Source organism: Coriobacteriia bacterium, assembly GCA_018368455.1.
In the GTDB taxonomy this organism is placed as follows: Bacteria; Actinomycetota; Coriobacteriia; order Coriobacteriales; family UMGS124; genus JAGZEG01.
In genome coordinates this window covers 1-57,671 of sequence record JAGZEG010000003.1, presented here as the reverse complement: position 1 = coordinate 57,671, position 57,671 = coordinate 1, and the positions used below count along the sequence as shown (strand labels likewise).

Genomic DNA, 57,671 nt, shown 5'->3' with positions numbered 1-57,671 from the left:
GATAAAGCCGGCCGCCTCGAGGTCGGCATAGGCGCGCTTCGTCGTGATGACGCTCACGCGCAGGTCGTTCGCCAGCACGCGCATGGAGGGCAACTGCTCCCCCCCCTTGAGCTCGCCCGCGAGGATGAGCCCCTTGACCTGCGACGTGATCTGCTCGTAGATCGGTTTCGTACTCGCGTTTGAGATGATGATCTCCACGGCGTAGGCCCCTTCGCTTCCGTACACGGTCGGCGCATCCGGCGTCCCCGACGCACCGTGCCCGGCTCGGCGTCCCGATCCAGGCATTCAATGCACCCTCAGGCGTCCCCAAGCGTACATAGTGTATATATACGACAATCACAGTATACACGGAGCAGCTCGCCATGCAAGACCAGGTCATCTCTTTGCTCTAAAACCCCGCCCGACCACGCAAACGCCGCATTACCGCGCGGTGTGTCCTGTATCCTATTGAGGACTTTTCGGAGTCAGCATGAGATCTCACGAAGGGATGACAAGACACCCATGAGCGAAGCCATCGCCACAGCTACGCCTGACATCGCGTGCCCCGCACCGAGCGGCACTCCGAATCCGCAGGAGCCATCCGAAAAGAGGGGGAAGATCCCCCTCATCATGAAGATATACGGCATCCTGTGCATACTGCAGGGCGCCGGCGTCGCTGTCCTCTCGATCATCCTCGCCGTGGGCCTGTTCGTCCTGCGCGACCAGATCCTCCCTCAGCTCAACGACACGACGCTCACGCTCGTGATCGAAATCGTCTCGTTTGCAGTGACGCAGGTCACGTCCGTCATGCTCGTCATCTTTGGCGTCCTGCTGCTGCGCAACCGCCAACGGCATGCCGCGCAGTGGGCCTACGCACTCATCGCAGCGACCGTCGCGTCGCTCGTCCTCGACATGATGCTCAACGGCCCGTCCATGGACCTGCTCGACAACTTCATCCAGATCGTCATCCTCGTCGCCATATCCGTCACCGTCGACCCCGCGCTGACGGACGAGCGCCATCTGCGCCGTAAGCTGCGCCGCATGGAGCTGCACGAGGACGCCGAGGAGGGCACGCTCGGCCGCGACGAGACGGGCAGGGGCTACATCACGCTCGACTTCTTCAACCTGTTCTGGACGTTTATCGTCTGCTGCGTGCTCGGCCTCGTCATAGAGGTCGTCTACCACATGGTCTTCGTCGAGCCGGGCGTCTACCAGGATCGCGCCGGCGTGCTGTTCGGCCCGTTCTCGCCCATCTACGGCTTCGGCGCCGTACTCATGACCGTGGCGCTCAACCGCTTCTGGTGCGCCAACGTCGTCGTCATCTTCCTCGTGAGCGCCGTCATCGGCGGTGCATTCGAGTTCTTCGTGAGCTGGTTCATGGAGACGGCGTTCGGCATCACGGCCTGGGACTACTCGGGCACGTTCCTCTCCATCGACGGCCGCACGAACGGCATGTTCATGGCGATGTGGGGCTGCCTCGGCGTCGTGTGGATCAAGCTGTGCCTGCCGAGGATGCTCAAGCTCATCAACCTCATCCCCTGGCAACTGCGCTATCCCGTGACCGTCGTGTGCGCGGCGCTCATGGTCGCCAACGGCCTCATGACGCTGCAGGCGCTCGACTTCTGGCATGAGCGCGAGTCCGGCAAAGTGCCGCAGACGGCTGTCGAGCAGTTCTACGCCACGCACTTCGGCAACGACTACATGGAGAACCGCTTCCAGTCCATGACGATCAACCCAGAGAACGCGGCCCGCGTGCCCGATACGACGACCGGCCAGCAGTAGGAGCAAGGCGCTCGTCCCCGCGCGCGCTACGCGAGGCCGAGCGCAAGCCCGATCGTGTGCACGACGAACGCCACGACCCACGCGACGCCGCACTGCAGCGCCACCATGCCGGCCGCGTAACGCGCACCCAGCTCGCCACGCACGACGCCGATCGCCGCGACGCACGGCGTGTACAGCAGCACGAACACGAGGAACGTGTAGGCGCTCAGCGGCGTGAACAGGCTCGCCAGCCCACCGGCAGCCCCGCCGACGAGCACGGACAGCGTCGACAGGACGCTTTCCTTGGCCAGAAAGCCCGTCGCCAGCGCACAGGCAGCCTGCCACACGCCAAAGCCGAGCGGCGCGAACAGCGGGGCGATGAGCCCGCCCAGGCCCGCCAGCAGGGAGTCCGCCTGGTCAGGCGCCACGTTCAGGCGAACGTCGAACGTCTGGAGGAACCACACGACGACGCTTGCCGCGAATATGATCGTGAACGCCTTCGTGATGAAGCCCTTCGCCTTGTCCCACACAAGCAGCAGCGTGCTCTTCAGGCTCGGCAGACGATAGTTCGGCAGCTCCATGATGAACGGCACCGGCTCGCCGCGAAACGCCGTGCGTCGCATGGCGAGGGCCACGAGCACGCCGACGCCCATGCCCAGGAAGTACAGGGACAGCATGACGAGGGTGCCGTTCGTCGGGAAAAACGCCGCGGTGATCGTCGCGTATACCGGCAGCTTCGCAGAGCAGCTCATGAACGGCGTCAGCAGCACCGTCAGGCGCCGGTCGTGTTCGGAGGGCAGCGTGCGCGTCGCCATGATGGCAGGTACGCTGCAGCCGAAACCGACGAGCATCGGCACGAGGCTGCGTCCCGACAGGCCGATGCGGCGCAGCGCCCGGTCCATGAAGAAGGCGACGCGCGCCATGTAGCCCGAGTCCTCGAGCAGGGACAACATCAGGAACAGCGTCGCGATGACCGGCACGAACGACAGCACGCTCCCCACGCCGCTCAGGGCGCCGTCCACGATGAGCGAGCGCACGACGTCGTTGATGGCGAGCGCGCGCAGCCCCTCGTCGGCAAGCCCGATGAGCGCCGAGACGCCGACGTCGAGCAGGTCAGCGAGCGGCTGGCCCACGAGGCCGAACGTCACCCAAAACACGAGCGCCATGATGAGCGCGAACACGGGCAGCGCCGTGAAGCGGCCCGTCAGGATGCGGTCGATAGCGACGGAGCGACGGTGCTCACGGCTCTCGCGCGGCTTTACGACCGCCTGCTCGCACAGCGCCTCGATGAAAGCGAAGCGCATGTCAGCAACGGCAGCGAGCCGATCGCAACCTGCCTCGCGCTCCATCTGCGTCACGATGTGCTCGACGGCATCTGCCTCGTTCGCGTCGAGGTCAAGCGCCTCGCGCACGAGCGAATCCCCCTCGACAAGCTTCGTCGCCGCAAAGCGCATGGGTATACCGGCGCGGCTGGCGTGGTCGTCCACGAGGGCGGCTATACCGTGAATGCAGCGGTGCAGCGCTCCCCCGTCGGGACCGTCCTGCCGGCAGAAGTCGAGCCGGCCCGGGCGCTCACGGCGCAGCGCAACGTTGACGACATGCTCGACGAGCTCGTCGATGCCCTCGCCGCGCGCGGCGACGATGGGCACGACCGGGACGCCGAGCTGCGCCTCGAGCTCGTTGACGTCGACGGTCCCGCCGTTTGCCGCGACCTCGTCCATCATGTTGAGCGCGATGACGAGCGGCACGTCGAGCTCCATAAGCTGCAGCGTAAGGTAGAGATTGCGCTCGATGTTCGTGGCGTCGACGACGTCGATGACGGCATCTGGGCGCTCCCGCAGGATGAACTCGCGCGTCACGACTTCCTCGCCCGTGTAGGGCGACAGCGAGTAGATGCCCGGCAGGTCGGTCAGCGTGACTTCGGGATGCGAGCGGATGGGGCCGTCCTTGCGGTCGACCGTGACGCCCGGGAAGTTGCCGACGTGCTGGTTTGAGCCCGTGAGCTGGTTGAATAGCGTCGTCTTGCCGCAGTTCTGGTTGCCGACGAGAGCAATGGACAGCGGGCTGCCCTGCCGGCGCTCCGCCTGCGAGCCATCGCGCCGCGGGCTGTAGCGGCCCTCTCCCAGAGCCAGATGCGCCGCGCGAGGCCTGCGGACCGAGGACCGCTCGGCGCCGGAGCCGGCCGTGCCGGGAACGTGCGCCTCGTGGACGTCGCGCAGCGCGATGTGGGCCGCGTCATCACGCCGCAGCGTCAGCTCGTAGCCGCGCAGGCGGATCTCCACGGGGTCGCCCAGAGGCGCGACCTTCATCATCGTGACCTCGGTGCCCGGCGTCAGCCCCATGTCGAGCAGATGGGCCCGCAGGCTCGTCTCCGCGCAGTCCACGGAAGCGACAACGGCGTCCTTGCCGATGGGCAGCGTGTCAAGCGACATACCCGACGCGTCCTGTGACTCGGCCCGCCGACCCGTACCCTGCGCCATGAATCGTCCCCTCTTTGCGTTTAAGTACCGCGCGAGGCCCACGACGGCCCCGCCCTTCCTTTCTCCCACCTGCCGCGCGCTCGCAGGGGCGCACGGCCTGAGAAGTATAGCCCAGGCGGCCCTTTTCTCGCAGTTCGGCACACCTGTAGCCCGTTTTGCGCGAGGAGGTACCACACCGTGCGCGAATCTCAGTGCAACGGGCGCTATCATGCGAGGTACCAAAAGGGTTCGCGATCTCGAACCCCGCACGCAAAGCCGACAGCGTCCCCATGACAAGAAAGGGCCACCATGAAGGAGCTTGAGCAGCGCATCGTAGCCGACGGCGTCGTGAAGGAGGGCGGCGTCCTCAAGGTGGGTGCGTTCCTCAACCACCAGTGCGACGTGGGGCTGTTCGACCGCATGGGTGCCGAGTGGGCACGCCTGTTCGCCGGGCGCCCCGTCGACAAGATCCTGACGATCGAAGCGTCGGGTATCGGCATCGCCTGCTGCGTCTCGCGCCACTTCGATAGCGTCCCCGTCGTGTTTGCCAAGAAGGCCCAGTCCATCAACCTCGACGGCGAGCAGTACTGCACAAAGATCCACTCGTTCACGAAGAACAAGGACTTCGACGTCATCGTGTCCAAGCAGTTCCTCACCGCCGGCGATCACGTGCTCATCATCGACGACTTCCTCGCCAACGGCTGCGCCCTCGACGGCCTCATCGAGATCTGCGAGCAGGCGGGCGTCGTCATCGAGGGCATCGGCATCGCCATCGAGAAGGGCTTCCAGCGTGGCGGCGCCGAGCTGCGCGAGCGCGGCTTCAACCTGCAGTCGCTCGCCATCATCAAGGACATGGACGCGGCGACGGGCACGATCACGTTCGCATAGAACACGGAGGCATACGATGGCATTCAAGGACATCGAGCTCGCGGAGCTGCAGCTCAACCCGTTCACGAAGATCGGCAAGGAGTGGATGCTCGTCACGGCCGGCGACGAGGCGTCTCACAACACGATGACGGCGAGCTGGGGCGGCATGGGCGTGCTCTGGGGCAAGAACGTCGCGTTTGCCTTCATTCGACCACAGCGCTACACGAAGCAGTTCGTCGACGCCAATGACACGTTTACGCTGACGTTCTTTGACGAGAGCTATCGCGACGCCCTGCAGCTGCTCGGCACGAAATCGGGCCGCGACAGCGACAAGATCGCCGAGGCCGGACTCACGCCGCTGTACGTGGACGGCACGACGTCCTTCGAGGAAGCGGACCTCATCCTCGTGTGTCGCAAGCTCTACGCGCAGGACATGGATGCCAGCGCGTTTGTCGACACCGGGCTGCGCGACAAAGTCTATCCCGACGGAGACCTCCACACGTCGTACGTCGGCGCCATCGAGCGCGTCCTCGTGCGCGCATAGGGCCAAACCGTACGAACGCCGCCTCGGTTCCTCATGGCCGGGGCGGCTTTTTTTGTAGCTGCTTATTGTAACCCGCCACGTAGGGGCGCTTGCATGTGCTCCTCTCGCCGACATACGGCTGATTTCTGTTGCATTTTTCCCACTCGTATGAGTGAAATCTCTCGACCCGCCTTTTGTCATGTGAGCGTAGTACGCCGTCGTGACATTCATCTAACCCCCTTCGGGGGTGAGCATGACCCCATTCGGATGGCTACGGTAGCCATTGTGTAAACCGACACTTTTTGGTATGTCTATTGCAATATTAAAGGTATCGCAACGCATCAGTTTTTATTTTTCTTTCATGTAATACAGTGTGTGTACAATCATAATTCGTTCATTACTAAATTTTTCTTAGTTAAGGCATTCCATTACGATATATCGGTTTTGAGAACATAGTTCGTTCATATCATTTAACACTAGATTAATATTTCAATATATTTATATATAGTTGTATATGATAATTCCTATCATTAATATCGTAATGTCATAATTGTGTTTTTGAATTTCGATCTGGCTTTAACAGCAAGGAAGACCCTATCTTTTGAGCAAGTTACGCGAGGCTACGCAATGCCTCTGCGCACTGCATGACCTGCGCAACATGCTCGCATCCTATGAGGCTCGTTCGGTTTTTCGGAGAGAGGAAAGGAAGGGAGAGCCATGGAACTCACGCGTCGTGGTCTGTTCAAAGTTGCCGGCGCGGCGATCGCCAGTAGTATGGCGTTCGGGCTGACGTCCAAATCGAAGGCGCTGGCCGTCGAGTCACCCACGGAGTGGAAGCTCGCCAACACGGAGGAGGTCACGAACATCTGCTGCTACTGTGCAGGCGGATGCGGATCTCTGTGCTCCGTGCGCGACGGCGAGCTCATCAACCTCGAGGGCGACCCCGACAGCCCCATCAACTTCGGCGGCCTCTGCCCCAAGGGCGCCACGATGTCGCAGCTGCGCAACATCGTCGACCCGCAGACTCGCGAGGTCGTCAAGAACCCCGACCGCGTCGCCAAGCCGATGGTGCGCCGTCCCGGCTCCTCCGAGTGGGAGGACATCTCTTGGGAGGACGCCGTCGCCGAGATCGCGCGCAAGGTCAAGGACACGCGCGACGAGACGTTCGAAGAGACGGATGCGGACGGTCTGACCGTCAACCGCACGCCCGCCATCGCCAGCCTCGGCGGCTCTCAGCAGAACTCCGAAGAGGAGTACCTCATCCTCAAGGCCATGCGCCAGCTCGGCATCGTGGCCATAGACAACCAAGCGCGCGTTTGACACGGCCCCACGGTCGCCGGTCTGGCGGCCTCGTTTGGTCGTGGCTCGATGACGACGCACTGGTGCGATTTCCAGAACGCCGACGTCGTCATGAACATCGGCTCCAACAGCGCCGAAAACCACCCGCTGTCCTCGCGCTGGATCCACAAGTCCCACGAGAACGGTGGCAAGTGGATCGTCGTTGACCCGCGCTACACGCGCACGGCGGAGATGGCCGACATCTACTGCCCCATCCGCTCCGGTACGGACATCGCCTTCTACGGCGGCCTGTACAACTACATCGTCGAGAACCTCATCGAGCCGGGCCTGCAGGACTACCTCGACAACGGCACGATGGAGAACTACAACTTCGAGTACCTGCTCAACTACACGAACGCCTCGTACCTGCTGAACGAGGGCTTCGAGTTCGACCCGTCAACCGGCCTGTTCTCCGGCTGGGACGAGGAGACGGGCACCTACTCCAACGAGACGTGGCACTACCAGGTCGAGAAGGAGGAGGACTGGGACACGTCCGACAAGGGCGACTACGCCTGGGTCAAGAAGGACGGCGTGCCCGAGTTCACGACGCCGAAGAAAGAGGTCGTGAAGCGCGACATGACGCTTCAGGATCCCATGTGCGTCTACCAGCAGTTCAAGCTGCACTACAGCCGCTATGACATGGACACGGTCTGCTCGATCTGCGGCATGAGCAAAGAGCAGCTCCAGCGCGTCTACGAGACGTTCGCCTCCACGGCGGCCCCCGGCAAGGCCGGCGTCATCCTGTACGCCCTCGGCCAGACGCAGCACACGTACGGCGCCCAGAACACGCGCGCTATGTCCGTGCTGCAGCTGCTCCTGGCCAACGTCGGCATCCCCGGCGGCGGCGTCGCTGCCCTGCGCGGCGAGCCCAACGTCCAGGGCGCCACGGACATGGGCATGCTCGTCAACGAGCTGCCCGGCTACCTGAAGTGGGCCAACACGACAGATCGCTCCAGCCTGCGCAAGTGGCTCGAGAGCCAGACGTACTCCGACGGCTACTACACGAACAAGCCGAAGTTCCTCGTCAGCTTCCTCAAGGAGTGGTTCGGCGAGAACGCCACCGTCGACAACGACTACGGCTACGACTGGTTCCCCAAGGTACCGAGCAAGCCGGGCGACCAGGACTACACGCACATCTCGACGTTCGAGCTCATGCAGCAGGGCGTCATCAAGGGCTACTTCTGCTGGGGCATGAACCCCTGTCACTCGGCGCCCAACACGGGCAACGTCCGCCGCTCCATGGCCAACCTCGACTGGCTCGTCGTGACCGACCAGGTGCCCACGGAGGCCGCGACGTTCTGGAAGGCCCCCGACATGGACCCGTCGCAGATCAACACGACGGTCTACTACCTGCCGTGCGCCCTCATCTACGAGAAGCCGGGCATCATCCTGAACTCGGGCCGCTGGATCCAGTACCGCTACCAGGCCGTCGAGCCGTGGGAACAGTCCAAGCCCGACTACGAGATCATCGACCTGCTGTGGACGGGCATCTGCAAGCTGTACGAGGAGGAGGGCGGCGCTAACCCCGACCCCATCCTCAAGACGAAGTGGGACTACTACGTCGACGGCAAGATCGACCCGCGCCCGGTTGCGTGGGCGCTCAACGGCTACAAGGTTGACGGCACCGATTTCTCCGAGGGCAAGGTCGACCTGCTCTCCGGCTACTCCGAGCTCGGCGCCGACGGCTCCACGGCCTGCGGCATGTGGATCTACTCCGGCTTCTGGAACAACAACGACGCCCCGCTCGACGCCTCCCAGCAGCCGTGCGGCCGCCGCGACAACGAGGACAAGAGCGGCATCGGCCTGTACTCCAACTACGCGTTTAGCTGGCCGGCCAACCGCCGTATCCTGTACAACCGCGCCTCGGCCGACACGAAGGGCAAGCCCTGGAACCCCGAGAAGGTGCTCGTCGAGTGGACGGGCTCCGAGTGGAACCAGGTGGACGTCGGCGACTTCACGGCCGCCAAGAACGGCAAGCCCGTCGAGCCGAACAACAACGCCTTCTTCATGCTGTGGGAGCAGAACGCGCGCCTCGAGAGCTACGGCATGGTTGACGCACCGCTGCCCGAGCACTACGAGCCCTTCGAGACGCCGCTGTCCGAGAACATCATGAACGGCTCGCTCAACAACCCCGTGTTCCTCGGCCGCGACTACGAGTCGACGCAGCACGGCGACGTGAGCAAGTACCCGATCGTCGCCACGACGTACTCGGTGACGGAGCACTGGCAGACCGGTGGCCAGAGCCGCATGTGCCCGGCGCTCGTCGAGGCCATGCCCGCGCAGTTCATCGAGATCTCCGAGGAGCTGGCCGCCGAGAAGGGCATCGCCGCCGGCGACAAGGTGCACGTGTGGAACAACCGCGGCTCCGTCATCCTCGACGCTGTCGTGACGAAGCGCCTCAAGCCGCTGACGGTCAACGGGAACACGCAGCACCTCATCGGCATGACGCACCACTACAGCTGGGCTGGCGTGTTCGGCACGAGCGAGAGCACGACAAACGACCTGACGCCCAACGTCGGCGACCCCAACTCGCAGACGCCTGAGTACAAGGCGTTCCTTGTCAACATCGAGAAGGCGTAAGGGGGACCGACCATGGCTGATAGCGCTATCTACTACGATTCCTCCCGCTGCACGAACTGCAAGGGATGCCAGGTCGCCTGCAAGTGCTGGAACAACCTGCCCTCCCCCACGGAGCTGAACGCCAACGAGTTCACGGGCACGTACCAGAACCCGGCCGACCTGAACGGCGACACGCGCCTCGTCCAGTTCTTCAGCGAGTTCGACGCGCCGGAGGGCTCGCCCAAGCCCGTGCAGTGGGCGTTCTCCCGCCGCTCGTGCAAGCACTGCACCGACGCCGGCTGCGTCGACGTGTGCCCGACGGGCGCGCTGTCGCACGACGAGGAGACGGGCTTTGTCGTCGTGCAGGACGACAAGTGCATCGCCTGCCACTACTGCTCGCTCGCGTGCCCGTACGACGTGCCGCGCTACTACGGCCCGCGCGGCGGCATCATCAACAAGTGCACCGGCTGCATCGACCGCGTGCGTCAGGGTCTCAAGCCCGCGTGCGTCACGACGTGCCAGCCCGAGGCGCTCGACTTCGGCCCGCGCGACGAGATGCTTGCCAAGGCCCAGGAGCGCGTCGAGGTGCTCAAGTCCCGCGGCTTTGAGGACGCCTGCGTCTACGGCGCCGAAGAGATGGGTGGCCTGCACGTCATCTCCGTGCTCAAGTACGGCCTGGAGAAGCACGGCGAGCTGGCCGATCCCAAGCTGCCGTTCTATGCCTCGCTGAGCAAGTATGCGGCGCCCGTCGCCGGCATCGCGACCGTCGTCGTCATCGCCGGCCTGGCGTTTACGTACGCGACGGGCCACGGCTACACGCGCGCCAACATGAAGTACAACCCGCAGACGGGCGACATCATCGACGTCGATACGGGCGAGCTCATCAAGCACGTCGACCCGAGCGAGGTCAGTGCGTCGGCCGAGCACTGGCACGTCGAGAAGACGAGCACGAAGACGCTGCGCAAACACGTCAACGACAAGTTCGAAACGCTTGACGGCAAGCCCGTGGGCGCCGATACGGCCGACAAGCACGGGAAGGACGGTGAGTAGCATGGCAGAGACCACGAAAAAGAAGATGAGCTTCGTCGAGTGGCTCGGCTCGGAGGACGGCAAGCCGCACACGGAGTCGCACGTCAAGGTTGACCCCGCCGAGATCCCGCAGGGCGAGCGCTACATCCAGCGCACGTCGCTGCAGGCCCGCATCACGCACGCGTGCGTTGTCATCACCTGCATCTGGCTCGCCATCTCCGGCGCGTTCGTGCTGGCGCAGCCGCTGTCCAACCTCGTGGGCGCCAACGTCGTGTTCGTGCTGCGCATGTCCCACCGCGTTCTGGGCATCCTGTTTGTCGTCGTGCCGCTCGTCAGCGCCATCATGGCTCCCAAGGGCGTCAAGCACATCTTCTTCAACCTGTTCCACCCGTGGAACAAGGACGACTGGGTGTGGCTGCTCAAGTTCGCGCCGTACCTGCTCGCCTGCAAGAAGACGCACATGCCCGACCAGGACTACACGAAGAGCGGTCAGCGCTTCGCCGACGGCATGCTGTGGCTGTGCTGCCTCGTCATGGCGGTGTCCGGCATCGGCCTGCTGCTTGGCGACACGATTCTGGCTCAGCCCGCCGGCCTCATGATGGTCTGGAAGTTCCTGCACGACCTGTTCTTCATCCTGACGGTCGTGTTCGGCCTGGCCCACGCCTACATCGGCGGCGGCGTGTTCGAGCCGTACAAGGGCTCGGCTCGCATCATGTGGGGCGACGGCAAGGTCTCCGAGAGCGACGCCCTGTATCACTGGGGCAAGTACGCCCGCCGCGAGATCGCCGACGGCCGCAACGTCTACGTCGAGAAGGGCTCGCGCGACAAGAAGTAGCGCGTACGCCTGGACCTGGCGAGACCGACCACGAAGAAGGAGGGCCGCATCCCTGGAGCGTGTCGGGATGCGGCCTTTTTCGCACGGGGAGCTCCGGCGTGTCGGCGCGGGCAGCGACCGCGGGTGCGAGGCAGCCGCCGGGGACAGGGCCGGCGACCAAAGTTGCGAGCGAGAGACAGGCTCGGCGACCGCGACTGCACGCGAACGGCTCTTGCCTGGCCAGAAATGCCGGCCGTGAACTGGCTGCGCGACGGAAACGCCCGCCGATGCGAACGCCGGTCGTCAACCACCTGCGGTTTTGGTGCGCGTCTCGCCTGCGTCCGTTGGGCACCCGTTCACGACCGGCCTTTCTGGCCGGAAAAGCGCTGCGTACGCACAGGCTCCCGTATTTGAGACCACCTAGCATCCCCTCAGTTCGGCAGTCCTGCCGGGCTACGTAATCGAAGGGACAACCATGAACCTAAAGCGCATCGACGGCGCCATCGCGGCGCGCGATACGGAGCTTGACGACGCGGGCAAGGCACGGCTCGCATTCTTTCGCGGAATCTGGGGCATCCAGCAGGCGGCGCAGGATCGGCTCGCCGCGTCGGGAGCCCCTGCGTACACCGTTCCCGAGCTCGACCAGCTCGACGCGTGGTACTGGGACGACGCAACACCCGTCTTCGCGCAGGCGCCCGTGAGCGTGGACAGCGAAACGCTTACCCGCGTCTGCACGGAGCTGGCCGCCTACATCGCCGACAACGCGGGGATCGACGACGAGGACGTCGCCACGCTGCAGGCCTTCGACTGGACGCAGCTCTCAAGCGTGGTACCCGACATCTCGCTTGCCGGCAGCGATCCGGCCGACTACCTCGCGCTGGTTGCCCGCAAGCTCGAGGAGCAGGGCGCAGCCGGAGCCGACACGATCCTCATGGTGCTCTCGCTGGGCCTGCGCGCACTGCTCGAGCCTGCCCAGAGCTCAGTCATGGCAGCCGAGCAGAAGGCGGCACTCGCCGGCTACACGACGCACGCCAAGCCGCTGCGCTGCCCGTGCTGTGGCGGAGAGCCGACGCTCGCCTACGTGGGTCCGACGCCGGCGAGCTCGGGCAACGGGCGCATCCTGTATTGCGGCCAGTGCGGCGCCACGTGGGAGGTCGAGCGTGTCCGCTGCCCACACTGCGGCACGCGCTCCCAGGAGAAGCTGCATTACGTCAGCATCGAGGGGGATGACGCGCATCGTCTCTACGCCTGCGACGAGTGCGGACGCTACACGCGCACATTCTTTGCCGCAGACGCCACGGGCATCGGAGCAGCATTCGTACCCGAGGTCGAGGACGTCGTCATGGCGACGCTCGACGCCGTGGCGCAGAGCCCCGCGTACGAGGCTGCCCTCGAGCGCGCCCGGGCAACAGACGCACGTCAGTAGGTTGCACGCCAGGCGGGCCCGCGTCCCCGAGCCGCGGGCCCGCCCTTCGTCGAATGCGGGCTGACGGCCGGCTCTTTGTAAACGCAAGCTCACAAAAGTCTCAACCTACCTGCGAAAACGCTCGGCAAAACCCTCAAGCCGCCGCGAAGAGATCCTCGTCAGCCCACACTCGACGCAAGGTGCGCGACCCAACGGCGCTATCGAGTCGCAAGATCGCGCCGCGAGAAGGCAGAGAACGCCAGCGCCCCGCCCGCCAAGACTACGAATCCTGCCAGAACGGCGAACCCGAGGTCGATCCCGCCTTGCGCAAGTTGGTCCGGCAGCAGCCAGCGCAACGGCGACAGCACGCGCAGCACGACAGCCCAGCTCTCGCCCGCGAACATCTGGTGCCCCACGGCGGCAAGGTATGCCACGAGCACGAGACAGCTCCCCGCAAGCGCTCCCCGCTCAACCTGCGGGATCACTGCGGCACACGCGGCCCCCAAGCTCCCAAAGACGGCGCCCAGGCACAGTAAGGCCAGCGTCGCGCGCACGAACAGAGCGCTCTCGTCGGCGTCAAGCCCGAGCGTCGGGTACGTCGCGGCGCTCGCCAGCCAGCCCACCCCCGCCAGCACGGCAACGCAGACAAGCGCCGCGCAGAGCTTCGCCGCGAGCACGGCAGCACGCGCCGCCGGCCGCACGAACAGAAACTCGCAGGTTCCGTCAGCTATCTCGCGTGTCACGGCCGAGCGCCCGAACGACACGGACGAAGCCGCCATGATAAGGGCAGCGTAGAACCAGAGCACCGTGTAGAACCCGGGAAACGACGCGATGTCAACGTCAGCAGCATCACCCATGCCGAACACGGCGAGCACGATGCGTGGAAACTGAGCGATGAGCTCGCCCATCTGCGCTCCGCCGCCCTCGGCCCCGCTGTACTTCACCGTCCCCACGGCCATGAAAAACGCCATAACGAGCGACCATACGACAAGTGACCGGGCGTTGGCGCGCAGCTCGCGGATGAACACCTGCGGCAGAAAGATATGCTGTCCCATAGATTCATCCCTCCCTAAGCAACCCGAGCTTCGTGGCGCACGAAGCGCACGAAAGCTACAGCCGCGAGCGCGATGACGACGGCCAGCGCTACCCCGACGTACGTGAGGTCGTAGCCGCCTGCCCCCGCCATATCTGACAGCGCGAACCACGAGAACGGCGAGAGGTACGCGAGACGCTCGTCGTCAAACAGGCCCGGGAGTGCATACAGAATGAACCCACCAACGCCCAGCGCCGTCGCAATGCCCGCCACGCCTCGAAGACGCCGAGCAAAGCAGGCAACCACCATGCCGAGCGCCAGAAACACGAGTGCGACACCGCCCAGGCCAAGCGCTGCCAGAGCAACGCGTCCTACCGAGACGTCCTGCACGTCAACAAGCGCCCACGAACCGACGCACGCCAACTCCGCCACGCCGGTAAGCACAACAACGCACACGAGGCAGGCAGCAAGCTTGCCAGCGAACAGAGCGGGTCGCGACGCAGGCATAGCCAGCAGAAACGACTCACAGTGCGAGCGGTTCTCGCGTCCAAAGACGGCAAGCCCCCAAGCGCTCGCTGCTATGGCAACGCACAGCGCCAGGTAGAGATAGGAGAACCGGAAGAATCCCGCGAAAGAGAACACGTCGGCTCCCAGGCCAAACGCCTCGAGAAACGCGGGCGGATACGCCGCCAGCAACCCCTCGACCTGGTCGCGTGCGTCGTGGTACACCGGGTAGCAGGCCGCAAGGAGAACAATCGCCACCGCAGCCACAATAAGGCAGTCCGTCAGAAGGCTGCGCGCCTGACGGCGCAGCTCAAAAGCGAATACGTTCATCGCAGGCCGCCCTTGCGCCGCGGTGCTTCGGCGTGCAATCCCAAGCCAGAACGTCGACGAGACACAGGATGGTCAGCGCTGTCAGGCTCCTCAGCGCCATCCTCGTAGTAGTGCAGGAACAACTCCTCGAGCGAGGGCTCACCCACCTCGAGATCAGCGACATCGAGCCGAGAAAGGCGCTCGACAAGCGCGTTGCACGAGCCTTGATGCACAAACGACTCCTCGCGCCCACCGCCCGTCAACACGCGCACCTGTTTGATCGCGCTGGTCCTGAGCTCGGCCACGCTGCGGACATCGACGATACTCCCCTGGCGAATGACCGCGACGCGACCGCAGATGCGCTGTACCTCCGACAGAACGTGGCTCGAAAACAGTACGGTGACGCCGCGCGCGTTCTCCTCGCGCACGATGTCGAAGAACTCGCGCTGCACAAGGGGGTCAAGCCCGCTCGTCGGCTCGTCAAGCACGAGGAGGTCGGGCGCGTGCATGAGGCTCACGACGATACCGACCTTCTTGCGGTTACCCAGGCTCATGTCGTCCACGCGCGCGTCCTCGTCGAGCTCGAGGCGTTCCGACAGCTCGTGCGCCCGCTCAAGGCACGCCGCGCTGTCAGGGTAGAAGCTCGCGGCGTAACGCAGCAGCTCACGGGCGCGCATGCGGTCATAGAACGCCACCTCGCTCGGAAGGTAACCCGTGCGAGCAAGGATAGCCGTGCGCTCGCGCTCGATGTCAAAGCCCAGCACCCGAGCCTCGCCAGACGTCTTGCGCACAAGCCCGAGCAGGCAGCGGATCGTCGTGGACTTGCCGGCGCCGTTCGGCCCGATGAACCCGAAGATCTCGCCGCGCTCCACCGTGAGGTCGACGCCCTCGATACCGCGGTGCGAGCCGTAGCGTTTCGTCAGGCCGCGACACTCGATAGCTGGAGTTTGCACTCCGTATCCTACGGAAGCCCCACCTACGACCCTTGGCATGGCAATCCCCTTCTGCATGCAACTTAACCGGCAAAATGCCTTCGCACAAAAATGCACAGAAAGAAAATACGATATTGCTCACCCACGAGAGGCCTTTTCAACGCGATCTCATCGCCCCGCCACGTCAGTACTCCCCACACGAGCCTACCGAGTTGGTTCCCCGGTGAACGGATTTCGTGAGCTTCCCAGCTGACGTCGCACTCTACCTGCTCTGTCAGGTCTTCGCCATATTCCGAGCAGGCATCTGTCATACGGGATTCACCATGCTTGCGTATGTGAGACAAATCAGGCGTGCTCAAAAAAGAGCCTCCGCCCTTCTTGCTATAGCGTATCCGATTGGATACATTTAGGAGGAGTACCGTGGAAGTGATGACGACTCTGCAATTCGATCGATGGCTTCGGCGACTAAAGGACCCGCTTGGCCAGGCCGCCATCATATTCTGCATAACAAGGGTGCGAAAACACGGCATTGAGGCCGTCGACTGGAAACCTGTCCAGGAAAATGTCCTCGAGCTTCGAATCAAAACGGGGCCAGGCTATCGAGTCTATGCGCTGAGAAAGGGGCCTGCGCTCCTGCTCCTCCTGGCAGGTGGAGACAAATCGACGCAGCAGCGCGACATCACCAGGGCATGTAAGCTCGCACGCTCTCAAGAGAAAGGACGCGAGAATGGGCAAACGCCAGAAAACGATCCTGTGGGATCCGGCGCGCTACCTAACAAGCGAGGAAACCATCGCCGCTTACCTCAACCTCGCCATGGAAGAAGACGATGAGGACCTGTTCCAAGAGGCGCTTGGCGACGTCGCGCGGGCACGTGGCATGAGCAGCGTGGCAAATGCGGCCGGAGCGGGACGCGAGTCGCTCTACAAGTCACTACGTGCCGAAGCGAATCCCTCGTACAAAACAATCTCGAAAGTATTGCGAGCTCTGGGGCTGCAGCTCCACGTCACGCCCCTCAAATAAGCGGGCCCGCGACCCAGAAGTTATCCTAGGTCGCGGGCCTGCGCCTCGTTCGTCGGTCGAAACCCTACGCCTCGTCGAAGAAGGCGTCGGCGACGACCTTGAAGCAGATCTTCTTGATGGGCTGCGCGCCATCGCCAGAGAACTGCAGCGTCGGCATGTGGGCCTCGCCGGGCACGAAGATGGCGAAGCGGCCCTCGTCCAGATCGCCGTCGATGCAAGCCTCGGCATCGAGCAGGCCGAAGTCCTCCGCAGCGTCGAACTCCTTGACCTGCGTCGTCTCGCCCTGCGCCACCTTGAACGCCTCGCGGCCACGCACGTCGATCTGCACGTCGTAGTAGCGGGCGTGCACCTCATAGTGGGCGTCGTCAAGCGGGCGCGTTGTGGGCTCCATGACGTTGGCGAACACCTTCTTGCCCATGATGGGGTGGCTGCCCACCTCGAGCGCCTTGAAATCGTGCGCCGCCATCCAGTCAATGAGGATGTCGAGCCCCTTCGCAAAGCCGCGATAGCGATCGATGTTGTCGATCTGGTCGATGATCATGTGTATCTCCCCCGTCAATAACGCCCAGTCGTCCCCGGAATGAACTCGCAGGGCATGATACTCCCGCACGTCACACACCCACTCCAGACGCGGCAAATTACCTAAGGGAAGTCGAAGAGTCTTCTTGGAGCGCGATTATCACCTTTCACGCAACAGATTCTCTTTACTTGTCTTCCTCTCGAATGAGGTCGATCCTTTTTTGCACGGTGTCAAACTGATCTTTCACGTTGCCTGAGATCGGGGCGCCCACGATGTTCCCTTCGCCATCCACGATGTACGTGGTCGGATAGGTAAACAACCCCGCTATGAAGTCCTTGTAGAAGTCGTTCTCCGGGTCGGGAGAGACATTCCGGTAGGTCACGCCCTTCCCTCTCAGGATCTCCCGCGCGGTTGCCAACTGTTCCTCGCTCTCGCCGGAATCCGCCCCGACGCCAATCAGGTTGATATTCTGAGATTTGAAGTCCTGGTACATCTCTTCCAACTCAGGCATCTCTGCAATACAGGAGCCACAGCCGTTATTCCAGAAGTTGACAACGGTTGCGTCATAGTCGGCAAAAATGTCATCCGTGATGGTATTGCCCTCGGTATCTACCTCGGAGAATTCCGGGAAAGGGGTCTTCGAGACCAGATCTGCTTCCTGGGCAGCGCACCCCGTCAGCAAAACTACGCTCATAATCAAAGCCACAAGGACGCTAATTCGCCTTTTCATATCCCTGACCCTTCTTTTCTTTAAGAGACGTTAAAGAAAAAGCCCTGCTGATCGCCTGATGAGGACAGGCGCGAATGCAGTCCCCACACCGGATACACTCCATATGATTTGGCGTGCGGAATACGTCCACGTCCATCTTGCACATCCGACCGCACGTACCGCAGGAGGTGCATTTACTTGCATCAACACGAAGCTGATACAGCGAGACTTTGTTAAACAGCGCGTAAAACGCCCCCAGTGGGCACATCCACTTGCAAAACGGCCGGTAAAAGAACACCGCCAGTACGATAATGCCCAGTAAGACGCAACTCTTCCAGGTAAACAGGCTCCCCAAACTCGCCCGAATGCTCTCGTTGGCAAGTGACAGAGGGATCCCGCCTTCCAGGATTCCCACGGGACACAGGTACTTACAGAAAAACGGGTCACCCATACCCACCTCATTGACAACTGTCATGGGGAGCACGATCACGAATACGACGAGGATGACGTATTTGAAATAGGTGAGGAAGTGCAGCCTCTTCGTACTGAACTTCCTTGAAGGAATCTTGTGCAGCAGCTCCTGAAACCACCCAAAGGGGCACAGAAATCCGCATACGACGCGGCCCAACAGCACGCCGATCAAAATCAGAAAGCCCACGATGTAATAGGCAAAGCTAAACTTTGAGGATCCGATCACAGCCTGCAAAGAACCGATGGGACAAGAGGCGGCAGCTGCAGGGCAGGAGTAGCAGTTCAGGCCGGGAATGCATATGATCTTGGAGCTGCCCCTATGGATCTTCCCCTGGAGGAAGTTCAAAATAAAGGGATTTGAAGCAAGGGTGGCAGCAAGCTGGAATTTCCAGCGGTGTCTGTTCTCAGCCAATGCCGACGCACTCCAAACACAGGTTGATTCCTTTGCTCAGGACCGTCGCGGCCTCTCCACGCGCAGCGCCGACCGCTATCATGCCGATTGCCACCGCTACAAGAACCACCGGCGCCTTCCGGAGGCTCATCCCATCACCGCCGTCGCATCGTTCTCACTGCCGCCCTCATTTGCCGTTTCCCTCTGCATCGCCACGAAGCTGGTCGCGTCATCCGCCAGCCCCTCGGCGTCAGCCACGGAGAACCATGAGGAGCAAAAGGAGGCGTTCAGGCACCAAGAGGCCGCATTGGGCACCGCTTCAATCATTTCCTCGTTCGTGCCTACGGCGTCCCTCAGGGAGTCGTTGTAGCGAATAACCGGAAACGGCGCGCCCTCGAACATCTCGTTTCCGCTTTCGCCCTTGGTGCATACTAGGATCTCTGCCCCATTTTCCCTGACACCCTCGTATCCGTCGGACAGGGCCTGGAAAAAGGCCTTCGCCCCCGAATCGGCTGGATCGAGAAAGGCGAACAGCGTGACATCCGCCATCTGCTCGCGAGAAAATTCCTCTCCGGCAAGAGTCGTGGTAGTGAACTCTCCGATAGCCCCGGCCTCTGTCTTGCTTGCGGCCGGAACGCTCATCTCTTCAACGAGGTCATCCGCCCACTGTTGACTCACATACCCCTTGTCCACGGCGTCCTGCAGGGTCAGGCTTCCCGCTTCGATCGCTTCCAGGACCTCTTCTTCGGAAGGCTTTGCGCCACCACAGCCAGTCAAAGACAGCGCGCAGGCCGCAGCCACGATAATCACTGCAAAACGTTTCATAAAAGAAAACTCCCTCCACTATTTATTCGTAGAAGGAGTATGCATATCTCATATAAAGCCGATGTTAAGACGGAAAGGCGACCTCGAATACGCTGCCGTTAGGATGATTGGGCAGAACAGATATCTGCGCATGGTGTCGTTCCAATATCTTTTTGCATACGGCGAGCCCCAAACCGCTCCCCCCGATTGCCCGGCTCCTGGATTTATCCACCCGAAAGAAGGGCTCGAACACCGCGTCGCGGCAAGACTCCGGAATGCCCTCGCCCTGATCCGCGATGCGCACCAGAATAGAATCGCGCTCCTTTTGGACTGCCACCGTGACCTGCGTCTGGGAGGGGCTATATTTCACGGCATTTTCCAGCAGGTTGTAAAAGACCCGCTCCAGCAGGTTGTCCTGTCCAAAGACAAGGCAGTCCGTCTCCTCGATGCGGATGCGTATCCCCTTCTCCCCCGCCAAGTCGGAAAGCTCCTCCGCAACATCGCAGAGCAGGGGCCCTAGGGGTACGGGCGCCACCTTTTCCAGCGGCAGGTCCCTACCGAACAAGAGCAGGTCCTCGATCAGCTTGGATAACCGTTCCAACTGAAGACTCATGGCGCCCAGCATCTCCTGCGTTTCGGGGCTGACGTCTTTGGACAGGGCGAAGACGTCGAGCTTTGCCCGCATGACAGTCAGGGGCGTCCGCAGCTCATGGGCGGCGTTGACGGAAAACTCCTTCTGCAGGAGATACGCGTGTCGCAGGTCAGCCATCATCTGGTTAAAAGACATGGTGAGCTGCCTGATTTCATCCGCGCTCTGAGGCAGAGCAATCGGTTCCCCCAGGTTATCGATATTGCGTCGCTGCACTTCGCTGGATAGCGTCCGAATCGGCTTGAGCACATAGCCTGCCGCAAAATACGTGGCAACGCTTCCAACGAGCACGATAAGGATGGTGGCGATCACCGTCTGCTGCTGAAAGATATGGTAATACGGCTCGCCCGATTGATGAACGGGTTCCGACTGAGCCATTGGCGGCGAACCCGCCGAAGCGGCAGGCAGCACCGTAGCCGCTTCCATCATGCCCGCGGCCGACATGTTAGAAAGCAGCGTTAGGGTAACGCAGGAAACCAGGAGAAAAAGGCTGGCAACCAGCGTAAAGCGAAGGCGAAGCGGCATCTTCTTCAGCACAGGCGATACCCCTCCCCTATTTTCGTCTGGATGGGATCGTGCCCCAGGACGGCTTTCAGCTTCTTGCGCAAAGCGGACAAATGAACCCGGACGGAGTTGCTAAAAGGGTCTGCGTCTCCGTTCCAGACGTGATCGATGAGCTCCTGTTGCGTAATCAGGCGACCTTGGTTCAGGAGAAAGTACTCCAGGATCGAAAGCTCTTTCGCCGTAAGGTCGACAGGCCTCCCGTCGATTTCGGCAGCCCGGCTCATGGTGTTGAGGGAGATCTCTTTATACGTGAGGCAGCTGGGCTGTTGTACGAACTCTCGATTCAGCAGAACGCGGATACGCGCCTCGAGTTCAGCAAAGTGAAACGGCTTTGTCAGATAATCGCTGGCCCCGAGCTCAAAGCCCGACAGCTTGCTGTCCAGCTCCGAATTGGCGGACAGGATCAGCACCTTTGCCTGGCGGTTCTCTTTCTGAAGCTCTCTCAAGACGGAAAGGCCGTCCATTTCGGGCAGATTCAAATCGAGCACGATGACGTCGTATTCCTCATCGACCGCCATCTGATAACCGATCTTCCCGTTGACCGCCCGATCCACCGCATAGCCTTTGAGGGAAAGACCCTTGGCAATATCTTGCAATAATTCTATCTCATCTTCAACAATTAATATTCTCATTAGCCTGTTGCTTATCTATTCTTAAGGTTAAATACTCTATTCGTATAATGCTACCAGGTATTTGAGCGTTCCACAACAAAGCGGTCCGGGAGGGCTTCCCGCCAAGTGGTGTCCCGGCGTACACTCGAACGCAGTCGCCTACATGAGCCCGAAGGAGTGCAGCACCGTCGCCAGCGTGACAGCCACGGCGAAATCGACCAGCAAGATCGCCAAGCCAACAAGCATCTCGCGCCCCACTGTGACATCGCGCAGAGGCCGTACGAGAGAGCGCACGTCACGGCGATCCGCCAAAAGGTACAGCAGCACCAGAAAGCCCACGTTGAGAAACACGGCGTAGCAGTAGACGAGAAACCAGAACGGCCAGCGCGCGTTATCTGGCGTAGGCTCCACGATGGCGTGCACGATGCCCGTCAGCAGCAGAACATATGCCAGCAGCAGGGCAACGTTCCACACGCGCCCCGCCCAGCGTGGCACGCGCGCAAACAGGACGCCGAGCTTAGACGGTGGACGTCGCCGGCCGCGCCGGGGTGCATCTCCAACAGCAGCAGGCGACATCCCACACCCGCTCGGCTTCCCCTGCCCAACAGCGCCCGACAGCGCCCGGCCAAAAGCAGCCGAGAGCTCGCGAGCAGAACCGTAGCGCTCCGCAGGATCGAGCGCCGTAGCGCGGACGATGACCTCTCGCATCTGCCCGCTCACGCCCGGAGCAGCAAAGCCCGCCTCGCGGTCTTGCGACTCGGGGTCGCGCCCCGTCAGGCAAAAGAACAGCGTCATGCCCAGCGCATAGACATCCGTTCGCACATCGGTCTGTCCAAAACCGTACTGCTCGGGCGGCGCATAGGGCTTCGTCCCAAAGTGCGTCGTATCCGCCTGCGCGCCATCGCGATGCGCCCGTGCTATGCCGAGGTCGATGAGAGTGACGCTCTTCAGGTCCGCCGGATCGACGATGACGTTCGACGGCGTGAGATCACGGTGAACAAGGGGTTGCCCGCAGCTTTCGTGTAGCTCCGACGCGGCGGCGCATAGCTCGGGAAACACGGCGGCCGCCAGGTGGGGGCGCAGGGCGAGAGGCGTGCCCTCGGCGAGCTCGCGCAGCGTCCCGCCGAGGGCATACGACAGCAGAACGATGAGCGCGTCTTGTTCCTCACGGTAGGTAACAACGCGCGGAAGATGAGGCAGGTTCGCCCCCTCCTGCTGGGCCTGGCACACCGTGCGATACGCCGTGCCCAGACCGCTGGCACGCGCAATGCGCTTGCGCACGTACAACACACCGGGCGAAACTTCCGCGGCATGCGGCATATCGGCGCGCGCCCGCACGAGCTGCGTCAGCTCGACGGGCGACTCCTTCAGCACGCACTCCACGATGAAGGGATCGTCGCACGTAGAAGACGGGGCAGCCGCGTCGCTCTCTATGTGATCGTCGTATCTCATGGCGCCCATCGTACACGACCGTCAATGGATCGAAGTCCAGACCCCTAGCAGATCGTCCGCTCCCCAAAGCGATAAAGTTCCTCGTTGACTTTCTGCAGCGAGCAGGCGCGATCAAGGCAGAAGATGATAATGGCGTCGCGGCGATCCTTACAGTACAGCTCAGAGACGCCGGCCGCGCACAGCGCGCGATTCGTCTCGCGCAGCGTCAGCGCCATGGCGAACGCGATCTGCAACACCTTGTCGCGCGACGGATTGCGAGCGCCCGTGAATATCTGATAGCCGAACGTCTCGTTGAGGTTGGCCATACGCACAACCTGGCTGCGCTGGAGGCGTTTTTCCTCAAGCAGCTCCTGGAGATAGGCCGCGAGCGTCCGCGCAACAGGCGCGTGCTCAGCCAGGTACGCATCAGCACTCGGCGCGCTCAGCAGCTCTTCGAGCAGTTGTTCCGTCAGAGGCTCAGCCACGACCGCATCCCTTCCCTAGCCGACAAGCCATGATGCAGTTGCGCTGTCATCAAACACGTTCGCATAATACAGGACCTTGTTCAGCGTTCCATCAAAGTAGATCCAGCCAGAAGCCGAGCCGCCCGCCGCAAGCGAGCCGGAGTCAAGCGCCTCCCCCGCGTCGCCCTCGCCAATGTATATCGTCGCGTTGCGCTGAGCGCCCTGAGCATCCTCGCCCTTCCAGTCAATCAGATTGCTGAAGCTCTCGGATGCGGTCCCGCCGTTCACGTAGGACACGCGTACGGCCGTCACAGGCGAACCATCGTAGCTTGCCAGGTCGGTCCGCATCTCGTCCACGCCGACCGTCAGACCGGAGTCAAGCGTAATCGTCGTGCCAAGGGCCAGGTCAACCGCCTGCGCTACCGAGTCCCCGTTCGAGGCAGAGGTACTTGGAGCCGACGTCGCTGCCACGTCAGGCCCCTGGAGGCTCTTTGACGCCTCCTCGAGGGCCGCACTGTACATGCTCTGCGTCGCAAGCACGATGACGAACGACAGAACGTTCAGAACTGCCGCCGCTATGGCAAGGCCCTTCCCCGACCTCCTGCCGCGAGCTGCCCCCACAATGCCCACGGCTGAAAACACGGTGCCGAGCAGGGCGAGCAGGAACGAGCCGTTGTTAACAACGGGGAGAAACGACGTGAGCAGCGCGAGAATGCCCAGCACGAGACCGGCAACGGCCATGGCGGACAGGGGGCGAGCGGATGAAGTCATGGGGATCCTTTCGATACCGGGTGCCCGCCAAATCGGGCCCTCAACAGACATGCGATGCCCGGCCATTGTAGGAAGCCGTATTCTTCGTTTCATTAGCTGCGAGCTAATAGCGGCGTCCCCCACCCCCGTGGAGAACGCATGCGGGCGGCGGCGCGCGCGTGAGCTGGGCGTATCATCTGCTCATCGCGCGACGCCCACACCCAAAAGGCCCAGAGGGGACGCCCTACCAGCATGGCAGACACACACCAGCAGCCCGACCCACGGCCAGACGAGCACACGCCCCTCTCCAAGCCCCGCACCGACGCCGGCGCCACGATGCTCTCGGGCTCGCTGTGGAAGGCCATCCCGCTGTTCGCCCTGCCCGTCGCCGCCACGAGCATCCTTGAGCAGCTGTCCAACCTCATCGGCATCGTCGTCATCGGCCAGCTTTCGGGCCCCGGTGGCACGGTAGGCATGGCAGCCGTCGGCTCGAACACGCCCATCGCGAGCCTGCTCGTCAACCTGTTCATCGGCATCGCGCTAGGCAGCAACGTCGTCATCGCCAACGCCGTCGGCCGAGGCGACCGGCGCACCGTTTCGAAGGCTGTGCACACGTCCGTGCTCATGGCGCTCATCGGCCTCGTCGTCATCGCGTTCGGGGAGGTGGTGGCACGCCCTCTGCTCGTCCTTCTGAACTGCGCGCCGGAAGCACTGGACGAGGCCGTGCTCTACCTGCGCATCTACCTGCTCGGCATGCCCTCCATCCTGCTGTATAACTTCGAGGCCGCCATATTCCGCAGCGTTGGCATCACGAAGATGCCTCTGCAGGCGCTCGCCCTGTCCACGCTGCTCTCCGTCGCGCTCGACCTGCTGTTCGTCCCCGTGCTCGGCTGGGGCGTCGCCGGCGTGGCCCTCTCGGCCGTCATCTGCTACACCGTGAGCGCCGCCGTCCTGTTCGCCCGCCTGCTCACGACGACGTCGGCTGTCCGCGTCGAGCTGCGCCTGCTGCGCATCGACGGCGCCGTCCTCAAGCGCATCGTCAAGATCGGCATGCCTGCCGGCCTGCAGAGCGCCGTCTTCTCCATCTCGAACATCATCATCCAGGGCGCCATCAACAGCCTGGGCACCGAGGTCATGGCCGCCTCGAGCGCCGCGCTCAGCCTCGAGTTCGTGAGCTACAGCCTGCTGTCGTCGTTCTGCCAGGCCTGCACGACGTTCGTCGGCCAGAACTTCGGCGCCGGCCAGCTCCCCCGCTGCCGGCAGACGCTCAAGGTGTGTCTCGTCGAGGGCGCCATCGTGACGGCGGCGCTTGTCGGCTTCATGATCGCGTTCGGGCGCATCGTGCTCGCGCTTTTCAACGCCGACCCCGCCGTCGTCGAGATCGGCTACGTGCGCGTCTGCATGATCTTCCCCGCGTACTTCTTCAGCATGACGTACGAGAACATCTCAGGCTACCTGCGCGGCTTTGGCATCTCGCTGTTGCCTGCCGCCCTGACGACGCTCGGCGTGTGCGGCATTCGCATTCTATGGGTTGCGTTCGTGTTCCCGCCCAACCAGACGTTCGAGAACATCATGCTCGTCTACCCCATCAGCCTCGGCACTACAGCCCTACTGCTCGTGGGTGCCCTGCTGTTTTGTCGACCTGCGCGTGTTTACGAGGGACAGGGCCGCGCCGTGCTAGCAAAGGAGACAAACGCATGAGAAGCGACGAGAACGTCCAGGCCTGGCTTGCGGAGGCTCCCGCCGACGTCGTCGAGACAACGGCCCGGCTGTTGGAACGCGTCGCGGACCTGCGCGCCGATCAGGACATCTATCCGCCCCAGGACGACATCCTCAACGCGCTCGCCTGGACGTCGCCGCGTGAGGTGAGCGTCGTCATTCTGGGGCAGGACCCCTACCACGAGCCGGGGCAGGCCATGGGTCTCTCGTTCTCCGTGCCTGAAGACTGCAAGATCCCGCCGAGCCTGCGCAACATCTACAAGGAGCTGGCGACCGACCTGGGCTGCCCCGCACCCACGAGCGGAGACCTCACGCCGTGGGCCGAGCAGGGCGTGCTGCTGCTCAACACGACGCTAACCGTGCGCGCGCACGCCGCCAACTCCCACAGCAAGCTCGGCTGGCAAGTACTCACACACCACGTCGTGCGCCGCTGCATGGAGCTGCCACAGCCCGTCGTGTTCCTGGCGTGGGGCCGCCCAAGCGCCACCCTTATCGAAAGCGCCCGGCAACATGTGCACGCGACCGGCGATGACGCGGCCCTCGCCACGAAGTTCGTGCTCGCCTCAACGCACCCCTCGCCGCTCTCGGCCAATCGCGCCGCCGCCGACATGCCGGCCTTCATGGGCTCGCGGCCGTTCTCGCGGGCCAACCACCTGCTGAGCGAGCACGGCGCGAACCCCATCGACTGGCGGCGTGTCGGATAAGCGACGCGCCGCGATCCGCGTTGGGTACGGACACGCAAAGCGAAGCGAGCCCCGTAGGGAGAGCGGCATCATAGCCGCACCCTGGGCGCACGCCAAGCCAGGTGAACACGCGAGGAGCCTCGCCGCCCCGCTCAAAAGCTACGCAAACACAACCTGCACAAGCACCATATACAGCACCGTGCCGACGATCATGGACAGCAGCATGTTTCGCTTCCACGCGTGGACGAGAACGACAGCGGCCACGGCGATAAGCTCGGGGATGCCGTGGCTTCCGCCCAGCACGTCAGTCGTGCGCAGCGAATACACGATCAGCAGACCCATGACGGCATAAGGCAGGACGGCACCCAGATAGCGCACGAACCTCGGAGGCTCGGCGTCGCCACGAAACACGATGAACGGCAAAAAGCGCGTCAGCATCGTACCCAGGACGACCGCAGCGATCGTGACAACGGCTTGTGCCGTGCTCATGGTCATCGAACATCGCCCCCGCGCTTCTCGTCGCCTTCGGGTTCAGACGCATCCGCAGACGACCTGGACCATGAGCATGCGTCGGCGCCAGCGCACTCGACAGGGACAGGGCGGCCGGCACCGGGTTTCTGGCGTAGGTACTGCAGGCCAAAGATCGCCACCATCGCGACCATGGCCGGAATGATGAACGCGTCAGGCCCCAGCACAATGAGGCACACGATGGACACGACGACGCCCACAATAGCGGGCACGTGGTTCTTCTCCTTGATCCACTGGTCAACGAACACGCACACGAACAGCGCCGTCAGCACGAACTCGATGCCCTCGGTGTTGATGTTGACGAACTGCCCGGCCACGGCCCCGCACACAGCACCGCCCACCCACCACAGCTGGTTGAGCAGCGTCACCCACAGCATGAACCAGCCGCGGTCCACGTTGGCCGGTATCTCGGCGGAGCTGTTGACCGCAAACGTCTCATCACACAGCGCGAAGATGAGATAGGGCTTCTTCCAGCCCAGGCCCCGATAGCGTTCCAACATCGACAGACCGTAGAACAGGTGGCGTGCGCCGACAACGACGGCCAGCACGAACGCTGACACCGGAGCAAAGGCCGAGAGCAGAAGATTGACCGTCACGAACTCCATTGTGCCCGTATAGATGAGCGCGCTCATAGCCAGCGGGTACCATACCGCGAAACCCTTGCTCGCCATCAGGAAGCCGTACGACAGTGCCAGGAAGAAGAACCCAGCGCCGATGGGCAGGCTGTATGGCAGGGCGCAGCGCAGTGCTCGCATACGGACGCCGCCGTGCTCGGTCTCGCCTCTCTTCTCCTTTTCGTCGCCTCCCGTCATCGCGCCCTACGACTCCTAGTGCGCGATGAGGAAGTACGCGAGCACGATGACGCCCAGCACGATGCGGTAGACGCCGAACGGCTTGAAGTCATGCCGGCGCACGAAGCCCGTCAGCCAGTTGATGGCGAGCAGCGACGTCACGAACGCCACGACGAGGCCCACGCCCATGACGGCCCACTCGAAGCCCGTCATGGCGTTGCCGCCGAGCAGGAACTTGACGATCTTGAGCAGGCTCGCACCCAGCATGACGGGAATGGCCAGGAAGAACGTGAACTTCGTGGCGACGGCGCGCGTCGTGCCCAGCAGCAGGCCGCCGATGATCGTGGAGCCCGAGCGCGACGTGCCAGGGACGAGCGACAGCACCTGGAAGCAGCCGATGCCCAGTGCCGTCTTCCAGCTCATGTCGTCGAGGCTCGTGATGCGGCCGAAGTCTGTGCCCTCGGAGTCGTCCGCGCCAACAGCTGCGGCGCCACCCGCAAAGTGAGCGCCGGCCGGACGGGCGCCGAGGCCGAGCTGTCCCTCGGCAGAGGAGCGCATGCGGCGAGCGCGCCACGTCTCGATGAGGATGAACGCGACGCCGTATACGATGAGCATGGCCGCGACGACATAGGAGTTGTACAGGTGCTCCTCCATGAAGTCGTTGAGCGGCAGGCCGATGACGGCGGCGGGGATACAGCCCAGGATGATCTTGCCCCACAGCACCCACGTGTCACGACGACCGTCGGCGCCCTTACTCGGCGCGAAGGGGTTGAGCTCCCTGAAGAACTGCACGACGACGGAAAGGATGGCGCCGAGCTGGATGACGACGAGGAACATGTTCCAGAACTCGGTCGTGACATCAAGCTTGACGAACTCGTCAACGAGGATCATGTGACCCGTCGACGAGATGGGCAACCACTCGGTGATGCCCTCGACCAGGCCGAGGAACGCGGTCTTGAGCAGCTCGACGAGCATCGTGATGGGATCCATGCAGCACGTAGCCTTTCAAACGGGAGGAGAGGGCCGTCGCCTGGCGAATGCCGGACACCCGTAAAGGGGGCCGTCGCCTGATGCGTGACCATCTTAGCGGCAAACAGGGACAATCACGTGAACGCCACCTTACAAAAATGCCTCCCTCAACCCGGTGAAGGACGCCGTGTGGGGTATAACTACATCGAACACGCGTCAGATACGCTGGGCCCTCCCCTGCGTCCGACGCGCCGATAGGCACCCTCGCCGTCTGCCTCTCTCCGAGGCACGGGGATGCCAGAATTAGGGGGTCACCATGGGCACGAGCTACAAGAAGATCTTCGTCTCTCTCGACGGTACCGAACAGCAGCAGCACGTGCTCGAGCGCGCCGTTCAGATCGCGAGCAACCACGGGGCCGAGCTCTACGTCGGCCACGTCATCGACTCCACGCCGATGCAGGCCGCCGGCACCTATCCCGCGACGCTCATCCCGAGCCTTGAGAAGGCATGGAAGGACTCCATCGCCGAGGACATTAAGGCTGCCGAGGCCGATGGCCGCATCCCGTCCATCACCGTCGACGTCAAGGCCGGCCGCATCCGTGAGACGCTGCACGACGACTTCATCGACGAGATCAAGCCCGATCTCGTCATCTGCGGCGCGCGCGGCCTGTCAAACATCAAGTACGCCATCCTGGGCTCCATCTCGACGTACCTCGTGCGCAGCTGCCCGTGCGATGTGTTGATCGTGAAGTAAGGTTCGAGAGCGTTTTCCGCGAGGTCGGGGGCGGGACCCATCCCCGGCGCTCGGGCAGTCCTCGTACCGCAACGTTGGAGGGGCAGGGGTTGCGTTTCCTGAAGATGGGAACGCACCCCTGCCCCTCCTCGTTGCACTGCGGAATCTCGCGGCGGGGATGGGTCCCGCCCCCTCGCGTCAACCGACTCGCAGGTAGCGTGAGGAAGGGCGGAAAAGCGCTCTGGTTGGGAGGTCTCGCTGCTTGCGGCGCTGTCGCCTGCGGCGAAGGCGCGCCGGAGGGCAGGCTAGCGACCTTGGGAGAGGCGGCGGAGTTTTTGCTCGCGAGCCGGCCAGTCGGGAAGGTAGCGGGTCATGAGGGCGTGGAAGTGGGCGTTGTGGCTGGGCTCGAGAAGGTGCGTAAGCTCGTGGACGACGATGAGCTCGAGCAGGTCAACCGGGTAGTGCACCAGCGTGAGCGAGAAGCGAATCCGGCCTGAACGCGTGCTGCACGAGCCCCAGCGGCTGCGCATGTCGCGCAGCGTCACCTGCGTCGCGCGGACGCCCATGCGCGGCTCCCACTCCCCCACGAGGCGCAGCGCCTCGCTCATGAGTAGCGTCTTAAGCGCCGCCGTTGCTGCGCGCTCTCGGGCCGCGGAATCCTCTAGGTTGTAGCGGCTCGCGCGGGGCCGCGCCCCCGTCGCCTCGGCTCGCACGCGTGCGGCGCGCGCCAGGACGTCTGGCAGCTCGCAGGGCTCGCCCCACAAAAGGACGCGCCCGTCTTCAAGGATATGGCCCGTGCGCGGGCTGGCGTCGACGGCAGCGAGCTCGGAGCGCCTCTGCTCTATCCACGACGCGCGTCCCAGCACGAACGCCTCGATGCGCGCGTTGCCCATGGCCTGTGGGGCACTCACGCGCACGGGGCCCTCCGGGGCGTCGACGCGCAGCCATGCCCGTTTGATGCGTTTGCGGGTCAGCACGACCTCGTAGGGCCCCACTTTGAGCACCTCGCGCGCCACGACGGCACCATGGCCGCGCGCTCCCCTTCTTGCCACGCCTAGTGAGCCTCCGCCCAGCTGCGCCCGGTGTCGCACGACACAACGAGTGGCACGCGCAGCTGCGCCACGCCCGTCATCTCCTCACGTACGAGCGCCGACAGGGCCTCGACCTCGTCGAGCGGGCAGTCAAAGTCGAGTTCGTCGTGCACCTGCACGATCATGCGCGCCTTGAAGCCCTCGGCCTCCATGCGCCGTGCCACGCGCGCCATCGCGATCTTGATGATGTCGGCCGCAGAGCCCTGCATCGGGTGGTTCATCGCCGTGCGATCACCAAACGAGCGGATGGACGGCACCTTGGCGTAGAGCTCGGGAATGTGGCGCTTGCGCCCGTACATCGTCTCCACCCAGCCGTGCTCGTGCGCAAAGGCGACGAGACCGTCGAGGTAGGCACGCACACCAGGGAACTGAATGTAGTAGCGGTCGATCATGTCCTGGGCCTCGACGAAGCTGATGCCCAAAGACGTCGACAGCCCGTAGGCTTGCTGGCCGTAGACGATGCCAAAGTTGACCGCCTTGGCACGGCTGCGCATCTCGGGCGTCACCTCCGAGGGGGGAACGCCGAACACGCGCGCCGCCGTCTCGGCGTGGAAGTCCTCACCGTCGGTGAACGCCGCGATGAGCCCCACATCCTGCGAGAGGTGCGCGAGCAGGCGCAGCTCAATCTGCGAGTAGTCACAGCCCAGGATGCACGAGGCGTCGGGGTCTTCCGGCACGAATGCCGCGCGCACCATGCGGCCGAGCTCGCTGCGAATCGGAATGTTCTGCAGGTTGGGGTCGCTCGAAGAAAGGCGGCCCGTCGCTGTAGACGTCTGGTTGTACTGCGTGTGCACGCGGCCGTCGCCCCAGCGCCCCGCCTGCAATGGCAGCGCATCGAGGTACGTCGACTTTATCTTGGCGCGCTCACGATACTCGAGGATGTCGGCGACGATGGGCCAGTCGTGCGCCAGGTCCTCGAGCACCTTGGCGTTCGTGGAGTAGTAGCCGCGCTGCGTCTTCTTGAGGCCCTTCGTCGGCAGGCCCAGGCGGTCGAACAGCACCTGGGAGAGCTGCATCGGCGAGTCGACGTTGAACGGCTCGCCGCCCGCCTGCGCATAGATGCGCTCGCGCAGCTCGTCGAGCTGGCCGCCGAGCTCGGCAGACAGCTCGGCCAAGCGCGGCAGGCTCACGGTCATGCCAGCGCGCTCGAGCGTCACGAGCGCGGGCACGAGCGGCATCTCGATGCGATCGAAGCAGGCGAGCGACCCGTCGGCGTCCATCATCTGCGCCAGTGCGTCACGCAGGGCGAGCGTCGAGGCAGCCGACGCAATGGCGAGGCGACGGCGAGTCCGTTCGTCTTGGGCGGGATCCGCGACGCCGGCCAATGCGGCCTTGGAGCGTTTGCCCTTCGCGGGCTTGGGCTCCTCCGGCGCGGCAGGCAGCTCGAACGGGAGGTAGGCCGCCACAATCGAGGCGCGCCCATAGTCGGAGCGGTTCGAATCAAGCAGGTAGGCTGCCACGGAGACGTCGAATGCACGCGCCGAGTCGAAGGTGGAGAGATCGAGCATCGCAGGCTCGCTGGAGTCCGTCGGCACGAGCAGGTGCAGGTCGTCCTTGACAGAGAAGCTTGCGACGCGGCCGCGCCGGTACGCCTCGAGCAGCGCCGCCGTTGCGTCGTCGCCCCCGAAGCGTAGCACCTCGGCAGGCTGCTCGGCAGCGTGACCCTCGGGCGGCACAGGCGCGCCTTTCGCAGAGCCGGCGGACACGGGAGCTACGCTCTCGGAAGCGTCGTCACTGCGCCCTCCGCAGCCCGCCCCCTCGACAACCCAGCCCGAGCTCAGCGCCACGTACACGCTCTGCTCGAGGTCGAACAGCGAGCCCGAATCCTGGGCCGCGTCGACGAACACGCCGAGCCACGCGCCCTCGTCAAGTGCCGTGTCCAGGCGCTCCCAAGCCTCCTCGCCCTCAAGCGCCTCGTCAGGCAGGCGCGGGGCAAGCGCCTCCGAGACGACGGCCGTCGCCTGCTCGTCATCCGCGGCGGAGGCGTAGGCCAGCACGCGCCGCGTCAGCTGTGTGAAGCCCAGCTCGCCGAAGTGAGCCCGCACGCGTGCCGGGTCGAACTGCGGCCAGGCGGCGGCCGCAGCGTCAAACGTCACCGGCGCCGTGCAGTCGATGGTCGCCACACGCCGCGACACGCGCGCGTCATCGGCGTGTTCGCGCAGGTTTTCGCCCATCTTGCCCTTGATCTCGCCGGCGTGTGCCAGCACCTCGTCAAGCGTGCCGTACTGGTTAAGCAGCGCCGCCGCCTTCTTGGGGCCGACGCCCGGAACACCGGGGATGTTGTCGGAGCTGTCGCCCTTCATGCCGTAGAAGTCAGGGATCTGCGCCGGCGTCACGCCGTCGTAGAGCTCCGCGACGGCAGCCGGGTCATAGATGACGACGTCGGAGAGGCCCTTCTTCGTGGAGACGACGCGCACGTGGTCCGTCACGAGCTGGTAGGCGTCGCGGTCACCCGTCACGAGCAGCATGTCATAGCCGGCCTGCTCGCCCTGGCGTGCCAGCGTGCCGAGCAGGTCGTCGCCCTCCCAGCCCTCGAGCTCCATGACGGGAACGCCCATAGCGGCCACGAGCTCGCGGATCATCGGGAACTGGGCCTTAAGCGTCGGGTCAGTCGGCGGGCGTTGCGCCTTGTACTGGGGCAGCAGGTCCATGCGCCGTTGTGGCCTACCCTTGTCGAACACGCAGATGACGCCGTAGGGATGAAACTCCTCGAGCATCTTGAGGAACATGGACACGAAGCCGAACAGCGCGTTTGTCGGCCGGCCGTCAGGGGCGGCCATCGTGTCGGGTATGGCGTGGTAGGCGCGGTGCAGGATGGAGTTGCCGTCGATGACGCAGATCGCTGCGCGCGGCCCGTCGCCTCCCGTCGCGGCGTTCTCGATGTTGTCGGCGCTGTCGGTCATGGGGCTCCTCTCGGCGGGCACGTCCTGGGGCCAGTATGCCACGCACGCCGCTCAGATAGGCCGACTTGCATTCGATTCCAAAGCGACCAGACGCAGCCATCACACGGTAAAGTCATCGAAACAATGGGGGGATAGAGTGAGGTCATGTGATACGGGGCGGCCCGAACGACCCATCGGGCCACAAACACACGAGGCAGGCGGTGCCCAGAGCACGCGACTGCCGCAGGGGAAGAGGAGATATGACCAAGCCGACCGACCTCTACGGTACGAAGGTCTTCAGCACGAAGGTGATGCAGGAGCGCCTTCCCAAGCCCACGTACAAGGCCATGGTGCGCACGATGGAGCTCGGCGAGCGCCTCGACATCGAGGTGGCCAACGTCGTCGCCCACGCCATGAAGGAGTGGGCCATCGAGCAGGGCGCCACGCACTACGCCCACTGGTTCCAGCCGCTGACGGGTATCACGAGCGAGAAGCACGACGCGTTCCTCAACCCCGAGGACGGCGGTCGCGCCATCATGAGCTTCTCGGGCAAGGAGCTCGTCCAGGGCGAGCCCGACGCATCGAGCTTCCCCTCGGGCGGCATCCGCTCGACGTTCGAGGCGCGCGGCTATACGGCGTGGGACCCCACGAGCCCGGCGTTCATCAAGGACGACGTGCTGTGCATCCCCACGGCGTTCGTCGGCTACACCGGCGAGTCCCTCGATAAGAAGACGCCGCTGCTGCGCTCGATGACCGCCGTGTCCGACCAGGCGAAGCGCGTGCTGCACCTGCTGGGCAAGGATGTGCCGCGCGTCACGACGACCGTCGGCCCCGAGCAGGAGTACTTCCTCGTCAAGGAGGAGGACTACGCCAAGCGCCCTGACCTCATCCTGACGGGCCGCACGCTGTTCGGCGCCTCGCCCGCCAAGGGACAGCAGCTCCAGGAGCACTACTTCGGCGCCATCCGCCCCACGGTGAGCCGCTTCATGAAGGAGCTCGACGACGAGCTGTGGAAGCTCGCCATCCCCGCCAAGACGAAGCACAACGAGGTTGCACCGTGCCAGCACGAGCTCGCGCCCGTGTTCGAGGACGCCAACGTCGCCATCGACCACAACCTCGTTGTCATGGAGCTCATGAAGATCATCGCGAGCCACCATGGCCTCGTGTGCCTCGAGCACGAGAAGCCGTTCGACGGCATCAACGGCTCGGGCAAGCACAACAACTGGTCGCTATCCGCTGGCCACGACAACCTGCTCGACCCCACGGACACGCCCGATGAGGACCTGCAGTTCCTCATTTTCCTGACGTGCGTCATCGCGGCTGTCGACGAGTACCAGGACCTGCTGCGCCTCTCCGTGGCGTCGGCCGGCAACGATCATCGCCTCGGTGCGCACGAGGCGCCGCCCGCCATCATCTCCATCTTCCTGGGCGACGAGCTCGGCGCGCTCGTCGAGGCCATCATCAAGGGCGAGCCCTACCACTCGCACGGCCACGAGAGCATGAGCCTGGGCGTGCCGGTGCTGCCCGACCTGTCCAAGGACAACACGGACCGCAACCGCACGAGCCCGTTCGCGTTCACGGGCAACAAGTTCGAGTTCCGCGCCCCCGGCTCGCGCCAGAACCTCTCCGACCCGAACACGGTGCTCAACACCGCCATGGCCAAGACGCTCAAGGACTTCGCCGACGCCTTGGAGGGTTCGACGAACTTCGAGGCCGATGCCATGGCCTACATCAAGAAGTCGCTGACCGAGCACCAGAACATCGTGTTCAACGGTGACGGTTACAGCCCCGAGTGGCCCGTCGAGGCCGAGAAGCGCGGCCTGCTCAACCTGCGCACGCTGCCCGATGCGGCGCCCGCGCTCATCGCCGAGAAGAACATCAAGCTCTTCGAGGAGTTCGGCGTCATGAGCAGGGTCGAGTGCGAGAGCCACTACGAGATCAAGCTCGAGCAGTACTGCAACCTCGTGGGCATCGAGGCGCTGACGATGCTCGACATGGCCAACGAGCAGTACCTGCCCGCCGTGAACGCCTTCGCGACCGACGTCGCCTCTGGCCTCGCCATGAAGCAGGACCTCGGCGTTGCGTGCAAGGCCGAGACGAAGCTGCTCACGAAGCTGACCGACGGCGCTGATGCCATCGCCGAGGCCATCGAGAAGCTGACGGAGGCACAGCAGGCCATGGTGGACATAGCCTGCCCGCAGAAGCGCGGCGAGGCGTGCCGCGACAGCGTGCTGCCCGCCATGGAGGAGCTGCGCGCCGCCGTCGACGCTATGGAGCCCATCACGGCCAAGGACTATTGGCCGGTGCCGACGTACAACGACATCCTGTTCTATCTGTAAGGCGCGAGTACAAGCACGGAAGACCTGGGGAGGCTGCCATCGCATTGGCGGCCTCCCCTTTTTGGCGCGGTTATGGGACGGTTGCGGACAGAATGCCCGGCGGTGCACGGCTTTCTTCGCGCCCGAGCTCGGTTCCTGCACGAGAGGGCTGGCTCCGTGGACAGGAACCGAGCTCGTGAATATCGCACCCCTGCCGAAGAGCCCCGCCGGGTAGTTGCGAGCTATCGCGACCTGCGGCTTTGTCGAGCGTGGGACACGCCGGCCGGCGACGGCCCATACACGAGCGGCATTCTTGGCCGCGGAGCGAGGCTCACCGTGCAGGCTTGCACGGAAACGGCCCCCTCGGCTAGAGGGCACAGAGCCGCAAGCGCCTTCCGGCCCCGACGGGGCCCAAAACGGATGGCTCGATGCCGAGCCGGGTGTTAGCGAGAGACTTCCGGCTCAAAACAGCGGAGACCGTCGCGCACGGTGGGGCGACCCTCACGCGGCGTCGATGCGAGCAGACGAAGCGTCCGTGTCCGCAGCGCCCGAGCCGGCCGTGCCGTGGCTCTGGCCGGGGACGTCGTACTGGTGCGCCACGTAGATAGCGACGTCGGCGCCCGCATAGAGCTCGTCGACGTAGCGCTCGCAAGCGTAGTCCCAGGCAAAGCCGGTTGCGTCCTGCTCGATCTGGGCACGCGCGTCCTCGGAGACGCTCGACAGGTCAACGGCACCCGAGTCGTCCTGTGTCAGGCCATAGCTGCTCGCATATGCCTCGGCATAGCGCTGCACGACCTCCTCGGAGGCGGGCTCGCGGGGCACCTCCATCTCATAAAGCTTCTGAAGGCGCAGCTGGTAAGCGAAGGCCGCGCGGATGCCCTGTTCGGTGTAACCGCCGCGCTCGAGGTAGGCTTCCCAGATAAACGAGCTCTCCTCCGTGTCGGCGCCGAGCATCGCCTTGAGGCGGCCCTCGTACTCGTCGATCTCCTCGTCGGAGGCGCTGATGCCAAGCTCGTCGCAGCGCTGCAGCACGACCATCTCCCGACCGTAGTGGTCGATGAGCGCCTGCCAGTAGGCGTTGGGATCGTCGTAGCCTTGATCGGTGAGATAGGCCTCCCAGGCAGCATTGGTCTGGCTGCCGATCGCGGCGCGCACGCTGTCGACGTAAGACGTCAACACCGACAGGGGCAGCTCCTCGCCGTTGATGGTGGCTGCGACATCGCGGGCCAGCCCCTCAGCGAGCAGGCCATCCTCATCGGAGCGCGCCGAAGAGGAGGCATCGTTCGAGGTCGAGACGGCGGGGGCGTCCGCGTCCCCAGATGAGGCCGGGCCCGCCAGGACAGGCTGGGACGCCACGAATGCAAGCCCCACGGCTAGCGCCAGGGCCACCGCCGCGCCGCTGAGACGCCGGGAAAGCCGCAGGGGAAAGCGCGCCTCACATGGAGCCTCCGCAAGAGCCGCCGCACCGGCACAGCGCATAGGACGCCCGGTCCAAAAAGATCGGACAGACGAGGCAGCCCAAGCCGTGCCGCACACATGCAAGCAAGCCCGCGCACGGGCACCGGCGGACAATCCATGGGCCGAGCCGGAGTTCGTCCGCGCAGCCTGTTCCCGCCTCGCCATCATTGCTCCCCCGCCTCTTCGGACGCGCCAGCATCGCCCGCGGCAAGCGGGTCGCTAAACACGGGGGCGCACATGCGCACGACTGTATCCCCAGGATTGAGGAACTCCACAACGCGCACGCCGATACCGTAAGCGCTGCGCATGTTGCGCTCCGTAATGACGTTGACCGCGTCACCGAACACCTGTGGGGCATCGCGCTGGAGCAGCAGCACCTTCGAGTTGCACATGAACGCGTGGTCGGGCGAGTGCGTCGTCATGACGACGGCGTATCCCTTGGCGGCGAGCTCGCGCACCTTGCCGATGACGCGGACGACGTTGCCGTAGTCCAGCGCCGCCGTGGGCTCGTCGAGCACGAGCATGCGCGGCTTCTGCGCCAAGGCGCGTGCAATCATGACCATCTGTAGCTCGCCGCCGGAGATGTCCGTATACGCCTTGTCGCGCAGGTGTGTGATGCCGAGGTCCTCAAGCGCGTTGTCGACCGCATTCCAGTCCTCGAGGCGCGGCGTTCCCGTCGGCCCCATAAGCGCGGTGCGGCCCATCATGACGACGTCCTTCACCTGGTAGGGGAAGGGCGGCTTGTGGCTCTGCGACACGTAGGCAATCTGGCCGGCCATGCGTGCCGGCGACCAGCGCGCCACGTCCTGCCCGTCGATGAGAACCTGGCCGCTGAGCAGCGGCAGCAGGCCGAGCACCGACTGGAACAGCGTCGACTTGCCGACGCCGTTGGGGCCGAGCACACAGCACACCTGACCGCTCTCCACCTCGAAGCTCACGTGCGTAAGCGTGGGGTGTTTCTTGTCGTGGCCGCACGACGCGTCGCGGACCTCAAGTCGCATGGCGCAACTCCTCCTTTGGGCCTCGCCCAAGCCGACATGCGGCAGCAGGGCGAAGCGGTGAACACGAAACAAGCCGGCTCGGGCCCGGCCCGCCCAGCGCGAGACTAGAGCACCCAGAACCAGCGCAGCGCGTACTTGAGACGGCCGGTGCGGCGCAGGGCGCACTTGGGCAGCGCATCGTAGGCCGCCCAGCACGCTGCCAGGTCGTCTTCGCTCGGCGCAAGCTGCCCGTAGTGAGCATGCTCGTAAGCACGGCTCACGTCGTCCCAGCTCACGACCCCCTCCGCTGGCGCCCAAAACACCTCGAGACGCTCGGCGGCATCGCGGGCGAACTCGGCAGGAGTCTGCTCGGCGGGGCGTCCCAGGCCGAGCCTGCCCAATGTGCGGCACAGCTCGACGTAGAGCGTCGTCACCTGTTCGCGCTCCCCCAGCCGCGCGATTTTGTGCCGGCGGGCGCGACGCATCAGCTTGCGCACGATGATGGCGAGAGCCAGCAGCGCGAACGGCACTGGGATGAGCAGCAGCCACCACCACGAGGGCACGTCGTACGTGTAGAGGTACACGCCGTCGTCGGAGGCCACGCCGGGATTATAGATGCCCTGCGAACCGGCCTGCTCGCGTGCCTCGTCGATGAAGTCGTCCATCTCGGCCAGCGCGGGGTCGTCGCTGTCGATCTGCACAGACTTCGAGCCGTAGACCCGCGTGCTGCCCAGGTTCGTACTGAGCGCGTCGGGATCCTCCACCTCGTCGATCATCAGCGGGTTGTCGACGTACTCCGTCGGTAGCGCGCGCTGCTCGGTAAACAGTTTCACGACGACGCGGCCCGGCTCGAGCGGCGCGATGAGCAGCGCCCATACCAGGGCGCCCACACCGCACGCCAGCGCCACCAGGGCGAGCGCCGTCAACGCAACGACGCCATGGGCCGGCCGCCCCGCAGCATCGCCGCGCGCCTCGACGAGGGCATAGGGCCGCACGACAAACAGCGCCCCGACGCAGCCCACAGCGACCACGGAGGGCACAACGAGCCCCGCGTGGTAGACGTACTCGATGAAGCCGCAGGTGAACAGCGTGATCGCCAGCAACACGAACAGGGCGGGCCTGCGGCGAGACAGCGAAAACGCCGCCAGGTTGGCCACGACGAGCGTAAGGCAAAAGGACAGGTTGTTGCCCTCAACGTCGGCAAGCGGATCGGGGCCGGTTGACATCGCCATGCCGACTGCCACGACGACCACGACCAGCACGGCGAAGGTGATGCCGCCCACGATATGGCGGCGCGAGGAACTGGCGGCCCAGGCCAAACAAGACTGCAGCGCGCAGGAGATCGCAACGAGCAGAGCGATGTTGAACTGCAGCGCCGGCGCCACGACGAAGCCCTGCAGCGCGACCATCGTCACGCAGCTCGACAGCGCCGCGAGCAGCAGGGCTTCCGGCGCGCGGGCGACGAGCCCGGCGGGCAGGCCAAGCGCGCCCCGCGAGGAGGCGGTCGCCCCGGTCGAGCGAGTCGGCTCGGCAGTCGCGCTGGTCCCGGCAGCCTGTGCGGCTCCCGCCTCGGCGGCGTAGATGTTCTGTGCCATCTACCTCACCCCCCGCGAAAGCTCAGACGCGTCGCCGACGCACGACACGCGCACGTCATCGCCAGTGAGCTGGCCCACGGCAGCCAGGCGCTCGCGACGCTGCGAGGCCGTCAGCGCCTCGGGCACAGCGAGCAGAACCCGCACGTCCCGACGCGCCGCGATCTGGCGACGCAGTGTCTCGGCCATGTCACGCGACACCCCGGTCGCCACGAACACGAGGTTCGCGCGTGCCCCCGCGTCGGAAAGGTCCTCGTCGATCATGTCAGACGCCCTGCGTGCCGGCACGTCGCCGGAGAGCCGGGGCATGTCGTCCACGAGTGGATTGAGCTCGCCGGGCGAGCAGGCATGGATGCGCCGCGCCGCTCCCGAGCGGTCGCAGAACGCCAGCGTCGTGGCGACACCGGTGCGACCCGCATGGTCAAGCAGCGAGAACGCCACCTCGAGCATCGTGTCGAACAGCGAAGCGCGAAGCTCGGCGTCAGCTTCTGTCGTAAAGAAGTCCAGCGCCACCGTGAGCCCGGGATTCGTCGAGGACTCGAACAGCTTCGTGTAGAGCGAGTCCTCGGCGCGCGCAGACATCTTCCAGTGGACCTTCTTCATCGGGTCGCCCATCTGGTAGGCGCGAACGCACGAGTAGTCCATGTCGTCGCTCATGACGGTCCGCACGCTGCGAGCCACGTCGCTGGCCGACGGGTCGCTCGCACCGGTGTCGCCAACAGGCACGACGCGCGGCACGACGCGCACCCGGCACCGGCGCCCCACGGGCACGACGCGGGAAGTCAGCCCAAGCGGGTCGAACAGCTCGACGCTGCGCAGGCCGACTTCGTAGGTGCCCACGTGGTCGAAGCCCACGCCCAGCGAGAACGCGCGGTCCTGGCGCGGGGCCAGCGCAGAGCGGGCACGCAGCTCCTGCACGTCACCGTCGTCGCGCTCGATGATAAACGAAGGCTCGACGCGCGGCATGACAAGCGCGCCCGTGTTGCGCACTGACACGGCGAGCTCCCCCTCGTGCCCACGCGTGACCTCGCGACGTTGCACGTTCTGCGTGCAGTCCACATGGCGGGCGACGACCTGCAGGTAGGCCCAGCACAGCGCGACGAGCACGACATAGGCGACGAGCGGCACGTAGCCCACAGCGTCGTTGACGAAGACGGGCGGCACGGCGCACAGCGCGAGAGCGACGAGTGCCCCCGCGATACGCCCGGCCCGCGGCGCGCGTTCCAGGCGGGCGGGGCAACTCGCGCCGCCGGCCGCCCGGGCCTCGCCAGAGCCCCGCGGCTCCGGTTCCCCTCCGCCCGAGCTCGGACGCCCCATCCGATGCTTGTCCATCGCTACCTGTCCTGGGCGCTCGTCGGCACGGCAACCGAAGAGAGGATGGCGGCGATGACGTCGGCAGGCGTGCGGCCCGCGACCTTGGCCTCCGACGTCAGGCGCACGCGGTGGCACAGCGTGTAGGGCACGAGCGCCTTCACGTCGTCGGGCGTCACGTAGCCGCGGCCATCCATGAGGGCGCAGGCGCGGCAGAACGCCAACGTTGCCAAACCACCGCGCGGCGAGGATCCCAGCGCGAGCTCGGCGTGCGTGCGCGTCGCGTTCACGATCTGCACGATGTAGGCGAGCACGTCGTGGCTCGCCGTGACGTCGCGGGCCAGGGCGCGCAGCTCCATGACGTCGGCAGCGCTGGCGACGGGACGCACGCGAGCCTTGGCGTCCAGGTCGCGCTCAAGCACACGCACCTCGTCTGAGAAGTCGGGGTAACCGATGGACAGCTTCGCCATGAAGCGGTCGACCTGCGCCTCGGGCAGCGGGTAGGTGCCGTACTGCTCGACGGGGTTCTGCGTTGCGAGCACCATGAACGGCTCGGGCAGCCTGTACGTCGTGCCGTCGACAGTGACCTGCCGCTCCTCCATGGCCTCGAGTAGTGCCGACTGCGTCTTGGCCGACGCGCGGTTGATCTCGTCGGCCAGCACGACGTTGGCGTGCACGCTGCCGGCGCGAAACTCGAACTCGCGCGTCTTCTGGTTGAAGATGGAGTAGCCCGTGATGTCGGAGGGCATGACGTCGGGCGTGAACTGAATGCGGCTGAACGTGCAGTCCACCGAGTGCACGAGAGCCGCCACCAGGCTCGTCTTGCCAGTGCCGGGCACGTCTTCGATGAGTACGTGGCCGTCAGCGATGAGCGCCGCGACGACGAGGCGCACCGCGTCGTCCTTACCGTAGACGACGGTCTTCACGTTGTCGACGATAGCCTGCGCGACGCCCTGGCCGCGCGTGATCTGAGCCTGATCGAGCATTGCTCCCTACCCTTTCCTCGAAACCCCTCGCAAAAACCCTACCGATCGCCCCAGCTCTTCTGGGCGGACGTCATAACCCACACAAAGCCCGGGAGCAGCACGAACGTCGCGGCCGTCCCCACAGGTATCCCGTAACCCACGAACGGGATGAACGACACGATGACGCGGCACAGCGCAATGACCAGCGCGCCGAGCAGCGCGTTACCGACAAGCTGCCGGCCGAACTCCGCCCCGTACAGCGCCCGAGAGAGATAGGGCACGACGAGAGACGCCATCCCGACGCCGCCGACGAGCGTCTGCCCCACGAGCAACATGACCGAGCCAGCGGCGAGCGCCAGAGCCCGCAGCGGACGCACGCGAATGCCGAGAAGCCGCGCGTCCTCGTCGGGAAACGACAGGCTGTTCATGCGGAAGCGCAGGGCAACGACCGGCACGAGCGACACAAGCGCGCCGATGCCCAGAAACGCGAGCGTAAACGGGGAGGCGTCGACGACGAGTGCCGCGTCGAGGTCGTAATACGCGCTCCACTCGGCGTCGGTGAACTTGTAGTTCACGACGTAGCTCGTAACGGTGCCGACGAGCGACGAGACGATCGTCGCCACGAGCAGCACGTCGACCAAGTCGAGGCCGCGGCGCCTACCGCAGGCGAGCTTGCCCAGCCCCAGCACGATGGCGAGCACGGCGATGCCGCCGACGAACGCAAACAGGTAGCGCTCCGCCGTGCGATACGTCGCCTGATAGCCAAAGACGGCCACGAGGGCGACGATGCCCGCCGTCGCGCCGCTCGAGACGCCCAGCAGCCCCGGCCCCGCGATGGGATTGCGGAAGACCACCTGGTAAAGCATGCCAGCGATGGCGAGAAGCGCGCCGCAGCCCACGGAGATGACCGTGTAGGTGACGCGCGTGATGACCTCGTCGTACATGGGATACGTCGCCAAGATGACGGGACGCTCCAGCGCAAGGGAGGGCTGGAACAACACGCCGACGTTGAGCTTGAACCAGCCGGCGTAGCAGCCAAGCACGTCGGCGGGGCTGTAGAGCAGACCCTGCGTCGAGACGCCCTGGCACAGCGAGACGAGCGTCACGAGCACGAGCGCGCCCAGCAGCGCAAAGTTGATGCGCCGCACGCGCGCACGCCCTGCGCGGAGCAGCTGCGCGCTGCGCGCCATAGAGACGCGCCCGGCCTTCGCATCACATCCAGTCGCCATGGCCCCGCCCCCTCTGCCGTATCGCGACCACGAGGAACACGAGGCCGCCGATGATGCTCGTGTATACGCCGACCGTCGTGACCGAGCCCGTCTCGAACAACGTCGTGCAGAAGTACGCCAGCACGAGAAAGCCCGCGCCCGCCAACGCCGAGGCGGGCACGAGATAGCGCAGGTCCGGCCCCACGACGCGGCGCATCAGGTGCGGCACGATGAAGCCGATCATGCCGACCTGGCCGCAGAACGCCACGATGACGCCCGTCAGGGCCGTGCACGCGATGACGGTGATCCACTGCGTGCGCTGTGTCGCAATACCCATCGTGCGCGCCTCGTCGGTGCCCAGAGCCAGCGCGTTGAGCCGCGCGCACCGCCGCATCACAATGGCGAGCACGACGAGCAGAGGCACGCCGACGAGCAGGACGTCAACGGGCCGGAACGTGTTGGCGAACGACTGGACCTGAAGGTTGCGCAGGATCTCGGCGCGCGGGTCGCTCGTCTCGACGTAGTAGTACTGCGCCAGGCCCACGCCCGCCCCGATGACGGCGCTGAGAACCTGGCCGACGATGACCATGACGAGGCTGCTGACGCGTCCGCGCCCCGCGACGGTCGAGATGCCGATAACGAGCGCAACGACGACGATACCGCACGCCAGGGCGCACAGCGCCATGCCATAGTTGCGCCAGACGTACTCGAGGGGGCTCAGCTGCGCCAGCTTGGCGGAGATCTGCGCCATGTTGAGACCCGACAGCGCAAGGCTGCTTCCCGTGCCCATAAACAGCAGCACGTAGAGGATGCGCCCCAGGTTGCACCCCGTCATGACGCCGAGCGTCGAGGGCGAGGCCAGCGCGTTTTTGAGCGACCCCTGAAACACAGCGCCCGCCAGGCCCAGACCCGCACCCGCCAGCGCCACAACGAGGTAGCGCCACGTGACGTGGTCCATGGAGTAGTCGCCGCCCTGCAGCGTAACGAGCGACACGAGGCCGCCGACGCGGTGCTGCAGCTCGGCCATCCACTGGGGCAGCGCCATGCCGCGCATGTTCGGCGAGAACCAGCCCGGCGGGATGACGAGCGCGCCCAGCAGGAGCAGCGCCACGATGAGCGCGATGACGAGCAGGGTGCGGCCTCGCGGGTCGGCAGTGCGCTCGGGCCGTTTGTCGCGCTGCGCCCGAGACGTAGGCTGCGCGACAGGCGCGGTCTGCGACGAAGCGCCCGGTTTGTTGAGACGAAGGGACATCGTGCTAGCTCACCCGCCCCTCGTGCAGCTGATCCAGGTCGTCTTCGCTCAACTCGTAGCCGTAGAACTCCCCGTAGAGCTTTGCGGCCTCCTCGTCGAGAGCCGTGAAGTCAACCTCGTCGACCGTCACGACGCCGTCCTCGTCGGAAGCCGCCGCGTCGTAGAAGTCATCCGTCCAAAACGCCAGCAAGAACGACTCGACCGAGCCGGCAACCCAGTCGCAGTACAGGCCGTTGCCGACAGTGGCAACCTCATAGGGAGCCTCGTCCTGGGAGGTGCGCACCTGGCCGATGGACTCGGTGCCGCCCTGCTCGAGCGGGGAGCCCGTCTGGCCGATGAACGAGCGAATGAGCACGCCGTCGGTGTTGCGCGGGCCGACGCCCGACTCCTGCAGCGCTGCGCCGACGCTGTAGTCATAGGCCGCATAGAGGCCCTGCTGGGTCTGCGTGCCCTCGTCGCGCGCCTCGCGCAGCGCCTCGGCCTGCTCCTGCGTCGTGCACAGCACGTAGCGGAAGTCGTCGGCACCCAGCGTCGTCTCGAACGTCGACTCGCGGTTCACGATGGCGGGAGCACCGACGAGGCACTGGCTCCAGCCGTAGCTCGTGTCACCGAAGTCCGACGTCGCAAGGTAGCCGTCGACGAGCATGGGGTCGAGCATGGACATGTTGAACTGCCACACGTAGTAGTCGCCGCTCTTCTTGCCGGCCATCTTTGGGACGGGGAACTGCGCCGCGTTGTTGTTGACGCCGCCCACGGACAGGTAGTAGTTGGCCGGCGACCAGCCATAGCCCGCCGTCGCGATAGCCAGGCCCTCGTCGGTCCACAGGCCGGCGTCGTACGTGGCATTGGCATCCCAGTCCGTCACGAGCACCGTCCAGTTCGACGTGCCGTTTGAGCCGTGCTTCTCGCCGGAATAGTCGACGTCGTTGTAGGTGGTGAGCCCGCCGTTCTCGTCGATGAGCGACTCGATGTCCTGGCCCAGGTACGTGTCGATGTAGCTCGTGGCGCTCGCGCCGGCGTCGCGGCCCGACACCGTGTGTTGGGCCAGCGTGTCGCCCAGCCAGCGCACGAGCTCCTTGAGATCGCGCACGCTGTCGAGGCGCGGCGCGGACTCGACGTTGATGCCGGCGTCCAGCAGCTGCTGGCGCTGGTCCTCCGTCAGCAGGTCAACACCGTCGGGCACGAGCACCATATCGGGGTCGGCCGCGAGCAGCGCGTCGAAGTCAACGCTGTACGTACCCGCCGCCTCGTCGTAGCTCCACACCTGGCTGACCGCGCCCAGATCCCACGACTTCCCGTCCGAGGAGCCTGAAAACACGCGCTGCACGCCCTCGTCGGAGAGGAACGCGTTGTCGGAGGCGATGAGCGTACCGGGTCCGCCAAGCATGAGCGCGAGGTTGGCGTACTCGCCCACCGTCGCGACGCACTGGACGTTCTCCAGCGGGGCAAGCAGGCCGCCCGAGGCGTTGTAGACCTTCGGCGCGTCGTCGTGCATGCTGACGCCGCGCACGGGCGTGTCGCTCTCCTCCTCGCCGGCGTCCTCCTCGTTCTCGCCGGTCTGCGGCGACCAGTCGAAGCCGCCGAACGACAGGTCGCTCTGCTGGTCCTGCTGCTCGTCGGAGAGCTCGTCGGGCTCGTCGGGGAACAGCGGCGCCGTGCGCTGCTCGCCGGAGTTCTCGTCGTAGAGCACGCGGTCGACCTCGTCGGTCACCGTGGCAGGCACGCCGAAGACGGGCACCTGCTCCTCCTTGCGGTCAAACGCGGCGCTGCTCATGTCGTCGCTGCTCTGTGACAGGTCGCGGCGGCTGTCAGCGCCGGCCGAGTAGGCGTAGTTGCGCCCGGCAGCCTGCTCGTCAACGATGGGCGCGTCCTGCGTGTAGACGATCTGCGTGAGCTCGTCGCTCGGGCGGCAGCCGACGATGGCAAGCGTCAGCGTCGCGCTGGCCAGGGCGGCCCCGGCCAGCGCGACGACGCGGCGGCGCGTGCTGTGGCGGTAGGGTGCCATGCGCCCCTCTCCTAGCGGGCGTCGAGGGCCGCGGCGTCCTCGTCGGAGACGACGGAGGAAGAGCCGATGACCGTTGCGTTGGCGACCTGGCCTGCACGGGCGCTCACGACCTGCGTGGTCGCGTCGCCGGCGAACAGCACGACGGCGTGGCTGCGCCCGGCCAGCGCCGCCGCGCCCGCGCCCAGGTCGAGGCGGTCGGAGGAAAGCAGCACGGCGCCGTCCAGGCCCATGCCCTGCCCCAGCGCGTACTCGACGAAGGCGGCGTCGATTGCGGCCGCCCCGTCACCGCTCACCGCCTGCACCGACAGACCCGCGCCCGTCAGCGAGGGCGTCGCGGCGTCGGCGAGGCTCTGCGAGCCCACGACGACGGCCTTCGTGACGCCGGCCTTGCCCAGCGCGTCGAGCTGCGCCTGGCTCACGCCGCTGGCGCTGTCGGCCAGGATGACGGGGTAGCCGTTGGCGTAGGCGTACGACGAGACGGCACACGCGCTGGCCACGTCGTCGGTCGCGATAACGAGACAGGTGTCACCCCAGGTCACGCCCAGCGTCGGCGCGAGGCTCACGACGCGCGACGCCGTGTCGGGCGCGTCAGAGCCCGCGATGCGATACACCTTCTCGACGTTGTATAGCTCGCCGGCAGCCTGCTCCACTTCGGAAGAGACAGCCGACGTGCCACCGACGATGACGACGTTGAGCGCGCCGATGCGGTCGATCTCGTCGGCGGCGGCCTGCGTCAGCTCGCCGGCGTCGGTCTGCAGCACGGGGCCGCCCAGCGCTCCGGCCAGCGCGCTGGCGACGTAGACGTCGGAGAGGTGGTCGGAGCCTCCGGCCACCAGGATGGCCCAGTCGCAAGGCTCCTCGGCGTCGGAGGCGTTGGCGAAGCTCGCCTGCGAGGCCTGCTGCATCGCGCCCGTCCAGTCGTCGGCCTCAATGCGCGTGGCCGAGCTCTGCACGCCGACGAGCGTGAACCACGTCGAGCAGCTGCCCGTGTAGCTACCCTTGCCCGTCGCGACCATCTGGTAGGACGTATTGGCCTCGAGCGAGCCGGCATCCACCGGGTTACCGTCGCCGTCGGCGTAGGAGAGCTCGTAGTCCTCCCCCGCCTTGAGCGTCGAGCCGTCTGCGGCGTACAGCGTCACGTCAGGGCCGTCGGCGACCTGCTCGGCCGTCAGCATCGGCAGGCCATCGGCGCCTGTCGCGCCGTTGATGGCCAGGCCGGCCGGCGTGAGGTCGCTCGCCTGTGCGGGGAACGTGTAGTAGGAGTCGTCGATGGGGTCGCTCACCGGGATGCCGTCGTAGCTCCACGCGCCCGTCTGGAAGTTGTCCTGCTCAAGGAACTCAGCCGTGCCGTTGTTGACCTCGTACAGCGGCGTGCCAGCCTTGACAACGGCATAGCCCGTGCTGTTCTGCCCCGCATAGGCGTCGTCGGCGTTGGCGTACTGGCGCACCGTGTAGTAGATGGCGGCGTTGGGCGCGTCGTCAAAGCCAACCGTGCCGAACGAGAAGCGGTCGACCGTGTAGTTGCCCTGGCTGTCAACCACGAGCTTTTCGTTGTCGTAGTTCCACTTCTGGTCGTAGTAGATGACGGTCTGGATGCCCGTGCAGCCAAAGAACTCGTTGCCCGACTGCGTCACCTGCAGGCCGGACACGCCACCCTGGAACGTCACAACCTGCAGGTTCGTGTCAGCTTCGAAGGCATAGCGCCCGATGCGCTCCACGGTGGAGGTAAACGTCGGCAAATCGATGCGCGTCAAGGCGTCGCAGTGACCGAAGGCGTAGGAGCTCACGGAGTTGAGCGTGTCGCCCTCGAACGTCACGCTGCCGAGCTGCGTCTGGCCGTAGAACGCGTAGGAGTTGAGCAGGCTGAGCGAGGCAGGCAGGCTGACCTCGGTCAGGGCGGCGCGCGTGTCGGCGTTGTCCGTCGAGCCGGCTGTCTTGAGGATGGCAAACGCGCCGTCGCCGATCTCGGTGAGCTGGGCGTCGTCGGCAAACGTCAACGTGGCGAGGCTGTTGTTCGCAAAGAAGGCCAGTGCCCCGATGGAGGTGACCGACGCCGGGACGTCCAGGCCCGTGAGCTCGCGACAGAACTGGAAGGCGTTGTTGCCGATCTTCTGCAGGCCCTCGGGCAGTGTGAGCGTCTTGATCTGCGTGTTCTGGAAGGCGAACGGAGCGATCTGCGTCACGGCGTACTCGGTGCTGTCGTGCGTCACGCTCGCAGGAATCACGAGGTCGGTGACGGAGGCATCCTGCAGCGCGTCGCCCATCTGGTCGGCCGGAAGCTGCTTGCCCTCGCCGACGCACACCTGGGCGACGCCGTCCTTCGTCTGCAGCACGCCATAGAGCAAGCCACCCTCGACGAACGTCTCGGAGATGACCGCGTTCGACAAAGAGGAGCCGCCCTCGGAGGCCACGGAGCCGGCTGTGTCAACCTGCGCCGAGGAGGCCGCCGCAGCGTTCGACGCCTTGGAGTGCGCGACACTCGCGCCGTCGGAGGCCAGAGCCGCCGCCGGGCCGACGAGTGCGCCGGCAACGAGCGTTCCCAGGCACCCAGCCGCAACGAGCCGAGCCCTCGATCCGAACCACGCCTTCGCGTCGAACATGAGCGATCCGCCTTTCCGTCGTGTCAGTGAGCCGCCTCGCGCATGCGAGGATGCCAGTCGCCAATGACGGCCGGCATCCCGGGAGCTCGCAGTTCATGGGAGAGGGCGTCCGACCCCGACCGTGCCAAGAGGAGGGGGCGGCACGAGGCGAGGCCGGACGCCCGGGGAGGAGCTTAGAGGCCCAGGTTGCGGTTGCGGAAGTTGCCGTCCGCGTCCTTGATGGGCTCGAGGTTGGGATGCTCGGCCACGATCGCGTCAAGGTTGCCCGTCAGGTAGCTCATGCCGTCGTCGATGACCTGCTGGACGGCATCGCGGCGCTCGAGGTAGTACGCGCCGTCGTGCGCCAGCGTGTCGTCACCGACGAGCGTCATGTTCGCGCAGTTCAGCGCCATGACGTTGGCGAGATAGTCATCGGAGACGTGAGCGATCGTGCTGTAGAAGTAGCTGAGCAGATCGGTGCTCTTCAGGACCTCCGGGTAGGCGCAGCCCAGGTAGTTCAGGTAGTAGATGCACTTGTCGGCGTCGTAGCTGCCCGTGCCCACGTTGCTGGGCTGGACATAGATGCCCGTGGGGATCTCCGTCACGCCGGCGGCCGCGAAGGCGTCCTCGGCGTCGGCCTGCGACACGCCCGTCGCGCTGCGGCCGGTGTAGAAGATCATGTCGGCCTGCGCGAGCTCCTCGAGCGAGATCGTGATGCTGCCACCGGGGGCCTTCTTCACGCCACCGTCAGACTTGACGGCGCCGCCCTTGCCCTGGCCGCCCTTCTGGCCGCCCTGGCCCTGACCCTGGCCCTTGCCCGAGCCCTTGCCGGCGTCGCCTTCCTCGGACTCCACGGGACCCTGAGCGGTGTCGTGGGGCTCGCCGCCGTCAGCAAGGACGTAGGCGAGGTTGTCCGTGAGGTCCTGCAGCGCGAACTGCGGGGACTCGGCCTGAATGTTGGCGTTGCCCAGCTGGAAGCTCGGGTCGGCATAGGAGATGACAGCCGTCTTCGTGTCCTTGTCGACCGACGTCACGACGGCGATGGTCTTCTTCTCGACCGTGCCCTCGTCGATGGCCTTGAGGATGGAGGACTGGGCTCCCAGGAACAGCTCCTCGTACTGCTCGGCGATGGCGTAGGCGTCGTTGCCGTAGCGGGTGACCTTCGTGGGGTCGTCGGCCTTCACGCGCTCCACGACGTCTGCCATGTTGTAGAGGATGCCGGCCGTGCCACGGACAGAGCCCTGGTAGGCAGAGCTGCCCTCGAAGCCGTTCCAGCCGTCCATGACGTAGGGGCTGTACGTCTCGTCGCCCTCGACGTAGTTGTCAGCGCCGATGGAGCCGTCGTTGATGGCGTCGATGAGCGCCTGGTAGGCCGTCACGCCGCCGAGCTCCTCGGCCGTCTGGTTGCCGCCGACGATGAGGTCGGGACGGAAGTACAGCGAGTTAGCCGTGCCGCCGATGGCGATCGTCGTGTCGGCAGCCGTCGGCTGGCCCGAGACGACGAGGGCGATCTCGTCACGGTTGGCGGCGGACAGGCCCGAGTCCGGATTGACGTAGCTGTAGAACAGGTTGGACATGTAGACGTCAGGCTCGACGTTGGCCGGCGACGCGTAGGTGCCGAACAGGCCGCTCGTGCGGAAGGCATCGGCGGTGACCTCGCCGTCCTCCATGCCAAGCGGAGAGTTCGTCACGGTGTCGTCGATGCCGAGCCACAGGGGCAGGACGTTGTACGTGCCCTTGGCGGCGGCAAGCACATGCTGCGTCGCGATGGAGCCGTCGTCGTTGTACGTCTTGCCCGTGAGGACCGTCTGGGGGTCGGGCCACTTGACGTCGGTTGTGGCCTCGTCGGCGGTGGCCATGCCGGCACCCAGGCCGAGGCCGAGGCAACCCACGAGGGCGGCGGTGACGACGGCGCGACGGCCGAAGCACAGGCGAGCGGAGTTCGCGAAGCTCATAGCGATGACGACCTTTCTGTACGCATACGGAAGGACCGAATCCGCAGCGCCCCCGCAGCCGGGACTCGGGGAGGAGGGGTGAGGCCGGCTGCGAGGGCGCTGCGTCGTTGCAGATCCAACCGTAGCAAAGCCGTCGGCGTTCAGGTCATATTCAGGGGTACGAAAACGAGGGTCGGCAGTGTGATTCGCGAGTATGAGAGCGAGTATGAGAGATGGGTGGCACCTGTGGTCACCCTGGGGGCACCACACGGGGCGTTGACATCGTTTCCGCAGGTAAATCAAGGGTGGTTATGAGGGTGCGCGCCCAGGGGTTATCTTTGGAGCCGCCGTCCGGCCCGACGCGGGTCCGGCAAGCTACACGCTGTCCTTCCCGCGCCCCGCATCGCTCGTCACGTCGTCAGAGCCAAGCAGGGCATCGAGCTCCGCACGCGTGTGTATGCCGATCTTCGCGTAGATGTGAGCCATGTGCGTCTTGACTGTATTGCGCGAGACCATGAGCTCGTCGGCAATCTGTTGCGCGTTAAGCCCACGTGCGAGTACGTCGAGCAGGCCGCGCTCTCGTTCCGACAGACCGTAGCGCCACGCAAGCTCGTCGCGATGCCTCGCTGGCGATATCGCGTCAGGCGAGCACGCCAAGGGGTCAGGAGCGCCCTCGGAACCCGGCGACGGGGCGACGGGCACTACGAGGTGCGGCACCTCGCGCGCTACGGGCCCCGCAGCCAGCTCGGCACCGGCCTCCCGAAGAGGGTCATCGGCGTGCTCGGCAGACTTTGCTGGCGGCCCAACCGCAAGAAGGCTCGACTGGGCGGCGCCCCCTTGCTCCGAAGCGAGCCGTGCGTCCAAGACCGGGGCGCTGTCCCCCTCGTCGCGTAGCCCCGTCTCCGGGAGGCCGAGCGCGACGACACACAGCAGCATGAGGGCAATGCACAGCGTCGTCACCATCTGAAACGCCGGTCCCCCGACGCCGCCAGCAACCTGCATGCCCGCGCCACTCGCCCACCCCAGCAATAGGCAGGCCGTCAGCACGGCTATGCCCGACTCACTTGGGAACCGCCGCGAGTCGCGCCGGTCGTCGAGCATCATGACGCGGGCGAACAGCACGACGACGAGCAGAATGGAGCAGGCGCTCAGTGTGATAAGCACCGACTGCAGCACGTGCCACGCCAGGCTACCCGGCGCGTCCTCCACAAAGAGGAGCGGCGCCAGGGCAAGCAGGGACGCGGCGCACAGCAGCTGGAGCGCCAGCGGATACACGCGTCGCGGCAAACGCGCCAGGACGGCGGCGCAGACCAGCTCGCCAGCGAGCTGCATGAGAAAGACGACGGTGGGCGGGTCTGCTTCGACATAGATCACGTGACCGACGGCCGTATGAAAGCCGCACGTAAAGCCGATGGCGGCAAACAACAGGAGCAACAGCGGGCGAGCCAGAGGGCGCCGATCCGCCAGCCTGTCGGGCGGGAACGCGGCCCCCGTCGGCGCACCAGGTAGCGCAGGACGGCCCTGGGGCAGCAACCGCAGCGAGAGCGGCATCGCGACGAGTACGAACGCGACGGCGCCAAGCCCGTCCATGCGAGAGACCATAAGGCCGAGCGCGGAGCTTGCTGCCAGGATGCAGGAGGCGAAGAAGAGCAGGCTGCCAACGGAGACACGCGCCGCCAGCGCCTCGAACAGGAGCAGGGAGCGCCTCACGGCATAGGCGCCGCCGACGCCGGTGCCCACCCAGAGCACGGCCTGCAGCAGCATCGCAGGAGGCGTCAGCAGCACGGCAGCGACCGCCGGCACGGGGACAAGCAGCGCGCAGGCAAACAGGGCAAGCGATGGGAGCGTCCCTAGCACAAGCATGGAACGACGCCCGAGCTCGGGCCCGCGCTTCCCGCGGCGGCAGATAGCGACGATAGCGAGCAGGCCCGCGGTGAGACCGACGAGCACGTAGACCTGGACGAACCCGGGCACGCCAACGTCGACGCCGAGAAACACCAGGCTGAGCAGCCAAGCCCACGCCAAAACGGAGCCGGCGACCATCGGCACGCCCGAAAAGCCAAGCTGGCCCACCGTGGAGCGCCACGATGGGACCGATCCTCCCCTGCCTGCCACAGGCCCCTCCTCCCGGGCGGCTCTGCGCTCACCTTGGGCGAGTCACCCGAGAATGAGGCGATTGAGCAGCATGTCTATGCGAAAAGCCACCCCGCATCATACACAACGAGGTGGGCAGAGCATCTGATTTCCACACGACATGTGCCGGGAACCGACAGAACGAAACGAAGTTAGACGTTCACTACACCAAGCGGATCTCAAGGCGCTTTCCCAAACCGCGCGCTATCTTCGCGAGCGTGTCGATTGAAGGGTTTCCGTTACCGTTCTCGAGACGGCTGAGGTTGCCCTGGCGCATGCCAATGCGTTCGGCAAGCTCCTTCTGCGTCAGACCGGCCCTCTCTCGCTCGAATGCGATCTCCCGCATCACCGCCCGCTCTGGTGCCTGCTCTTCCCATTCCGCGCGAAACGCTGGGTCGTTGAGGTTCTCATCGAGATAATCCCTAAACGTGGTCATGCCTATTCATCCAGTCCTTTCTCAGTTGCTCAGCGCGCTCAAGCTCCGAGCGGGGCGTCTTCTGCGTCTTCTTCACGAACCCATGCGTAAGGACGGCCCGATCACCCATCATGAAAAAGTAGAGCACTCGTGTGATATTGGAACCCAGAACCGTTCGCAACTCGTAGATACCGTTGCCGAGATGCCGCGCATAGGGCATCGTGAGATGCGCACCGAGCTCCTCAAGCAACTCGATGCGACCGAGCACCTTGGCGCGCATCTTTGCATCGAGAGCATCAAGAAAAACACGGACAGGCTGGTGGCCATCGGTATCCTCGTAGAAAACAACCTCTATCATCTTGTCCCCCCAGAGTATATCACATATGATATGTTTTCTCATGTTTGATTTTCACATGCCTGGCATATTCCTCGTATGAGGATATTGCATGATCGGCAGCATCAACGGCATTCCAGCTCTCTCCTTACAAACTTGCAGTAGCGCGCCACTGACAGTCGGCAGGTCAGGCGGGCCTCCCGGCGAGTTGGGGATGCGTTTTGGGGTATAGGCATCTATAGTGAAGGCAGGAGCAGAGTTCGCCGGACCACGCGTTGCCGCGATCGCTCGACCGCGCCCACGCTGGTCGAGAAGGAGGTCTCGATGAACGCTTCCCACCCCGTGCGTCGTGCCGGCATCGCCGGCATCACCGCCGCGCTGTTAGCCAGCTCAGCGCTTTCGGTCGGGCTGAGCGCCCAGCCGGGCGTCGCCTGGGCAGACGAGGCGCCTGCGGCCGAGCAGGCCGCCGTGCCCCCCACGAGCCAGACAGCGCCCGTCACCGTGAACGGCACGCCGCTCTACGCGACGGAAGCCCCTGCCGAGCAAGGCGTCTCCGTGACGCTCGGCATCCCAGGCAGCTATGACGCGACCGGCGCGCAAGCCTTGCTCACCCGCATCAATGACATCCGTGCCGAAGCTGCTGCGGAAGGCATCGCCGTCGACGGCGTACCCGTCAGTGGCGCTCCCTTGCAGTGGTCGACCACCCTTGAGAATGTCGCCCAAACCCGCGCAGCCGAGGCCTCGCTCTCGTTTGCGCACGAACGTCCCAACGGGCTGGGGATGGTCGTCACGACGGCTGGCAACACGTTCGGCACCCAGATTCTGGCCGAGAACCTCGCCTTGAATACCAACGCGACAGCCGCCCTGGACGCCTGGTACGCAGAGAAGGACGCCTACCTCTCTTACCTGTCCACAGGCGAGCAGGCCGGCGAGTTCGAACACTACGTCGCCCTCATCTCCGACGCGTATGCAACAGTCGGCCTTGGCGCGTTTACGGCCAGCGCCCCGGCAGACGCAAGCTACACCGTGCCCGGCACCGTGCTTGCCGCCGAGTTTGGCCCGACCAGCGACGCTACGCCCTCTGAGGGTACTCCCGCCCCCATCGCCCGTCCCGACGGTGCCTGCATCCAGCAGGTCAACGTCAAGGTCGCTGACTACCTGAGCGCCACAATCAGTGGCGAGCCCTCGCTTCAGGCCGGCGGGACAACGCAGCTGTCCGTCAGCATCGCATCCGGCGCCAACGCGCTCGGCGGCACGAACCTCATCGCCGGCACCGTCACGTCGCTCGTCGCCAACCCGGCGTGGGCCACGGACAACGAGGCCGTCGCCACCGTGGACGCCATCGGCCTTGTGAGCGGCGTCGCTGCCGGTACGGCAAACGTCTCGTTCTCGAGCAACGGCACGACGCTCGCCACGCTGCCCCTGAGCGTCGAGGCGGCGCCTGTCACGATCACCGGCGTCACCTCACCTGCAGAGATCGTGACAGAAGCCGGCGCCGCCCCCGCCCTGCCGGACACGCTGACCGCCACGATGAGCGACGGGTCCACCACTGAAGTCCCTGTCTCCTGGGACGCCATCGACCCCAGCCTCTATAGCGGACGCGCCGGTGGAGCCTTCGACGTCTACGGCACGGCAGGGGGCTTCCCCGTCACCGCACACGTCGTCGTGAACGCCGCGACGCCCACCGGAGCCACCCTGGCAGTCCCCGGCGTCGAAGTACAGGCCGGCAACGCGCCCGAGCTGCCCGCAACAGCAACCGTCACCTGGAGCAACGGTGAGACCTCCGAGGAGCCTCTCGCATGGGACGCCTTGGACACGAATGCCTATCCCGAGGGCGGTACCGTCGAGCTCATCGGGTATGTCGGCGAGACAGGCCTCACCGTCACGTGCACCGTCACCATCACCGCACCAGCACCCACGCTCGTCATCGTGCCCGACGTGAACGGCTGGGACGCGACAGCCGCATCCGAAGCGCTCGCAAGTGCCGGCCTCGTCGCCAACGTCGTGGTCGGTGATCCTGCACTCAACGCCGAGCAGGTTGGCGTCGTCTACCAGGTCGACCCCACGGCCGGGGCCGAAGTCGAGCTCGGCAGCACTGTCACGCTGGTAGCGTACGGCGAGTATGTCCCGCCCGCCCCGACGACGGCCATCGTGCCTGACGTCACCGGCTGGGACGCGACGTCTGCCTCTGAGGCCATGGCAAGCGCCGGCCTCGTCGCGAGTGTCATAACCGGCGATCCTGCGCCGAGTGCCGAGCAAGTTGGCATCGTCTACCTGGTCGATCCCGCAGTCGGTACGGAAGTCGAGCTCGGCGGCACCGTCACGCTCACCGCATACGGCGAGTACGAGGCCCCCAAGCCCACGCCCGAATCCGTCTCCGCGCCAAAGGACGTCACAATCACCGCAGGCGAGACGCCGAAGCTCCCTGAGACCACCGTGGTCACGTGGAGCGATGGCTCCACGACAGAGGAGGCTGTGAGCTGGGAGAAGATCGACGCCAGCCGATATGAGCAGCCTGGAACGATCACGCTCAACGGCACAGTTGGCAACACTGATCTGACGGTTAAGATTAACGTTATTGTTGAACCCGCCCCCGAGCCCGAGCCCATCACGATCGCCGAGGTAAAACCGCTGCCTGACGTCACGACGCTCTCCGGCGTGGCACCTAAGCTGCCCGAAAGCGCCCAGGCAACGATGAGCGACGGATCTTCGGCGGAGCTGCCCATCACGTGGGAGCGCGTCGACCCGGCTCTCTATAGCGGTCGAGAGGCAAGCTCGTTCAAGGTTGCCGGCACCGTCGCCGACGAGCAAGGCGCGACAATGAACGTCACCGTTGGCGTCACGGTCGAAGGCGCCAGCGTCGAAAGCGTCGCCAACATCCCCGACGTCACGACGCAGCAGGGCGTTGAGCCCGAGCTGCCCGCGGGCGTCAAGGTCACCTGGAGCAACGGCGACATCACGGACGAGACCATCGAGTGGGACGGTGCCTCTCCCCTCGCATATGACGAGGTCGGCACCTATACGGTCACCGGAAGCATCCCGACGACAGGCTCCGAGGTAACGTGCGAAGTCACCGTCGTCGCCGCGTCCATCACCGGACAGGCCGATGCCGTCGAGGTCACAACGCCGTCCGGCACGGCCCCCGACCTGCCCAGCCGCATCAAGATGACGCTCGACACCGGTGACACCCGCGCCGTCGACGTCACGTGGAAGATGCCTGACAAGCAGGCATACTCGGCCCGCAACGGTGGGACGTTGGAGGTCGAGGGCACCGTCGAGGATTGGAACGGCATAGTCGTCGCCCACGTGACCGTCACGCCCGCCGCCATCGCGTCCGCCCCTGTGCTCGACAGCGTCACGACGCAGGCCGGCACCGCGCCCGAGCTGCCCGAAACCGCCTCCGTCATGTGGAGCAACGGCGATACCAGCAACGAGCCCGTAGCGTGGGACGAGATCGACCCGGAGCAGTATCTGGAGAGTGGCACGTTCGAGGTCAGTGGCGTCGTCGCGCCCGACCGCGCCGATAAGCGCACCGTCACCTGCAGCGTTACCGTCGAGTCGGCCTTCATCACGAGCGTCGATTCCCCCGCAGGAATTACGACGCCCGCTGGCACCGCGCCGACGCTTCCCGAAAAGCTCACGGCGCAGATGTCCAACGGCACGCAAGAAGACGTTCCCGTCACGTGGGATGCCGTAGAGGAGCAGGACTACTCCGTGCGTGAAGGCGGCACATTCGAGGTCAGCGGTTCCATTGAAGGATGGAATCATCCCGTCTCGATCAAGGTGACGGTGAGTCCCGCCACGATCTCCGGCGTCGAGGCACCCGCCCCCGCCACGGTCAAGCAGGGCGCCGCGCCAGAGCTGCCCAAGACCGTGAAGGCGACGTGGAGCAAC

46 protein-coding genes (1 of these 46 running past the window's edge) are annotated in these 57,671 nt (G+C 65.1%); 14 read left to right on the top strand and 32 right to left on the bottom strand.

The features are described from left to right. A protein-coding gene (locus KHZ24_02575; protein MBS5450088.1) for a GntR family transcriptional regulator crosses the window boundary here: on the bottom strand, window positions 1-198 show its 5' portion. The gene continues 174 nt to the left of window position 1, outside the view; 198 of the gene's 372 nt are visible here — the first part of the coding sequence; it begins with the start codon at window positions 196-198; the stop codon falls past the left edge of the window. Between the two features lie 303 nt (window positions 199-501). Here KHZ24_02575 and KHZ24_02570 point away from each other — a divergent pair, with 303 nt between their 5' ends. Next, window positions 502-1,761 (top strand): putative ABC transporter permease, encoded by a 1,260-nt coding sequence (locus KHZ24_02570; GenBank protein ID MBS5450087.1) that lies wholly within the window; start codon window positions 502-504, stop codon window positions 1,759-1,761. 26 nt (window positions 1,762-1,787) lie between these two features. Here KHZ24_02570 and feoB read toward each other — a convergent pair whose 3' ends face one another. Further along, window positions 1,788-4,172: a ferrous iron transport protein B gene (gene feoB, locus KHZ24_02565; GenBank protein MBS5450086.1), complete on the bottom strand. Its 2,385-nt coding sequence runs from the start codon at window positions 4,170-4,172 to the stop codon at window positions 1,788-1,790. Window positions 4,173-4,508: 336 nt separating this feature from the next. On the opposite strand from feoB, the gene KHZ24_02560 reads away from it, so the two are divergent. The 6 genes from KHZ24_02560 (at window position 4,509) to KHZ24_02535 (ending at window position 12,755) form a co-directional block, all read left to right on the top strand. Then, window positions 4,509-5,087: a xanthine phosphoribosyltransferase gene (locus tag KHZ24_02560; GenBank protein ID MBS5450085.1), complete on the top strand. Its 579-nt coding sequence runs from the start codon at window positions 4,509-4,511 to the stop codon at window positions 5,085-5,087. Between the two features lie 16 nt (window positions 5,088-5,103). Then, window positions 5,104-5,610 carry a flavin reductase gene (locus KHZ24_02555; GenBank protein MBS5450084.1) on the top strand — a complete coding sequence of 169 codons (507 nt, stop codon included), beginning with the start codon at window positions 5,104-5,106 and terminating at the stop codon, window positions 5,608-5,610. A 696-nt stretch (window positions 5,611-6,306) separates the two neighbouring features. Then, window positions 6,307-9,507: a molybdopterin-dependent oxidoreductase gene (locus KHZ24_02550; GenBank protein ID MBS5450083.1), complete on the top strand. Its 3,201-nt coding sequence runs from the start codon at window positions 6,307-6,309 to the stop codon at window positions 9,505-9,507. A gap of 12 nt (window positions 9,508-9,519) precedes the next feature. Next, a complete protein-coding gene (locus tag KHZ24_02545) occupies window positions 9,520-10,536 on the top strand; it encodes a 4Fe-4S dicluster domain-containing protein (GenBank protein MBS5450082.1) in 1,017 nt (338 codons plus the stop codon). 25 nt (window positions 10,537-10,561) lie between these two features. Then, complete coding sequence (locus KHZ24_02540; protein ID MBS5450081.1) at window positions 10,562-11,350, top strand: cytochrome b/b6 domain-containing protein; 789 nt, start codon at window positions 10,562-10,564, stop codon at window positions 11,348-11,350. Between the two features lie 454 nt (window positions 11,351-11,804). Continuing rightward, entirely contained in the window at window positions 11,805-12,755 is a 951-nt protein-coding gene (locus tag KHZ24_02535; protein MBS5450080.1) for a formate dehydrogenase accessory protein FdhE, read from the top strand. A gap of 197 nt (window positions 12,756-12,952) precedes the next feature. On the opposite strand, the gene KHZ24_02530 is transcribed toward KHZ24_02535, so the two are convergent. The 3 genes from KHZ24_02530 to KHZ24_02520 are packed head-to-tail and all read right to left on the bottom strand — an operon-like array spanning window position 12,953 to window position 15,572. Further along, window positions 12,953-13,789 carry an ABC transporter permease subunit gene (locus KHZ24_02530; GenBank protein MBS5450079.1) on the bottom strand — a complete coding sequence of 279 codons (837 nt, stop codon included), beginning with the start codon at window positions 13,787-13,789 and terminating at the stop codon, window positions 12,953-12,955. A 14-nt stretch (window positions 13,790-13,803) separates the two neighbouring features. Further along, a complete protein-coding gene (locus KHZ24_02525) occupies window positions 13,804-14,601 on the bottom strand; it encodes an ABC transporter permease subunit (GenBank protein MBS5450078.1) in 798 nt (265 codons plus the stop codon). Beyond that, on the bottom strand, window positions 14,598-15,572 hold the full coding sequence (locus KHZ24_02520; protein MBS5450077.1) for an ABC transporter ATP-binding protein: 975 nt from the start codon (window positions 15,570-15,572) through the stop codon (window positions 14,598-14,600). Before KHZ24_02520 ends, KHZ24_02525 begins: the two co-directional genes overlap by 4 nt. 369 nt (window positions 15,573-15,941) lie before the next feature. On the opposite strand from KHZ24_02520, the gene KHZ24_02515 reads away from it, so the two are divergent. Continuing rightward, the gene (locus KHZ24_02515; GenBank protein ID MBS5450076.1) at window positions 15,942-16,343 is read left to right on the top strand and encodes a type II toxin-antitoxin system RelE/ParE family toxin; all 402 of its coding nucleotides are present in this window, start codon (window positions 15,942-15,944) and stop codon (window positions 16,341-16,343) included. Continuing rightward, complete coding sequence (locus KHZ24_02510) at window positions 16,240-16,533, top strand: putative addiction module antidote protein (GenBank protein MBS5450075.1); 294 nt, start codon at window positions 16,240-16,242, stop codon at window positions 16,531-16,533. The genes KHZ24_02515 and KHZ24_02510 overlap by 104 nt, the downstream gene beginning before the upstream one ends. Before the next feature lie 64 nt (window positions 16,534-16,597). On the opposite strand, the gene KHZ24_02505 is transcribed toward KHZ24_02510, so the two are convergent. From KHZ24_02505 to KHZ24_02465, 9 genes are all read right to left on the bottom strand, one after another. Continuing rightward, window positions 16,598-17,074 (bottom strand): YhcH/YjgK/YiaL family protein, encoded by a 477-nt coding sequence (locus tag KHZ24_02505; GenBank protein MBS5450074.1) that lies wholly within the window; start codon window positions 17,072-17,074, stop codon window positions 16,598-16,600. 163 nt (window positions 17,075-17,237) lie between these two features. Then, a complete protein-coding gene (locus tag KHZ24_02500) occupies window positions 17,238-17,783 on the bottom strand; it encodes a TlpA family protein disulfide reductase (GenBank protein MBS5450073.1) in 546 nt (181 codons plus the stop codon). Then, complete coding sequence (locus KHZ24_02495; protein ID MBS5450072.1) at window positions 17,767-18,645, bottom strand: 4Fe-4S binding protein; 879 nt, start codon at window positions 18,643-18,645, stop codon at window positions 17,767-17,769. Before KHZ24_02495 ends, KHZ24_02500 begins: the two co-directional genes overlap by 17 nt. Window positions 18,646-18,771: 126 nt before the next feature. After that, on the bottom strand, window positions 18,772-19,449 hold the full coding sequence (locus KHZ24_02490) for a hypothetical protein (GenBank protein MBS5450071.1): 678 nt from the start codon (window positions 19,447-19,449) through the stop codon (window positions 18,772-18,774). Between the two features lie 64 nt (window positions 19,450-19,513). After that, a complete protein-coding gene (locus KHZ24_02485; GenBank protein ID MBS5450070.1) occupies window positions 19,514-20,614 on the bottom strand; it encodes a HAMP domain-containing histidine kinase in 1,101 nt (366 codons plus the stop codon). Further along, window positions 20,608-21,273 (bottom strand): response regulator transcription factor, encoded by a 666-nt coding sequence (locus KHZ24_02480; protein MBS5450069.1) that lies wholly within the window; start codon window positions 21,271-21,273, stop codon window positions 20,608-20,610. Before KHZ24_02480 ends, KHZ24_02485 begins: the two co-directional genes overlap by 7 nt. Before the next feature lie 138 nt (window positions 21,274-21,411). Next, window positions 21,412-22,713 (bottom strand): protein kinase, encoded by a 1,302-nt coding sequence (locus KHZ24_02475; protein ID MBS5450068.1) that lies wholly within the window; start codon window positions 22,711-22,713, stop codon window positions 21,412-21,414. Between the two features lie 35 nt (window positions 22,714-22,748). After that, window positions 22,749-23,168 (bottom strand): XRE family transcriptional regulator, encoded by a 420-nt coding sequence (locus KHZ24_02470; GenBank protein ID MBS5450067.1) that lies wholly within the window; start codon window positions 23,166-23,168, stop codon window positions 22,749-22,751. A gap of 15 nt (window positions 23,169-23,183) precedes the next feature. After that, window positions 23,184-23,918 carry a DUF4190 and DUF4352 domain-containing protein gene (locus tag KHZ24_02465; protein ID MBS5450066.1) on the bottom strand — a complete coding sequence of 245 codons (735 nt, stop codon included), beginning with the start codon at window positions 23,916-23,918 and terminating at the stop codon, window positions 23,184-23,186. A gap of 315 nt (window positions 23,919-24,233) precedes the next feature. Here KHZ24_02465 and KHZ24_02460 point away from each other — a divergent pair, with 315 nt between their 5' ends. Next, complete coding sequence (locus KHZ24_02460) at window positions 24,234-25,598, top strand: MATE family efflux transporter (GenBank protein MBS5450065.1); 1,365 nt, start codon at window positions 24,234-24,236, stop codon at window positions 25,596-25,598. Continuing rightward, a complete protein-coding gene (locus KHZ24_02455) occupies window positions 25,595-26,320 on the top strand; it encodes a uracil-DNA glycosylase (protein MBS5450064.1) in 726 nt (241 codons plus the stop codon). Before KHZ24_02460 ends, KHZ24_02455 begins: the two co-directional genes overlap by 4 nt. A gap of 138 nt (window positions 26,321-26,458) precedes the next feature. Here the strand turns inward: KHZ24_02455 and KHZ24_02450 are convergent, their stop codons facing one another. The 3 genes from KHZ24_02450 to KHZ24_02440 are packed head-to-tail and all read right to left on the bottom strand — an operon-like array spanning window position 26,459 to window position 28,608. Continuing rightward, window positions 26,459-26,794 (bottom strand): AzlD domain-containing protein, encoded by a 336-nt coding sequence (locus KHZ24_02450; protein ID MBS5450063.1) that lies wholly within the window; start codon window positions 26,792-26,794, stop codon window positions 26,459-26,461. Beyond that, window positions 26,791-27,639, bottom strand: a complete 849-nt coding sequence (locus KHZ24_02445; GenBank protein MBS5450062.1) for an AzlC family ABC transporter permease — start codon at window positions 27,637-27,639, stop codon at window positions 26,791-26,793. The genes KHZ24_02450 and KHZ24_02445 overlap by 4 nt, the downstream gene beginning before the upstream one ends. A 15-nt stretch (window positions 27,640-27,654) precedes the next feature. After that, a complete protein-coding gene (locus tag KHZ24_02440) occupies window positions 27,655-28,608 on the bottom strand; it encodes an undecaprenyl-diphosphate phosphatase (GenBank protein ID MBS5450061.1) in 954 nt (317 codons plus the stop codon). Window positions 28,609-28,903: 295 nt separating this feature from the next. Between KHZ24_02440 and KHZ24_02435 the strand changes: the two genes are divergently transcribed. Then, the gene (locus tag KHZ24_02435; protein MBS5450060.1) at window positions 28,904-29,341 is read left to right on the top strand and encodes a universal stress protein; all 438 of its coding nucleotides are present in this window, start codon (window positions 28,904-28,906) and stop codon (window positions 29,339-29,341) included. Window positions 29,342-29,625: 284 nt separating this feature from the next. On the opposite strand, the gene KHZ24_02430 is transcribed toward KHZ24_02435, so the two are convergent. Both KHZ24_02430 and polA read right to left on the bottom strand, forming a co-directional pair. Continuing rightward, window positions 29,626-30,372 (bottom strand): M48 family metallopeptidase, encoded by a 747-nt coding sequence (locus KHZ24_02430; GenBank protein ID MBS5450059.1) that lies wholly within the window; start codon window positions 30,370-30,372, stop codon window positions 29,626-29,628. Window positions 30,373-30,374: 2 nt separating this feature from the next. Beyond that, window positions 30,375-33,314: a DNA polymerase I gene (polA, locus tag KHZ24_02425; GenBank protein MBS5450058.1), complete on the bottom strand. Its 2,940-nt coding sequence runs from the start codon at window positions 33,312-33,314 to the stop codon at window positions 30,375-30,377. Window positions 33,315-33,553: 239 nt separating this feature from the next. Here polA and KHZ24_02420 point away from each other — a divergent pair, with 239 nt between their 5' ends. Beyond that, window positions 33,554-35,632, top strand: a complete 2,079-nt coding sequence (locus KHZ24_02420; protein ID MBS5450057.1) for a glutamine synthetase III — start codon at window positions 33,554-33,556, stop codon at window positions 35,630-35,632. Between the two features lie 480 nt (window positions 35,633-36,112). Here KHZ24_02420 and KHZ24_02415 read toward each other — a convergent pair whose 3' ends face one another. From KHZ24_02415 to KHZ24_02355, 13 genes are all read right to left on the bottom strand, one after another. Beyond that, complete coding sequence (locus KHZ24_02415; protein MBS5450056.1) at window positions 36,113-36,982, bottom strand: SurA N-terminal domain-containing protein; 870 nt, start codon at window positions 36,980-36,982, stop codon at window positions 36,113-36,115. A gap of 251 nt (window positions 36,983-37,233) precedes the next feature. Next, on the bottom strand, window positions 37,234-38,070 hold the full coding sequence (locus tag KHZ24_02410) for an ABC transporter ATP-binding protein (GenBank protein MBS5450055.1): 837 nt from the start codon (window positions 38,068-38,070) through the stop codon (window positions 37,234-37,236). A gap of 104 nt (window positions 38,071-38,174) precedes the next feature. Continuing rightward, window positions 38,175-39,644: a DUF4129 domain-containing protein gene (locus tag KHZ24_02405; GenBank protein ID MBS5450054.1), complete on the bottom strand. Its 1,470-nt coding sequence runs from the start codon at window positions 39,642-39,644 to the stop codon at window positions 38,175-38,177. Continuing rightward, window positions 39,645-40,973 (bottom strand): DUF58 domain-containing protein, encoded by a 1,329-nt coding sequence (locus KHZ24_02400; protein MBS5450053.1) that lies wholly within the window; start codon window positions 40,971-40,973, stop codon window positions 39,645-39,647. It lies immediately after the preceding gene. A gap of 2 nt (window positions 40,974-40,975) precedes the next feature. Further along, on the bottom strand, window positions 40,976-41,938 hold the full coding sequence (locus KHZ24_02395; protein ID MBS5450052.1) for a MoxR family ATPase: 963 nt from the start codon (window positions 41,936-41,938) through the stop codon (window positions 40,976-40,978). Between the two features lie 38 nt (window positions 41,939-41,976). After that, window positions 41,977-43,146: an iron ABC transporter permease gene (locus KHZ24_02390; GenBank protein MBS5450051.1), complete on the bottom strand. Its 1,170-nt coding sequence runs from the start codon at window positions 43,144-43,146 to the stop codon at window positions 41,977-41,979. Continuing rightward, entirely contained in the window at window positions 43,130-44,377 is a 1,248-nt protein-coding gene (locus tag KHZ24_02385) for an iron ABC transporter permease (protein ID MBS5450050.1), read from the bottom strand. Before KHZ24_02385 ends, KHZ24_02390 begins: the two co-directional genes overlap by 17 nt. Before the next feature lie 4 nt (window positions 44,378-44,381). Next, on the bottom strand, window positions 44,382-46,382 hold the full coding sequence (locus tag KHZ24_02380) for a hypothetical protein (GenBank protein MBS5450049.1): 2,001 nt from the start codon (window positions 46,380-46,382) through the stop codon (window positions 44,382-44,384). A gap of 11 nt (window positions 46,383-46,393) precedes the next feature. Beyond that, complete coding sequence (locus tag KHZ24_02375) at window positions 46,394-48,982, bottom strand: leucine-rich repeat protein (protein ID MBS5450048.1); 2,589 nt, start codon at window positions 48,980-48,982, stop codon at window positions 46,394-46,396. Between the two features lie 173 nt (window positions 48,983-49,155). Further along, the gene (locus KHZ24_02370; protein ID MBS5450047.1) at window positions 49,156-50,916 is read right to left on the bottom strand and encodes a hypothetical protein; all 1,761 of its coding nucleotides are present in this window, start codon (window positions 50,914-50,916) and stop codon (window positions 49,156-49,158) included. Window positions 50,917-51,270: 354 nt separating this feature from the next. Beyond that, the gene (locus tag KHZ24_02365) at window positions 51,271-53,010 is read right to left on the bottom strand and encodes a hypothetical protein (GenBank protein ID MBS5450046.1); all 1,740 of its coding nucleotides are present in this window, start codon (window positions 53,008-53,010) and stop codon (window positions 51,271-51,273) included. A 181-nt stretch (window positions 53,011-53,191) separates the two neighbouring features. Beyond that, window positions 53,192-53,464 carry a helix-turn-helix transcriptional regulator gene (locus KHZ24_02360; protein MBS5450045.1) on the bottom strand — a complete coding sequence of 91 codons (273 nt, stop codon included), beginning with the start codon at window positions 53,462-53,464 and terminating at the stop codon, window positions 53,192-53,194. Beyond that, window positions 53,451-53,801, bottom strand: a complete 351-nt coding sequence (locus tag KHZ24_02355) for a type II toxin-antitoxin system RelE/ParE family toxin (protein ID MBS5450044.1) — start codon at window positions 53,799-53,801, stop codon at window positions 53,451-53,453. The genes KHZ24_02360 and KHZ24_02355 overlap by 14 nt, the downstream gene beginning before the upstream one ends. A gap of 300 nt (window positions 53,802-54,101) precedes the next feature. Between KHZ24_02355 and KHZ24_02350 the strand changes: the two genes are divergently transcribed. Further along, window positions 54,102-57,671 (top strand): Ig-like domain-containing protein (locus tag KHZ24_02350; protein MBS5450043.1); only part of this gene is annotated, 3,570 nt, incomplete at its 3' end.

Excerpts from the sequence above, each read along its gene's own strand:
- polA (MBS5450058.1), bottom strand. The coding sequence starts at position 33,314 with ATGACCGACAGCGCCGACAACATCGAGAACGCCGCGACGGGAGGCGAC.
- KHZ24_02455 (MBS5450064.1), top strand. The coding sequence starts at position 25,595 with ATGAGAAGCGACGAGAACGTCCAGGCCTGGCTTGCGGAGGCTCCCGCC.
- feoB (MBS5450086.1), bottom strand. The coding sequence starts at position 4,172 with ATGTCGCTTGACACGCTGCCCATCGGCAAGGACGCCGTTGTCGCTTCC.
- KHZ24_02385 (MBS5450050.1), bottom strand. The coding sequence starts at position 44,377 with ATGTCCCTTCGTCTCAACAAACCGGGCGCTTCGTCGCAGACCGCGCCT.
- KHZ24_02465 (MBS5450066.1), bottom strand. The coding sequence starts at position 23,918 with ATGACTTCATCCGCTCGCCCCCTGTCCGCCATGGCCGTTGCCGGTCTC.
- KHZ24_02400 (MBS5450053.1), bottom strand. The coding sequence starts at position 40,973 with ATGGACAAGCATCGGATGGGGCGTCCGAGCTCGGGCGGAGGGGAACCG.
- KHZ24_02535 (MBS5450080.1), top strand. The coding sequence starts at position 11,805 with ATGAACCTAAAGCGCATCGACGGCGCCATCGCGGCGCGCGATACGGAG.
- KHZ24_02525 (MBS5450078.1), bottom strand. The coding sequence starts at position 14,601 with ATGAACGTATTCGCTTTTGAGCTGCGCCGTCAGGCGCGCAGCCTTCTG.
- KHZ24_02435 (MBS5450060.1), top strand. The coding sequence starts at position 28,904 with ATGGGCACGAGCTACAAGAAGATCTTCGTCTCTCTCGACGGTACCGAA.
- KHZ24_02390 (MBS5450051.1), bottom strand. The coding sequence starts at position 43,146 with ATGGCGACTGGATGTGATGCGAAGGCCGGGCGCGTCTCTATGGCGCGC.
- KHZ24_02515 (MBS5450076.1), top strand. The coding sequence starts at position 15,942 with ATGACGACTCTGCAATTCGATCGATGGCTTCGGCGACTAAAGGACCCG.
- KHZ24_02410 (MBS5450055.1), bottom strand. The coding sequence starts at position 38,070 with ATGCGACTTGAGGTCCGCGACGCGTCGTGCGGCCACGACAAGAAACAC.
- KHZ24_02440 (MBS5450061.1), bottom strand. The coding sequence starts at position 28,608 with ATGGATCCCATCACGATGCTCGTCGAGCTGCTCAAGACCGCGTTCCTC.
- KHZ24_02510 (MBS5450075.1), top strand. The coding sequence starts at position 16,240 with ATGGGCAAACGCCAGAAAACGATCCTGTGGGATCCGGCGCGCTACCTA.
- KHZ24_02370 (MBS5450047.1), bottom strand. The coding sequence starts at position 50,916 with ATGAGCTTCGCGAACTCCGCTCGCCTGTGCTTCGGCCGTCGCGCCGTC.
- KHZ24_02505 (MBS5450074.1), bottom strand. The coding sequence starts at position 17,074 with ATGATCATCGACCAGATCGACAACATCGATCGCTATCGCGGCTTTGCG.
- KHZ24_02395 (MBS5450052.1), bottom strand. The coding sequence starts at position 41,938 with ATGCTCGATCAGGCTCAGATCACGCGCGGCCAGGGCGTCGCGCAGGCT.
- KHZ24_02570 (MBS5450087.1), top strand. The coding sequence starts at position 502 with ATGAGCGAAGCCATCGCCACAGCTACGCCTGACATCGCGTGCCCCGCA.
- KHZ24_02405 (MBS5450054.1), bottom strand. The coding sequence starts at position 39,644 with ATGGCACAGAACATCTACGCCGCCGAGGCGGGAGCCGCACAGGCTGCC.
- KHZ24_02545 (MBS5450082.1), top strand. The coding sequence starts at position 9,520 with ATGGCTGATAGCGCTATCTACTACGATTCCTCCCGCTGCACGAACTGC.
- KHZ24_02445 (MBS5450062.1), bottom strand. The coding sequence starts at position 27,639 with ATGACGGGAGGCGACGAAAAGGAGAAGAGAGGCGAGACCGAGCACGGC.
- KHZ24_02475 (MBS5450068.1), bottom strand. The coding sequence starts at position 22,713 with ATGGGCGCCATGAGATACGACGATCACATAGAGAGCGACGCGGCTGCC.
- KHZ24_02360 (MBS5450045.1), bottom strand. The coding sequence starts at position 53,464 with ATGACCACGTTTAGGGATTATCTCGATGAGAACCTCAACGACCCAGCG.
- KHZ24_02500 (MBS5450073.1), bottom strand. The coding sequence starts at position 17,783 with ATGAAAAGGCGAATTAGCGTCCTTGTGGCTTTGATTATGAGCGTAGTT.
- KHZ24_02540 (MBS5450081.1), top strand. The coding sequence starts at position 10,562 with ATGAGCTTCGTCGAGTGGCTCGGCTCGGAGGACGGCAAGCCGCACACG.
- KHZ24_02380 (MBS5450049.1), bottom strand. The coding sequence starts at position 46,382 with ATGGCACCCTACCGCCACAGCACGCGCCGCCGCGTCGTCGCGCTGGCC.
- KHZ24_02560 (MBS5450085.1), top strand. The coding sequence starts at position 4,509 with ATGAAGGAGCTTGAGCAGCGCATCGTAGCCGACGGCGTCGTGAAGGAG.
- KHZ24_02555 (MBS5450084.1), top strand. The coding sequence starts at position 5,104 with ATGGCATTCAAGGACATCGAGCTCGCGGAGCTGCAGCTCAACCCGTTC.
- KHZ24_02450 (MBS5450063.1), bottom strand. The coding sequence starts at position 26,794 with ATGACCATGAGCACGGCACAAGCCGTTGTCACGATCGCTGCGGTCGTC.
- KHZ24_02480 (MBS5450069.1), bottom strand. The coding sequence starts at position 21,273 with ATGAGAATATTAATTGTTGAAGATGAGATAGAATTATTGCAAGATATT.
- KHZ24_02520 (MBS5450077.1), bottom strand. The coding sequence starts at position 15,572 with ATGCCAAGGGTCGTAGGTGGGGCTTCCGTAGGATACGGAGTGCAAACT.
- KHZ24_02490 (MBS5450071.1), bottom strand. The coding sequence starts at position 19,449 with ATGAAACGTTTTGCAGTGATTATCGTGGCTGCGGCCTGCGCGCTGTCT.
- KHZ24_02375 (MBS5450048.1), bottom strand. The coding sequence starts at position 48,982 with ATGTTCGACGCGAAGGCGTGGTTCGGATCGAGGGCTCGGCTCGTTGCG.
- KHZ24_02420 (MBS5450057.1), top strand. The coding sequence starts at position 33,554 with ATGACCAAGCCGACCGACCTCTACGGTACGAAGGTCTTCAGCACGAAG.
- KHZ24_02530 (MBS5450079.1), bottom strand. The coding sequence starts at position 13,789 with ATGGGACAGCATATCTTTCTGCCGCAGGTGTTCATCCGCGAGCTGCGC.
- KHZ24_02355 (MBS5450044.1), bottom strand. The coding sequence starts at position 53,801 with ATGATAGAGGTTGTTTTCTACGAGGATACCGATGGCCACCAGCCTGTC.
- KHZ24_02460 (MBS5450065.1), top strand. The coding sequence starts at position 24,234 with ATGCTCTCGGGCTCGCTGTGGAAGGCCATCCCGCTGTTCGCCCTGCCC.